Annotated in this window: 37 protein-coding genes and 1 pseudogene (1 of these 38 cut by a window edge); 22 read left to right on the top strand and 16 right to left on the bottom strand. The window is 55.6% G+C overall.

From position 1 onward, the window contains the following. Together RBB80_RS34440 and RBB80_RS34435 are read left to right on the top strand one after the other, a co-directional pair. A partial coding sequence (locus tag RBB80_RS34440) for an NADPH-dependent FMN reductase (RefSeq protein WP_433970418.1) occupies nucleotides 1-639 on the top strand: 639 nt, incomplete at its 5' end. A 272-nt stretch (nucleotides 640-911) separates the two neighbouring features. Further along, nucleotides 912-2,031 (top strand): IS3 family transposase gene (locus RBB80_RS34435; protein WP_433970417.1). Its coding sequence is split into 2 segments (ribosomal slippage): nucleotides 912-1,159 and nucleotides 1,158-2,031, totalling 1,122 coding nucleotides; the frame shifts between segments, so codons are not numbered across the junction. A 1,039-nt stretch (nucleotides 2,032-3,070) separates the two neighbouring features. Here the strand turns inward: RBB80_RS34435 and RBB80_RS34430 are convergent. Both RBB80_RS34430 and RBB80_RS34425 read right to left on the bottom strand, forming a co-directional pair. Then, complete coding sequence (locus RBB80_RS34430) at nucleotides 3,071-4,483, bottom strand: ATP-binding protein (RefSeq protein WP_433970415.1); 1,413 nt, start codon at nucleotides 4,481-4,483, stop codon at nucleotides 3,071-3,073. A gap of 642 nt (nucleotides 4,484-5,125) precedes the next feature. Continuing rightward, complete coding sequence (locus RBB80_RS34425) at nucleotides 5,126-6,193, bottom strand: aldo/keto reductase (RefSeq protein ID WP_433970413.1); 1,068 nt, start codon at nucleotides 6,191-6,193, stop codon at nucleotides 5,126-5,128. Nucleotides 6,194-6,578: 385 nt separating this feature from the next. Here RBB80_RS34425 and RBB80_RS34420 point away from each other — a divergent pair, with 385 nt between their 5' ends. The 4 genes from RBB80_RS34420 to RBB80_RS34405 all read left to right on the top strand — a co-directional run bounded on the left by RBB80_RS34420 (nucleotide 6,579) and on the right by RBB80_RS34405 (nucleotide 10,944). Further along, nucleotides 6,579-7,646: an AraC family transcriptional regulator N-terminal domain-containing protein gene (locus tag RBB80_RS34420; protein WP_433970412.1), complete on the top strand. Its 1,068-nt coding sequence runs from the start codon at nucleotides 6,579-6,581 to the stop codon at nucleotides 7,644-7,646. Next, a complete protein-coding gene (locus RBB80_RS34415) occupies nucleotides 7,633-7,806 on the top strand; it encodes a hypothetical protein (protein WP_433970411.1) in 174 nt (57 codons plus the stop codon). Before RBB80_RS34420 ends, RBB80_RS34415 begins: the two co-directional genes overlap by 14 nt. Nucleotides 7,807-7,879: 73 nt before the next feature. After that, complete coding sequence (locus RBB80_RS34410; RefSeq protein WP_433970410.1) at nucleotides 7,880-8,224, top strand: hypothetical protein; 345 nt, start codon at nucleotides 7,880-7,882, stop codon at nucleotides 8,222-8,224. Nucleotides 8,225-9,594: 1,370 nt separating this feature from the next. Then, nucleotides 9,595-10,944: a DUF2254 domain-containing protein gene (locus RBB80_RS34405; RefSeq protein WP_433970409.1), complete on the top strand. Its 1,350-nt coding sequence runs from the start codon at nucleotides 9,595-9,597 to the stop codon at nucleotides 10,942-10,944. Nucleotides 10,945-11,015: 71 nt separating this feature from the next. On the opposite strand, the gene RBB80_RS34400 is transcribed toward RBB80_RS34405, so the two are convergent. Both RBB80_RS34400 and RBB80_RS34395 read right to left on the bottom strand, forming a co-directional pair. Beyond that, entirely contained in the window at nucleotides 11,016-11,336 is a 321-nt protein-coding gene (locus RBB80_RS34400) for a hypothetical protein (RefSeq protein ID WP_433970407.1), read from the bottom strand. Between the two features lie 26 nt (nucleotides 11,337-11,362). Continuing rightward, nucleotides 11,363-12,655, bottom strand: a complete 1,293-nt coding sequence (locus RBB80_RS34395) for a Na+/H+ antiporter (RefSeq protein WP_433970406.1) — start codon at nucleotides 12,653-12,655, stop codon at nucleotides 11,363-11,365. A 216-nt stretch (nucleotides 12,656-12,871) separates the two neighbouring features. Between RBB80_RS34395 and RBB80_RS34390 the strand changes: the two genes are divergently transcribed. Then, nucleotides 12,872-14,734: an APC family permease gene (locus RBB80_RS34390; protein WP_433970404.1), complete on the top strand. Its 1,863-nt coding sequence runs from the start codon at nucleotides 12,872-12,874 to the stop codon at nucleotides 14,732-14,734. A 79-nt stretch (nucleotides 14,735-14,813) separates the two neighbouring features. Here the strand turns inward: RBB80_RS34390 and RBB80_RS34385 are convergent, their stop codons facing one another. After that, nucleotides 14,814-15,641, bottom strand: coding sequence for a transporter (locus tag RBB80_RS34385; protein WP_433970403.1), 828 nt, complete (start codon nucleotides 15,639-15,641; stop codon nucleotides 14,814-14,816). A 237-nt stretch (nucleotides 15,642-15,878) separates the two neighbouring features. Here RBB80_RS34385 and RBB80_RS34380 point away from each other — a divergent pair, with 237 nt between their 5' ends. Both RBB80_RS34380 and RBB80_RS34375 read left to right on the top strand, forming a co-directional pair. Beyond that, nucleotides 15,879-17,465, top strand: a complete 1,587-nt coding sequence (locus tag RBB80_RS34380; RefSeq protein WP_433970402.1) for an outer membrane beta-barrel protein — start codon at nucleotides 15,879-15,881, stop codon at nucleotides 17,463-17,465. Nucleotides 17,466-17,708: 243 nt separating this feature from the next. After that, nucleotides 17,709-18,845 carry an aspartyl protease family protein gene (locus tag RBB80_RS34375; protein WP_433970400.1) on the top strand — a complete coding sequence of 379 codons (1,137 nt, stop codon included), beginning with the start codon at nucleotides 17,709-17,711 and terminating at the stop codon, nucleotides 18,843-18,845. A gap of 307 nt (nucleotides 18,846-19,152) precedes the next feature. Here RBB80_RS34375 and RBB80_RS34370 read toward each other — a convergent pair. Together RBB80_RS34370 and RBB80_RS34365 are read right to left on the bottom strand one after the other, a co-directional pair. Beyond that, a pseudogene (locus RBB80_RS34370) lies at nucleotides 19,153-20,436 on the bottom strand (ISNCY family transposase); the annotation flags it as partial. A gap of 442 nt (nucleotides 20,437-20,878) precedes the next feature. Beyond that, complete coding sequence (locus tag RBB80_RS34365) at nucleotides 20,879-21,658, bottom strand: tetratricopeptide repeat-containing glycosyltransferase (RefSeq protein WP_433970399.1); 780 nt, start codon at nucleotides 21,656-21,658, stop codon at nucleotides 20,879-20,881. A gap of 404 nt (nucleotides 21,659-22,062) precedes the next feature. Here RBB80_RS34365 and RBB80_RS34360 point away from each other — a divergent pair, with 404 nt between their 5' ends. After that, nucleotides 22,063-22,389, top strand: coding sequence for a type II toxin-antitoxin system HigB family toxin (locus RBB80_RS34360; RefSeq protein WP_433970398.1), 327 nt, complete (start codon nucleotides 22,063-22,065; stop codon nucleotides 22,387-22,389). Further along, nucleotides 22,386-22,781: a helix-turn-helix domain-containing protein gene (locus RBB80_RS34355; protein ID WP_433970396.1), complete on the top strand. Its 396-nt coding sequence runs from the start codon at nucleotides 22,386-22,388 to the stop codon at nucleotides 22,779-22,781. Before RBB80_RS34360 ends, RBB80_RS34355 begins: the two co-directional genes overlap by 4 nt. Before the next feature lie 121 nt (nucleotides 22,782-22,902). On the opposite strand, the gene RBB80_RS34350 is transcribed toward RBB80_RS34355, so the two are convergent. After that, nucleotides 22,903-23,289: a hypothetical protein gene (locus tag RBB80_RS34350; RefSeq protein WP_433970394.1), complete on the bottom strand. Its 387-nt coding sequence runs from the start codon at nucleotides 23,287-23,289 to the stop codon at nucleotides 22,903-22,905. A gap of 587 nt (nucleotides 23,290-23,876) precedes the next feature. Next, nucleotides 23,877-24,881: a replication protein RepA gene (locus tag RBB80_RS34345; protein WP_433970393.1), complete on the bottom strand. Its 1,005-nt coding sequence runs from the start codon at nucleotides 24,879-24,881 to the stop codon at nucleotides 23,877-23,879. Nucleotides 24,882-25,917: 1,036 nt separating this feature from the next. Here RBB80_RS34345 and RBB80_RS34340 point away from each other — a divergent pair. The 3 genes from RBB80_RS34340 (at nucleotide 25,918) to RBB80_RS34330 (ending at nucleotide 27,743) form a co-directional block, all read left to right on the top strand. Beyond that, a complete protein-coding gene (locus tag RBB80_RS34340) occupies nucleotides 25,918-26,538 on the top strand; it encodes a hypothetical protein (RefSeq protein WP_433970391.1) in 621 nt (206 codons plus the stop codon). A 117-nt stretch (nucleotides 26,539-26,655) separates the two neighbouring features. Further along, nucleotides 26,656-27,327, top strand: coding sequence for an AAA family ATPase (locus tag RBB80_RS34335; protein WP_433970389.1), 672 nt, complete (start codon nucleotides 26,656-26,658; stop codon nucleotides 27,325-27,327). Then, complete coding sequence (locus RBB80_RS34330; RefSeq protein WP_433970388.1) at nucleotides 27,306-27,743, top strand: hypothetical protein; 438 nt, start codon at nucleotides 27,306-27,308, stop codon at nucleotides 27,741-27,743. Before RBB80_RS34335 ends, RBB80_RS34330 begins: the two co-directional genes overlap by 22 nt. Nucleotides 27,744-27,995: 252 nt before the next feature. Here RBB80_RS34330 and RBB80_RS34325 read toward each other — a convergent pair whose 3' ends face one another. From RBB80_RS34325 to RBB80_RS34300, 6 genes are all read right to left on the bottom strand, one after another. Next, nucleotides 27,996-28,394, bottom strand: coding sequence for a hypothetical protein (locus RBB80_RS34325; RefSeq protein WP_433970387.1), 399 nt, complete (start codon nucleotides 28,392-28,394; stop codon nucleotides 27,996-27,998). Next, entirely contained in the window at nucleotides 28,391-28,588 is a 198-nt protein-coding gene (locus RBB80_RS34320; RefSeq protein ID WP_433970385.1) for a hypothetical protein, read from the bottom strand. The genes RBB80_RS34325 and RBB80_RS34320 overlap by 4 nt, the downstream gene beginning before the upstream one ends. Further along, nucleotides 28,566-28,829 carry a hypothetical protein gene (locus RBB80_RS34315; protein ID WP_433970383.1) on the bottom strand — a complete coding sequence of 88 codons (264 nt, stop codon included), beginning with the start codon at nucleotides 28,827-28,829 and terminating at the stop codon, nucleotides 28,566-28,568. The genes RBB80_RS34320 and RBB80_RS34315 overlap by 23 nt, the downstream gene beginning before the upstream one ends. A 15-nt stretch (nucleotides 28,830-28,844) precedes the next feature. Beyond that, a complete protein-coding gene (locus RBB80_RS34310) occupies nucleotides 28,845-29,237 on the bottom strand; it encodes a hypothetical protein (RefSeq protein WP_433970381.1) in 393 nt (130 codons plus the stop codon). Further along, nucleotides 29,227-29,637, bottom strand: coding sequence for a hypothetical protein (locus RBB80_RS34305; protein WP_433970380.1), 411 nt, complete (start codon nucleotides 29,635-29,637; stop codon nucleotides 29,227-29,229). The genes RBB80_RS34310 and RBB80_RS34305 overlap by 11 nt, the downstream gene beginning before the upstream one ends. A 138-nt stretch (nucleotides 29,638-29,775) precedes the next feature. Further along, nucleotides 29,776-30,045, bottom strand: coding sequence for a hypothetical protein (locus RBB80_RS34300; protein ID WP_433970378.1), 270 nt, complete (start codon nucleotides 30,043-30,045; stop codon nucleotides 29,776-29,778). Nucleotides 30,046-31,758: 1,713 nt separating this feature from the next. On the opposite strand from RBB80_RS34300, the gene RBB80_RS34295 reads away from it, so the two are divergent. The 7 genes from RBB80_RS34295 to RBB80_RS34265 all read left to right on the top strand — a co-directional run bounded on the left by RBB80_RS34295 (nucleotide 31,759) and on the right by RBB80_RS34265 (nucleotide 38,887). Further along, on the top strand, nucleotides 31,759-33,420 hold the full coding sequence (locus tag RBB80_RS34295; protein WP_433970377.1) for a hypothetical protein: 1,662 nt from the start codon (nucleotides 31,759-31,761) through the stop codon (nucleotides 33,418-33,420). Next, a complete protein-coding gene (locus RBB80_RS34290) occupies nucleotides 33,417-34,061 on the top strand; it encodes a hypothetical protein (RefSeq protein WP_433970376.1) in 645 nt (214 codons plus the stop codon). Before RBB80_RS34295 ends, RBB80_RS34290 begins: the two co-directional genes overlap by 4 nt. A gap of 84 nt (nucleotides 34,062-34,145) precedes the next feature. Beyond that, on the top strand, nucleotides 34,146-34,748 hold the full coding sequence (locus RBB80_RS34285; RefSeq protein WP_433970374.1) for a hypothetical protein: 603 nt from the start codon (nucleotides 34,146-34,148) through the stop codon (nucleotides 34,746-34,748). A 79-nt stretch (nucleotides 34,749-34,827) separates the two neighbouring features. After that, nucleotides 34,828-35,811: a transposase gene (locus RBB80_RS34280; RefSeq protein WP_433964555.1), complete on the top strand. Its 984-nt coding sequence runs from the start codon at nucleotides 34,828-34,830 to the stop codon at nucleotides 35,809-35,811. A 531-nt stretch (nucleotides 35,812-36,342) separates the two neighbouring features. Continuing rightward, nucleotides 36,343-37,695 carry a hypothetical protein gene (locus RBB80_RS34275; RefSeq protein WP_433970373.1) on the top strand — a complete coding sequence of 451 codons (1,353 nt, stop codon included), beginning with the start codon at nucleotides 36,343-36,345 and terminating at the stop codon, nucleotides 37,693-37,695. Continuing rightward, nucleotides 37,692-37,937, top strand: coding sequence for a hypothetical protein (locus tag RBB80_RS34270; RefSeq protein WP_433970371.1), 246 nt, complete (start codon nucleotides 37,692-37,694; stop codon nucleotides 37,935-37,937). The genes RBB80_RS34275 and RBB80_RS34270 overlap by 4 nt, the downstream gene beginning before the upstream one ends. After that, nucleotides 37,934-38,887: a hypothetical protein gene (locus tag RBB80_RS34265; RefSeq protein ID WP_433970369.1), complete on the top strand. Its 954-nt coding sequence runs from the start codon at nucleotides 37,934-37,936 to the stop codon at nucleotides 38,885-38,887. Before RBB80_RS34270 ends, RBB80_RS34265 begins: the two co-directional genes overlap by 4 nt. Before the next feature lie 557 nt (nucleotides 38,888-39,444). Here RBB80_RS34265 and RBB80_RS34260 read toward each other — a convergent pair. Then, nucleotides 39,445-39,627 carry a hypothetical protein gene (locus RBB80_RS34260; protein WP_433970368.1) on the bottom strand — a complete coding sequence of 61 codons (183 nt, stop codon included), beginning with the start codon at nucleotides 39,625-39,627 and terminating at the stop codon, nucleotides 39,445-39,447. Between the two features lie 1,238 nt (nucleotides 39,628-40,865). Between RBB80_RS34260 and RBB80_RS34255 the strand changes: the two genes are divergently transcribed. Beyond that, nucleotides 40,866-40,892 carry the beginning of a hypothetical protein gene (locus RBB80_RS34255; RefSeq protein ID WP_433970366.1) on the top strand. The gene runs 258 nt beyond the window's last position, so 27 of the gene's 285 nt are visible here — the first part of the coding sequence; it begins with the start codon at nucleotides 40,866-40,868; the stop codon falls past the right edge of the window.

Genomic DNA, 40,892 nt, shown 5'->3' with positions numbered 1-40,892 from the left:
ATCTCCGGAAGCCTACGGAAAGCTTCTTTCAGCACAGCCATTCTTTGGGCTCTCGCGCGAAGGACATCGGCTTCGATGTCGATCGACGTAATGACTCTCGAAGAGATCCCGTTCTACAACGAGGATCTTGACTGCCCGCCGGATCCGCCGGCAGTCGAGAATATGAAGAAACTCATTGCGGAAAGCGACGGGGTCCTGATTGCAACACCAGAATACGACCATGGAATTCCAGGCGTTTTAAAGAACGCGTTGGACTGGGCATTTCGTCCTGCTTTCCAGTCCTGCTTCAAAAACAAACCCGTTTCGATCATCAGTTCTTCGCTCGCTTACCACCTGCTCGCCGAAAGCTCCGTGCGATGCGCAACGCAATCGCCGGCTCGCGGCCGATTTACGGGCGGAGTACGCGCGCAGTATAAGCTTCGCGAAGCATTGATCGCCATGCAAGCTCACCTTGTCATGTGTCCCGAGGTGGTGATCGCGGGCGTACACGGAAAAGTTGACCACAGCGAATATTACGACGAGGGCGGACTGCCGTTCATTTTGCAGTCTCTGGAAAGGCTGCGTGCGGAAATCCTCTCGAGGCGTGCATTTGGTGCTAACGCATTGATGATATCGAGCAGCAATGAAGAACCATCGTAATCTCGGCTTCATCATTTCTCTTCTGCATTATGCTGCTTTGGCAGTAGCTCAGGCGATGGCGACGATCTCGGCCAGTCGGTTCATCTGGAGATAGCATTTGCTTCCCCATCGGGTCGATGCCACATGTCTGAGCCCAGCATCAGGGCCGAGTTGCCATCGGGGAAGGCGCCGACTAGCCTTCCTTCATGTTTGATGGGCCCGGCTAGAACTGGACCATATGGAGGGTTAGTCTTTCGGCAAAACCGGCCCTGAAGAGGGTGGAGGATTTTGCCATGAAGAAGAAGTTCTCGGTAGAGCAGATTGTGTCGGTGTTGAAGCAGTCCGAGGTAGGCGTGCCGGTGGCGGAGCTGATTCGGAAGGTCGGGATCAGTGAACAGACGTTCTATCGATGGAAGGCGAAGTACATGGGCCTTGAAGTCGACCAGGTCCGGCAGCTGAAGCAACTGCGGGATGAGAACACGCGGCTGAAGCAGTTGGTGGCGGAACTGACGTTGGATAAGACGATGTTGCAGGATGTGCTCAGAAAAAGTTGTGAAGCCCTCGCGGCGCCGCCCGATGGTGAAGTACTTCGAGCAGAGCTATCGAGTGAGCGAACGGCACGCATGCTGTGTTCTGGAGTTGGCCCGGGCGACGTATCGCTACGAAGGCCACCAGGAGCAGTGGATCGAGTTGCGGATGCGCATCCGGGAAATCGCGCAGACCCGCGTGCGCTACGGGTATCGGATGATCCGCGTGCTGTTGAACCGTGAGGGCTGGAAGGTGGGCAAGGACCTTGTCTATCGGCTGTATAAGGAAGAGGGGCTGGGGCTGCGCAAGCGACCCGTTGGAAGAAGGCGGGCCGTGGTGCATCGACAAGAGCGCTTCCGTCCAACCGGACCGAACCAGGTCTGGGCCATGGATTTTGTTGCCGATCAGCTCTGCGATGGAAGGCGCTTCCGCTCGCTGACCATCGTGGATATTTACACCAGAGAAAGTCTTGCCATCGAAGTTGGGCAGAGCCTGAGAGGAGAAGATGTGGTGCGCGTGTTGAACCGACTAAAGGAGCAGCGTGGTGTGCCGAAGCTGCTGTTTTGTGACAATGGGTCTGAGTTCACCGGTCAGATGCTGGATCTGTGGGCGTATCGGAACAGCGTGAAGATCGACTTCTCGCGGCCCGGTAAGCCAACCGATAACGCGTTCGTGGAGAGCTTCAACGGAACCTTCCGATCAGAGTGTCTCGACACGAACTGGTTCCAGAATCTGACCGAAGCAAAGCAGATCATCGAAGCCTGGCGGCGGGAATACAATGAGAGTCGTCCTCACAGGGCTCTCGCCAACAGGACACCAGAGGAGTTCACCAGCCAGATCGCGGTTAACCGCGATCTGGCTGAAACAAAACAAGCCGATTCCTAACCCTCTAGTTGGTACAGCTTTTCCAGGCCCTTCATGTTCCAGTTTTATCTCTTCTCAACTGGTACAAAAAGCGCCGGGCACTCCAATTGGCATACAGCGTCGTTTCAGTACCAGTAAGCGAGAGAACGGGGCTTTGCCAGACCGCTTGAGGGGCCTTCGATATTGCGGCAGAACTCTCAACTGCCAAGAGATAGGGGCCGGGCCCGGCTGCGCCTGTGCGTAATCGCAAACTCCTTCTACTTGGACCAGCAGCCAGCGAACTTCGGCTACGGCTGGTGTCGGCGTCAGGCAGAGCTGATCTTTGAGATATCTATCGGGCGACATTCCAAATGCTCGACGAAAGCCTTCTTCATTGATAAGTGACTCGGGGCACTTGAGAACCACTCCTCGATCAAGGGCAGAAAGCCCCTGAGTATCAAAATCAACGTGAAGCATCGTATTCAATGATGCGGCCTCGTGAGAAGTGATATTGGCCTTCTGTCCTGGTTTTGAAATCGCGCTACTCCATAGCCTCTCATCAGCCCTGTCCATTTTAAGATAGCGTTCAACGCACCTTGCTCATCATCAACAGCCGCAACTCTGGGTCTCGGAAGCATCTATTTTCCCTCTGGAAATATCAAGGCAACAATGGTCCCGTCGTAGCCGTCTGGGAGTTCAATTTCGTTGGGTTCTAAAAACCGCACGATTCCACCGTTTAGCTGCATGACCATATTCACGTAATACAAAACGAGGCCCATGCCGCCCGGTTTCGGCGTATAACCCGTACCCAATAGAGGGCGTTGTCAATCAGGTTCCCTATGGCGCCGACGACCAAGCCAAAAGACATTTGCGCTTCGAAATCGCCAAGGGCGGCTTCGAGGATTGGCGCTTCAAACCTGACACGATGATGACTGAAACGGAGAGTGTTATTCTTCCTTGCGCGATCGATTACTTTTCGAGCGCTCTGAACGGAGCCATCGTCACGTCGCAAAATGGTGGCGAATCCGAGGAGTGCCATCAAAGCGGAAGATTGCTCTTCCACGTCCGACAGGTTGACTCCCTACTGTATCGCTCTGTGCAGCGTCTTGACTCCGCGTTCAACCTCGTGGAAGATCACAGCTAGATTCATGCCCGACATTCCGGCGTGAAGTAGAGTTCGCTGCATGTCATCGTAGTCAGACTCAATTTTGTCGATGTACTTAGTTAGCTTGTCTTCGAGTCCTTCTCGTTTCACAGCCTTCCGTAATTCCTCTAGAGGACGGCGGATTTTCTCTACTTCTGGATCGCTAGCTTTACCCGTCAAGCTACGAATGATCTCTTTATCCTTCAGGCGTTCGTTCTCCAAGGTGAACAACGCGCCTAAGACCACGTCCTTCAGCCGAGAGAGGGCATCACCTTCAACGAAACCTTCGCGATTGGTCTTTTCCACGAGCTGGGTGCTTGCTGCCAGATCAAGATGGACGGCACCAATAATGATGTTCCGACTAATGCTGCGTGTAGGAAGATTTACCCGGCGAAGGTCAAGGCCAAGCCAGTCATCGGTGGGTTCTCCGTAGTTGTAGACACGAATTCCATCTCGGTAAACCCGCACACCTCCGTTTTCGTCGAGGTAGTCGGTGAACAACTTGCTTTCGGTGAGTAAGCGTAGGAACTCGCGGTCGCGGTCGTAGACGTAGAACTCTCCCGTGACGGGCCCGATGCCGCTCTGTGATGCTGCATCCGCAATGACCCGATCTCGTCCACCGTGTTGCGGGATCAAAAGGCGGGTTTTGCTTTCAACGAGCTCGCGGCCTTCCAACTTGAGCAAGGGTATGCGGTTGAACTGGTAAAACCAACTGAACTGGCTATCAACTAATTCGAAGCTGAACTTCCATGTAGCGCGAGCAAGGATAGATTTTACGTCTGGAATATCAATCGTCCACATTTCGCGTCCAGGGACCAAGAGGCTTGCTGAAAAGCTCCCTTCTTCGGAGAATGGGGAGACAATGGTGGTGATCTGACGCTGAAGGCGACGAACATCGCCTCGTGTCCAATCTGCTTGGCGCAGGTTGGTGATGGTGATCTGAGTACCGGTTGCTGTGCCGGTGAAGACTTTCGGTTCTCGCTCCAAGATCTCAATCGGTGCATCCGAGAGAAATGGTTTGCTAATGACCTCAGACCAGTCGATAGTTACGACGTACTCCTTGTCATCAGCGTGTCGGGTTACAAGTTCGATGTGGTCCCCGAGCTTATGAACAGCAAAGCGACGGACCCCTTTTTCACCGAGCGGAAGGCGACGAAACTTAGGGCCGCGCTTAAGCGCCAGTCGCTGAAGTTCTCGGTTCTCGTGTCCTGGGACGAGCCAGATGTTGGTGAGGGTGCCTAAAGACATTCCTTCACCATCATCTTTAACGGTAATCCAAGGCGACGCTGATCCTAATCCGTTCAAAACAACAGTGACATCGCTCGCATCAGCGTCGTAAGCGTTTTTCACGAGCTCGAAAACGGCAAGGCGTGCGTTACCAATGAGCTGGTCCCCAAAAGCTGGAGTAGCCGCGCTCGCGGTCGAAACGTAGACTGATAGGTTTGGGAAGATATCTGCAAGACACACAGGATACGTGACTTCGTGGACCTATAAAAGGCCCGCTTCTAAGAAACCTTCAGAAATACCTCGAGCGGTCGAGAAGCCTTAGGCAGTCAGGTCTGAAGACAGACGCAAGCAGCTGTCGCGCAGGGTATATCCCAACCCTACGTCAGATACCTCGCGAAATAATGTCGGAATAGAGTTTCTTTCTGCGTTATCGCACAGGTAATGGCGAAGCTTAAAGAGTTTATTAGGACACATCGGCCCGCTCTAACGCGCCAGCTGAAGCCTTGTACATGATGTAGGGTTGTGCCGACGGCTTCTTCTCGTGCTTCGCTCACCCTAGTGACGTGCCGTTCCATCATTAGCTTTTATGGACGACCTCGAACGAATACCCGTCAGGGTCGAATACATCAGCGACATAGTATCCCAGATACCCGATGCACCCTCAATCGAAACGCCTCGACCGCGTCGTTTAGCTAGCAGTCCACCGGCCGGAGGATCGCCGAGGTGATAGCGGACCTGCAAATAATCGGGCGAAGACTTGAAGGATCAATGCGGCTTCCTGGACTCGCGCAAAGTCTCCCAGCGATCAACTAACCGCAGGCGGTCGGCTCCCTGGAAGGGCAACACCCATCCTGGATATTCTGGAGGAAGGACGCTGACCTCATCCAACTGCCTAAGCTCGTCCTCGGTGAATGTGAGTTCGACCGCCGCGAGATTGTCTTGAAGCTGGTCGAGGCGTTTCGCGCCAATGATCACAGAGGTCACCACGGGCCTTGCCATGAGCCATGCAAGCGAAACACGTGCAGGACTACATCCGTGTGCTTTCGCGATCGGAGCCATCACGTCGAGAATATTCCAGGTCCGCTCTTTGTCCACGATGGGAAAGTCATAGTCGGTGCGGCGCGAGTCGGTGGGCTTCTGCTGCGTCCGGCTGAACTTGCCCGAAAGTAAGCCGCCGGCAAGCGGACTCCACACGAGCAGACCGATCTTTTCGGCTTCCAGCAAGGGAACGATTTCCCGTTCGAGATCGCGGCCAGCGATCGAATAATAAGCCTGAAGTGTGTCGAATCGGGCAAGGTTCTTGTACTCGGAGATGCCGAGTGCTTTGGCGATCTTCCATGCCTGCCAGTTAGAGCAGCCGATGTAGCGGACCTTTCCTTGTTGCACCAGGGTGTCGAGAGCGCGAAGTGTCTCTCCGACAGGGGTCACGGAATCGTTGCCATGGATCTGGTACAAGTCAATATAGTCGGTCTGCAGACGGCGGAGACTCGCCTCCACTCCGTCCATAATGTGACCGCGAGAAGCCCCGATGTCATTCCGCCCAGGGCCGACGCGGCTATAGACCTTCGTCGCAATTACGACATCCTTCCGCGCGATGTTAAGGTCTTTCAGTGATCGCCCCAGAATCTTTTCGCTCTCACCCTCCGTGTAATTGTCCGCCGTATCGAAGAAGTTGATGCCGCCGTCAATCGAGGCCTTGACCAGTTCATCGGCCCCGGCTTGGTCAACGGTGCTGATAGCCTTGAAGAGGCCTCTGCCGTCCCCGAATGTCATAGTCCCGAAGCAGAGTCTCGAAACCAGGAGACCCGTATTGCCGAGCGTTGCGTATTCCATGATGCCCTCCAATTGTTGAGTACATTCGTGGATGCCACGAAAACAATGCCGAAAAGAGATTAGGACGCCCCTTCGCGCATCAATCTACGGACCTGAGCGAACGACGTGGGGATAGCCGCGAAGCGGTACAACGTACGTGCTCCAACAAAAGCTGGCTGATCGACATTCGCGTCGCTGAAGCTGTATCTATTCCGTGCGGTCTATGCACTTTCTCGTTGCCGTGAGGTCCTTCTCTTTGTTTCAGCACTTGCCTCTATGAGATTCGAGAATGGGCCTGACCGGGGTACCTGATCCTGCAAAGTTTTTGCCTGATCCTCCAGATATCGAGCCGCAATCCAGAGTTCACGCGCTCTATTCTGAGAATATGTACTGAGGGAGAAGTGCAATGTCATCCGAGCTCGCATCTTTGATCGAGGCAAATACGCGAATCGACGGTGCCTTTCCTACGCCAATTCCTGGTTTGCATCTCTCTCGCTATTCGTCACCTACGCAGACGGGGCAGGGTGTGCAGTGTCCAACTCTCGCCATCGTCGCTCAGGGAACCAAGGAGCTCATGTTGGGTAACGAGGCTTTCACCTACGCCTCCGGCCACTGCCTGGTGGTTTCACTCGATCTGCCGGTCTCTGGAAGAGTCACGACGGCCTCGAAAGCAAAGCCGTACCTCGGGATGAGCTTGGACCTCGACGTAAAACAGATACCGTCGCTTCGGACCTCCGGCAAGATCCAACGAGCGACGAAGCCTGATCGCGGTGTTTTCCTCAGCAGAATGACACCGGAATTACTCGATCCGGTACTTCGATTGCTCAAGCTCCTCGGAAAGCCGGAGGACAGTGCTGTGATCGCACCTCTGTTGCAGCGTGAGATTCTTTACCGCTTGTGGCGTAGCGAGCAAGGTGAGCAACTTGAGCGAATGGCACAATCGGATGGTCATGCCAGCGGAGTCGCGAAAGCCGTCCTCTGGCTGAAAGAGAACTTCGACAAGCCGTTTTCTATAAAGCTCATCGCCCAGGAAACGAACATGAGCCCTTCTGGACTACACCACCATTTCAAGACACTCACCAACATGACCCCCTTCAATATCAAAAGCACCTTCGCTTGCAGGAGGCTCGACGACTCATGTTGGTCGAGGCGATGGATGCGTCTGCTGCGGCGTATCACGTTGGCTATGTTAGTCGGTCACAGTTCAGTCGCGAATACAGCCGCCTCTTTGGAGCCCCGCCGCTTAGGGATGTGGAGTTGGCCCGCCAGTAGCCTCCCGCGATGCACCAAGTTGTTCGATAGTATGAGTTTTAGGCTCAATCATCAGGTTCTCTATGAAGAGACAGATCTGCTCCTACGATATGGTCGCTGTTCCTTCGGGCTCCTACACGGTTACGGATGCGGACGGAGACATGTACCTGTGCAACTCGCGATGTCTTTGCATCTGGGCGGTGATGCTCGTGACAAAACATAATTTGCCGGAAAGCGAGCGAGACCGCTCATTTGTGGTGACTAATCCCGTTGGCAAAAAGCGCAGCTTTGACAAACTGATGGATCTTGCTCAATGGGCCGCTGCCAACTCATTGGGCAAACCTGAAAGCGAGTGGTTAAAGAACGGGCGCGATGTCGAATGACCGGATTTGGTAGCAGTATAGAAGTCGCTACAAGGGTTTATCTTTATCTAACTAGAGCAAGTGGAGATTGTGCATGATTCATCCAGGACTCGCGGCTTTAGAAAAGTGGGACACCATCGAATACGCAGCCGGCTATCGGGCACGTTTAGCTGCGATACCGGATTCAGAGATCGCACATCACTGTTGGCGTTGTGGCTGGGAAGACGCCGATACGGAGGCTCTCGAATTGGATCGGCACAACCGTGTCCTGGCCCATGGCGGGGAAGATGATTACGCAGAGACAGGAGGCCTGCTGTTCGATGCCGGCGGCGATGCACGTGCGAATGGAGTTCCGTTCGATGAATGCCGTACGCAACCCTGGAAAGAAGGCTGGATCGCCGCGGACATCAACGTTGGGCTGGCAGGGATTGAAGACTAACCCTTCGAAGACCGGAGTACAGCGGGCGCTGCATTGCCGATGCGGACGCGAGAAAATCCTTGCGCTCGGTCTTTGTGCAACCTGCTACACCTTGAAACGGCAGGACGACGAATATTTTGGTGGGCTGCGAGAGCAGGTCCTAGAGAGAGATGGCTATTGCTGCCGGGTTTGCGGAGCTTCGGGGCGACGCAAACGCTCCATCGTTGTTCATCATCGCTTACCAGGAAAATCCGTACTCCATCTTATGATTTCGCTTTGCCCTGGGTGTCATGCGAAAGTTGGTCGCACAAGAGTCGTTCTTTCACAGATGCCACCGCTTCTGCTCGAATTGTGGCGCGAACAACACCCGCTCGGCCATGAGCAAACCGCGTTAGACTTCAAGGCCAATTTCGCAGTAGCTAAGAGCGCTCCTCTGTTCAGAGAAATCGCTCCACAGCAAGTCTGACCCGCGTGAAGAAAAGCCGAACTGCCATTTCCCGATCAAAAATAAGCCTCCGGCACGGTTGAGCGGTGCGCGCTATCTGGCGTGCTAACCAAGACCTTTGGGGTGGAGCTTTGATCGCTATTCTTCATGTTATTTGGCGTAACGCCACTAATATGCGTGCAATCACTCCACCCAGTCTGATGCAGACGCATTCTGAGAGGATTGACGGTACCAAAGACGGTCGTCAGGAGTAGAAGCGACTGCTAGAGCCGTTCTCGTCCTTGCGCGAAGTTATGTCGCTCATAAAGGCAGCCGCAGGCAATAGCTGTGGACTCTAGCGCTAATGTGAAAATCCAATTCGCCACTACTTTTATGCCTTCTTTATGAATTTTGGTAGACCATTCCCTGAGAACTGTGATTTTAGCTTCAGAGTGTAAAACCGCTTTTGTTAGAGTCCGCTTAATAACGTCCATAGCGCGCTCCTATAGTCGTCGAGCAGTAAAAGGTCGAACAGTGGGCAATAGGTCGGCGAACGATTCGAAGTCGAGTGGACTTACCAAGATCGGCAAGGGAAGAGACATGTTTCTACTCTTCGTGAAGGGTCGGCGGGCTTCGTTGTCTACAGAAGAGCCCGCCAAGACTGGTCGTTGGACTGAAGCCGTCTTTCTCATCATCATCTGCTTAGCGACGTGCGTCATTGTGGCTGCTATCTGGAGATTCTTTACAGCAACAATTTGAAGCCAACAGTTTGAGCCTTCGTAAACGCATTTGTTGTCAGATTGCTCCTTGGAGGTATGCCGTCAGGCCTACGGGTTCAACCTCACGCCTACTGGGGCGGCATCTTCGTCCACCGACCCGCATCAACATGAAACGCTAAGACATCAAGGTAGGGTCGCCTGGGTTTCGACCAGTTTTGCTTATCGAGTTTGAGTAAGGAGCAGTTGTAATGTCTGGTCTTCGCAAGTCTCAGTCACACCATAATGTCAACCTGTGGATAGTACCTCTCAAGATGTCCCTGGCGGCGTTGCTCCTCTTTGCGATCACGATGACGCCAGACATGCTCGCGGCGTATCACGTCATCCATCTGCCGAATTGGTTTACGATGGGCGGCATCGACGATGCCCGAGCCATCCTGGGCGCCATGCTTGGATGCGTGAGTACGGTTCTCGCTCTTATCTTCTCAGTGGCCCTGCTGGTGTTGTCCATGGTGGCGAATCTCTTCGGCCCCAGGCTGTTGTACCGTTTTGTGCAGGACTGGGTTACCCAGGCGACCATAGGTCTATTCATGGGGGCTTTCATCTACGTGTTTCTTGTGTTCCTGGTGACCCATCAGGATACGCACAGCTCATTTATTCCGCAGGTGTCATTAATAACGAGCTGGTTTGTGGTCCTGGCGGCGTTCGGCTTCCTCGTTTTCTATAGTCACAGGGTTGCGATGTTAATCCAAAACCCAGACGCGATCGGCCGTATTGTGGATGATATCCGTCGGGCAGTTGATCGAACGTACCCCAGCAACGGGGCTCAACATCCCAATGCCACTGCGAGTCACACTCTCCCGCCCAAAATGACTGACAGCATGATTGTGCAGAGCGTTACCAGCGGTTATATGCAGGAGATCAATCATCAACTGCTTTTGGACGGGGCCAACAAGAATCACGTTCAGATTGAAATCTACTTCAGACCCGGACAGTTTGTCCTGAAAGGCGAGCCGTTAGCATCTATCTCGCCACCGTCCCACCATGGCTCGCTTGTGAACCTAATAGAGCGGAGCGTCACTATTGGTCGTCACCGCGTCCTTGTTCAAGACCTTGAATTTGGTGTCGCGCAGATAGTTGAGATTGCTATACGAGCGTTAAGTCCGGCAATTAATGACACTTTCACAGGCATCGCGTGCGTCGACCTTTTAGGCGAGACACTCACAGTTTTAGCTGAAGCTCCGAAAAACGATGGACGTTGGTACGCGACCGACGGGGAATTGCGTCTGCAGGTACCCCCACTTCTTGTCCCGCGCCTAGTCAAGCAGGCCTTTGATCAAATTCGTCAGGCAGCCGCAGATAATCCTGCAGTTCTGATTCGGCTCTTGTCTACCATTGGGCGTTTAGCACCCAGGTTGCGACGTCAGGATGAGCGCGCCGCACTGATAGAGCAGGCCGCAGCTGTCTGGCAAACGGCAACCTCTAAAGAGTGTGTGGAAATGGATCGCAAAGACATTGGAGCTACCTGGCAACAGACGCGAGACCTGCTTGAGGGATCGCCGGAAAACGATTCTCGTAGTGCCTTGAAGGTGTTCGCGTGAATTAAATTGAGGCATCAGCGGCTGACGAGATTTTCGCGGATCCTGTGGGTCAAATGGATTCTGAGTCTTACCTAGTGCGCTACAACCGACCCCGTGTGCACCCGGCTCTCCTCTAAATCGAGCTCTCGCTGCAGCGTCCTCAACACTTCATCATCAATTTGTCCCTCATTCCGCAGCCGTATCAGCGCCTCTCGTTGCGCCTGAAGCACCGCCAAAATCGCATCACTCCGCCGCGCCTGATCGACCAGCCCCCGCACTCGCTCCTCCCGCTCCACTGGCATCGCATCCAACCTTTGCTGGTAGCTCGCGATCAACTCCCCAAACATCGCTGACTGACCCCGGTTCTTTGATCGCTTCCTGTCCAAATGCACCAGCGCCTCTCGGAGTAACACACGCCTCGCCTCCTGCTCCTCACCGTTCATCCCCCTGATTCCGAAAGCCCCAGCCTTCGAATCAGCCATGGTAGCGTCAGCCCTTGCACCACCAGAGTCGCAACGATTAAGCAAAACGCGAGGAAGATAATCATGCTCCTCTGCGGGAACATTCTTCCATCCGGCAATGCATACGGTAACGACACGGCGGCCGCTAACGATAGTACGCCGCGCATCCCTCCCCACCCGATCACAAATAGTCTTCGTGGCTCTGGCTTCTCTACCCCCGCCTTTCGTGCCCAACGCCGAACCCCGTATACGGCATAAGTTTCTCCGTACACCCACGCCATCCGCACCGCAATCATCACCGCGCTGAAGCCGACCCCGTACTCCAGCAGCACCACGCGGCTCATACCCCCGATTTGCCCCATCACATACGGCAGTTGCAGCCCGATTAGCACAAACACAATCCCGTTCAGCGCAAATGTCAGCGCATCCCACACGGCTGTTGCCTGCAGCCGCACCTGCGGTGACATGTACTCCGGACTCTTCCGGCTCATATACATGCTGCAGGCAATCACAGCGATCACACCCGACACATGCGCCCTGGCGCCCATAAGGTAAGCTGCATATGGCACCAGAATGCTGATCACAATCTCGATCGGGCCGTCATCCACCCACTTTTCAAACCATGCCACCACGGCTCCAATTGCAAGCCCGATGAGTACACCGCCGCCGGTCAAGAACACCAGCCGCCCAACCCCTTCCACCAACGACGGTGTGTGGCCTGTCACCAGCATCAGCAACCCAAACTGCAGCGCCAGTAATCCGGTGCCATCGTTCACCAGGCTCTCCGCTTCCAGAATGTCCACGATGCGCTGCGGCAACCCAACTCTTCGCGCAATTGATGTCGCCGCAATCGCATCCGTTGCCGCCACCACAGCGCCCAGCAGGACCGCAGCCTTCCAGTCGAAGCCAGGCAACAATGAACCTGCCGCCAGCGCCAGCCCCACCACCGTGAACAGCACCAGCCCTACCGCAAGCATTGCGATGCTTACGAAATTACGCTGGAACTCCCTCCACGATAGCGTCCAGGCCGCCGAATACAGGAGCGGGGGCAGGAAGACAAGAAAGACCAGATCGGGATCGAGCCCAACCCGTGGCATCCCCGGGAGAAAGCTCAACAGCAATCCTGCAATCACGAGCAGGATCGGATAGGGTACCTTTAGCCGCCGCGCAAGTCCTGCAAACATCGCCACAAACACGAGCAGCAGCAGGAATACTGCCTGCACGGCCTGTATGCCAGCACCACTGACCATTAGCCCACCAACCAGATACATCCATCACTGATGTCGGAGACGAGGAGCATGGCCTATTATCTCCCCGCATCAGAGCACAGGATGCTCAAATCGCCCCTTTGCCTGTCCGCTGCAGCAAGGCTCTTACCGCACGGCAAGCGAAAACGAATTTCCCAACTTTACGGATTTCTTACACGGCACGGAGTAGCCTCTTCTGCACGTCGGCCACGGATTTGATGCCGACCGGCGGAGCGCTCAATGTCGTTGTTTGATCTCTTAATTGGCAGACCCATCGCAACAACAGAGGAGCGCGCTGAGCACATCGGTCCCATAGCTGGCATTCCAGTATTTGGCCTTGACGCTCTCAGCTCGGCTGCCTATGGTCCTGAGGCTGCTCTAACGCTTCTCATCCCCCTTGGCCTCATGGGCATTCAGCACATCGTACCCATCAGCTTCGCCATCATCGGCCTGCTGGTCATCGTTTTCGTCTCCTACCTGCAGACCATCGACGCCTACCCTCACGGTGGCGGCAGTTACACGGTCGCGTCTGAGAACCTTGGCGCGAACGCTGGTCTGCTGGCAGCTGCCGCGCTGATGATCGACTACATCCTTAACGCCGCGGTAGGTATCTCCGCGGGAGTGGGCGCGCTGGTCTCGGCGTTCCCCCACCTCCAACCCCACACCCTCGCGCTCTGCCTCGCCATCCTGCTCATCCTCACCTTGATCAACGTGCGCGGGGTCAAGGACACGGGGACCGCCTTCCTCATCCCCACCTACCTCTTCGTCGGCACGCTGCTGCTCGTGATCCTCGTCGGAGCGGTACGCGCCTTCGCCGCAGGCGGCCATCCGGTCCCGATCGTCGAGCCCCCACACCTACCCGTCAGCGCGTCGATGCTCTCCCTCTGGCTTCTGGCCAAGGTCTTCGCCAGCGGATGCACCGCCATGACCGGCGTCGAGGCCGTCTCGAACGGAGTCAACGCCTTCCGCGAGCCCACGCAGAAGAACGCCAAGCGGACGCTCACCATCATCATCGTTCTGCTCATGGTCTTCCTCGCCGGCATTGCGTTGCTGTGCCGCGCCTACTCGATCGGCGCTACCGATCCCGGCGCCGCCGGCTATCAGAGCATCCTCTCCCAACTCACCGCCGCGGTCATGGGCCGCGGCTGGTTTTACTATGTCACCATCGGCTCAATCCTTGCGGTGCTCGCGCTCTCGGCGAACACGTCGTATGCCGACTTCCCGCGTTTGACGCGCGCCATCGCGATGCACGACTATCTACCGCACGTCTTCATGATCCGCGGGCGCCGCCTGCTTTACTCCCACGGCATCGTTGCGCTGGTAGGCTTCACTGCGCTCCTGCTGATCGTCTTCGGCGGCGTAACAGACCGACTGATCCCGCTCTTTGCCATCGGTGCCTTCCTCGCCTTCACGCTCTCCCAGGCCGGCATGGTGATGCACTGGAAACGACAGGGCGGCAAAGGAACACTTCACCGCATGATCATCAACGGCGTGGGAGCCGTCGCCACCGGCGTCACGCTTATCGTTGTGCTTGTCGCCAAGTTCACTGAAGGCGCATGGATCACTGCGATCCTCGTTCCCGCCCTGATCATTACGATGAGCGCCGTCAAGCGCCATTACGATCGTGTCGCACGCCAGATCGCCGTCGATTGCCGCATGCGCGTCGACAACCTCGCCGAGCCTCTGGTCATCGTCCCCCTCGATCGCTGGTCCCGCATTACCGAAAAGGGCCTGCGCTTCGCTTTGAAGATCAGCGACCAGGTTCAAGCCGTCCACGTTGACGCCGAGGACTGCTGCGATGAGGTGCAACAGATGTGGCAACAAAATGTCGCCGCGCCTTTGCGCGAGTCGGGCAAGACGGTTCCTGAGCTTATTCTTCTCTCCTCACCCTACCGCTTCGTCATAACGCCGCTCGTCGAGTACATCCTGAAGATCGAGCGCGACCATCCTGATCGTCAGATCGCCGTCCTGGTCCCCGAGCTCGTCGTCAAACACTGGTGGCAGGCTCCGCTCCACAACCAGCGGGCTCAACTGCTGAAGCTACTCCTTCTTGTTCGCGGTAATCAGCGCATCATCGTCATCAACATCCCCTGGTATCTGTAACCCAGACCGCCACAATAGCTTAGACAAGCCAGGCGAAGTTCTCGCGGCCGCGGCGCAGGCTCTGTGACTTTTTCCTCAGTCACCTGGATCGAATCACCTGGAAGCGAACAGAATAGCCAAAGCCGATCGAGTGATCGGGTGTTGCGGCCGAAAGACCGAAGCCACAATGAAAGTCGAGTTGCTGATGCGGCGAAGGCTTGTATGCCGTGCCGAAATCGATAACGTGCTGCGGACCGCCGCGTTGGGGAAAAGCGCCGGAATATTCGATGTAGGCGTCCCAGGACGGCGTTAGCTGCCGGTCAAAATACACACTGGATTGGCCCGTCAGATTTCGCCGCGCTCCCTCGGTTGGCCACATGAGAGAGAACATTCCCGCGGCCGTCCAGTTCTTTGTCACGGCGCGCGACCAGGGCAGTTGCACGGTTGGATCATAGCCATGACTCGATATCGAGTTCGCTCCCGTCGGAAGGCTGATGGACGGTATGAGCGAAACGTCAAATCTGCCCCGTGTTGGCCCCAACTGCTGTTTGAAGCCCACGCTCAAATCACCAAACCCGTTGGCGAATCTGGATTCGGTGTCGTCATTGAAAAAATAGTCCGGGGCCGCAAAACGGAGCTCGGTTTTGCTGACAATTCCAAATCGCACCGCCGTCTCGGGGAGATCAAAGCTACGTTGGCCTCCATTGCCGGTCTCCTGAAACCCATTCTCAAACTGCAAGCTGCCACAGGGGACGACGACACTCGAACTTGTGATCTGTGGTCGGTCTGTGGCAATCGGGCTTTGCCCATTGACGCCGCAAGTCTGACTCCTTGCTTGGAGTGCGAGAATTCCCGTTGTGACGGAAAGGAACAGCACAAAGGTAGACCGCAGCATGCAGAAGATAGTAACGGAAGACCCATATCGCAAGTGTCCAATGCAGTCCTTAGCCGAACCACTCCTTTCCGTCCTGGTCATAGACATCACACGAATAAAAGAGGCATGGACGCCTTAGGTTCCCCTCGTACAGTGAGCCCAACCAATACACACAACTTCTTTACGACTTCGTTACGGCTTCCTCACGAAATCATTGCTATCGTCTCGGTGGCCTGGCCTGCGATCAGATAAACGCCTTTCGCAAGAGCCATGAGAAAACGGAGAAGTAAAGTGAAAACAATAATTAAGTCACGCATTCAGTGGCCATCGCTGCTGGGGTTGGCGCTAATCGGCCTGCGTCTTGGAGTGGGAGATCTAAGAGCCCAGACCACTGTGCCCAACTTGCAAACATCGGTGGAAGGTACTCAGACTGGCCAGGACCTGAAGATCCAGCAGTTGCAGGACAAACTGGAGGAGATTCAGAAGGAGCTCATAGAGCTGAAGAAAGCCAATTCAGCCCAGCCGGAAACCCATCACACTACGACGGCAAAGGCCTCAGTTGCCGCGCCGAACCTGAGTGAAGCTGAGCCAGAGGTCACCGATCCCTCCAGTCCGCACTCGGAGCCGTTCGCCTTTGCTGACTTCACCTGGCTCAACGGCAACGCACGCACCAAGGACACTCCGTATGCGACCAAATTCTTTACACCCGAGATTCGCTCTGATGTGAGCTATACCTACGACTTCCGACACCCAAAGGACGACACCATCGTCGGATCGAGCGAAGTGTTTCGGTCGAGCGAGGTTACACTGACGGACCTTGGAATCGGCGGCGACTTCCACATCAACAATGTGCGTGCCCGCGTTTTGAGCCAGATCGGCCTTTACTCCACGGCCACGCCGCGCAATGATGCCAGCCCCGCGCGCGGGCAGTGGGACCTTGCCGACGCCTATCGTTATATAAGTGAGGCCAACGCCGGCTACCACTTCAACGTGCAGCACGGCCTCAACGTGGATGCCGGCATCTTCCTCTCCTACGTCGGCCTGTTCTCGTTTTACCAGTTCGACAACTGGGCCTATCAGCCGTCCTACGTCTCCTCGAACACACCGTGGTTCTTCAACGGCGTGCGCGTGCAGTGGTATCCCACGGCCAAGTTGAAGATCGAGCCATGGTTCATCAACGGATGGCAGTCCTACGGCCGGTTCAACGGCCGGCCTGGACTCGGCGGACAGATCCTGTATCGGCCCAACGGCAAGTGGGAGTTTATCGGCAACCAGTACGGTTTTGGCGAGGATGCCTTGGGCGTGCCCAGCCGCACCCGCTTGCACACCGACGACAGCATCGAATACAAGTACTACGACCGCCCCGATGCAGTCATCAGCAAAGCTGCGATGACCCTCACCGGAGACGCCGGATGCGAGAGCGGCGGCGGAGTCAGCTGCCATGGCAATACCAAGGAAGGCCCGAAACAGAGCTTCCTCGGCTTTATGCTTTACAACCGTCTCTGGTTCGATCGTGATCGTTTCGGTCTGACCCTTGGTGGTGGACGCATCAACAACCCCGGCCGCTACCTGGTACTGCTGCCGCCGATCAACGGTGCAACGGCTGCTTCTGGCACGCCATACTTCACCGAGAATCCGGGTGATCCGTTCAAGGCGTGGGACGCTTCGGTTACCGCCGACTACATGCCGAGCCAGTACTTCACCTACCGCCTTGAGTACAACCATCGTGCGGCGAACGTCCCATACTTCGCCGGCCCCGGTGGAGTCACGCCTCCAGGCGGCAACACCGGAGCCCTCGGCTCTGTTGTCCCAAACTGGAGTCCAGACCTTCGCAACAGCGAGAACCGGGTAACCGGTGCCTTCCTCGTGAAGTTCTAAATCGGATGGCTGGTAGCAGCGCACGCTGTTGCCAGCCACACTCCCTTCCGATAGACCCAATTTCGAACTGTTTTCTGGGCGTCCGAGAATGCCTAGGCCACGGGTATGTTCACTCACGACTGCAGTGTGTTTCTTATCCACAACCTCGGCCGCTTGAATAAGAGTCCCTCCACTCTCAGGTCAATTCTCATGACGCCAATACGCACATGCCCACTGGAATCTGCCTCACGAGTCCTCAAAGGGATGCTGTTGGTCATAGCTGTCGTTATTTTGAGCGGAACCTTGATCAAATCCTCGAACGCACAATCGCGCAATGTTGACGGGGCCTTGCTGGTAGAAGTCCGAATAGATAGAGCGCCGGCTGTTCTGCTGCTCGATACAGGTGCAGAACGCTCACTCCTTGATCGGGAGTTCGCACAGCGACTCGGACTTCGCCCAGTTGGACTTGCGAATATTCAGAAACCCTATTCGTCGGATCAAAGTGAGCTCGTGCTTGTTACCAACGTAGACATTCAATCTGTTCACATCAAAGACATAAAAATGTTGACGGATGATTTGGCGGCAAGCTCCGGAGCGTTGGGAGTGCATATCGACGGAATCTTAGGAAATGACATTCTTGGCAAATTTGCGGTAACCCTCGACTATTCCACGGGGTCTGTCACGTTCGGCCCAATATCCGCTGTACATCACGGCGTTCCCATCAAACTGCGGAGAATCGGTGACCGATATTTCGCTAACTTGAAATTTGGTGGGGTTCCGTTGACGTTTCTGCTTGACACCGGCACGAACTTCAGCAGCTTGTCGCAGGGAGGATGGTCAAAGCTGAATCAAGACAAGCGGCCGCTGCCGGCCATTGATGGTGTTCGTTCATCGGGAACGTCAGCGACTTCTAAATTAGTGTGCTTCCCTCGGATGCTGATTGGACGTGCTTTTTATGAAAACCTGCCAATGAGAGTACTACCACCGACGTCTGCTGGGATTCTTTCAAATCCCGACATCAGCGGCCTATTGGGCAGTGATTTCCTAATGCGATTTGTCGTTTTACTCGATTTTGCGAATGACTCTCTGTATCTGAGTCCTGATCCTAACTTCAAGGCTGATCAAGATCGCTTCTCTACAATTGGTATTCAGTTTGCGAAAGACTCTACCGGGTTCTTTACTATTATGGCGGTCTGGAGTCCGACTCCTGCGTCGGAGGAGAATTTCAATGTAGGCGATCAAATCCTTTCCGCTAATGGACTAAGCACGATCGAAATGACTCAGGAAGATCTGTCGAGCCAACTGCATGGAAAACCGGGTCGTGAGGTTCAGGTAGACATCAGTTCGCACGGAAGCCAACGTACTGTTCGTTTGGCAATAAGAAATCTTCTTTGCCAATAACGGCCTTAAGGCGACAGACGGAAAAGGATTGACGTTTCCTGTTCCACCCGTTTAGAAATGTCAGGGAAGACTGCTCTTTAGAAATGTCATTCTAAACATTTCCACCGCCCCGATTTCCCGCGCGATAACTTCGCCGTTCGTCATGTGTGTCCGAAAGCCCGTACGCATTCGTGACAGATGAAGCTTCACTCCTTATCTCTTGCCAGCGATACGCCGGTGCCGGAATCAGGATCGCCAATGAACCAGTTGCCTCAGCCAACGCAGCCGCTTTGGCCGGAACCTTCGGAACATAATCCGGCCCGTATATCTGCCGCCCGCGTTTTTGATACTGCCCCTTCTCGCTATTGGTCTTCACCTTGGCTTCGAAGTGCGTATCTTGTTGCGCCTTGATGAGCGCCAACGTATGCCCCAGGCGCTTATTCTCGACGATCGCAGTGTGGCTGACGCGCTGATCCTTGCTGAAAATGCGGTAGGGAAGGATGTACCCATTCCACCGGACTTCAAGAGGTCTGTCCGCGAAATCGAAGACGTCGACATACTCCCCGGCGAGCCCCTTTGCGACTTCGGTCTTCTCAAGGATGACCTGCTTCCTGTCGTAGTGGAACGTGAGCTGCGCCCCGACATGTCGTTTCTCCTGATGACAGAGAATGTCTTCCAGTCGCCTTGTTGTGTCAGGGATGGGGCGATGAAGGTCGCCGGCATTTGCCGGGAGAACAGCGAAGCGTTCGTTGAAGCGTTGCATGAAGTCCTGCAGGAAGTCGTTGCCTGCTTCTATGTCGCTGATGTTGGCTAGGCGTAATTCCTTCACCAAGCGGTCCTGCAGCGTTCGATTCACGCGCTCCACGCGCCCCTTGGCCTGGCTGGAGTTCGCACAGATGATCTCGATGTTTAGCTCGGCTAAGGCACGACCGAACTGCGTCATGCCTTGGCCTCCCTTGGCCTCACGATTTTGTCGGAAGACCGTGTGCTTGTCGGAGTAGAACGCCACAGGAGCACCATGCGCTTCAAGGTATCCACGGAGCGCATAGAAGTAGGAATCGGTGCTCTCGCTCAAAACGAACTTCAACTGCATCAAGCGGCTCGTCGCATCGTCGATGAAGACCAGAAGCGTGCACGGCTCCCCTCGATGCTCAAACCAGCGGTGATTGCTGCCGTCGATCTGGACCAGCTCTCCGACGCGCTCGCGGCGAAGACGAGGCTGATGAAATCGCTTGCGTTGCTTCCGAGAAAGCCATAAGCCTTCAGCCATCATCCAGCGCCGCAGGGTCTCCGTGCCCAGACGAATGCCATGCCGCTCCGCAAGAGCCTCCGCCGCAAGCGTGGGGCCGAAGTCGCTGTAGTGGGACCTGACAAGCTCAACGGCGTACGCCCGAATACCTGAGTTGATCTTCCTGTTCGAGTCCCGGCCTCTGGCCTTGTGGGCGAGGCCGGAGCCACCCAGCTCCTGGTATCGAGCCAGCAGCCGGAATGCCTGGCGAACGCTGATGTCTAAAACCGAGGCTGCCGCAACGACTGTCCGTTGGCCCGCAAGTACTTCACTCAAAACCGCAATACGCGTTAAATCACGCTGGCTCATCCTAATCAGATCCATCCTTTGAACATGACATTTCAAAAGAGGAGGACCGTGACATTTCTATTGGGTTGCTACACAGCCACTATACATAAGAGGCGTTATCAGACTTAGATTCAATGTCTTACAATGAATACTGAAAGTATAACAGGAAACATTCGTTGAGGTACCCTACTTTTCCTCAACGCGCACCAGCTTTGAAATCGGGTGCTTGAACCACTGCTGCTCTGTGTCCTTGAGATTGACGGTAGCTGTTCCCGCCTCGTGATCGATCGCGACGATGATGCAAACCGATCGGATCTCCCAATCGGTTCGGTAGACTTTCTCCCCAGCTTTGAGCGGTGGCGATGGCGGCGGCGATGACTTCTTCGTGGCATCTCTAAATGCTACCAGCTCCGATCCGGCCAGCCTGGCTCTTATATCGAATGACGTATAAAAGAGCGAATTGATATGTCATTCTATATCAACTTCCTGTGCTGCTTTCTTCCTGTGCAACGTTCACGGTTAGGCTATGCTCAAGCTGGGCTATCGTGGCTTCGAGGTCCGTGGCCTCGACTCGAGCTCCCATCGCGACGCCGATCTCGCCGAGCGCCTTCGCCCGCGTGATCCCATAGTCACAGACATCCGGCAGACAGTCGTAGGCCTTGATGGCTGGAACGTAGGAACGTTGTGCCTTGTGGATGAGCCCGATCGAGCGCCAGGCACCGTAGCACTTAGGATCGATCCTCACTGCCTGCTCAAAACATTCAAGTTCCGCTTTAACATTTTTGCGTGCGGTGATCTCCGCTATACCTATCTGCAACCACAGGTGCGTGTTGAAGGGAGCTTCCTGAACGGCCAAGCTCGTGATCCGATGGTAGTAATCCTGCTTGGCCTCCCAACGCTCCCCTTCCGCGAGGTAGCCGAAGTGGAGAACGTTGAAACCCGGATGCCTATACCGGAGACCGGCGACCAGAATCTGCTGCTCGACACCTTCGTGGATGCGGTCAGTAAAGAAAATCCTCGGGTCGCGCCGGAACAGACGGCAGTTGCTGTGCTCGGCGTAGGACGAGGCCCGCTCATGGCGATCCTTGTTCTCCCGCGACAGCGAACCCAGCATATCGTTGAAGCGTTTTTTGAAGTAGTTGCGGAAACTGACAAGATACCCAGCGACATCACCACTGCTCCGTAACAGACCCGGGATGCCGTGGCGCGTCTCGTCCGGGAGCTCCTCGTCTAGCACCAGCACCCAGTCGGTCGTCATCCGAGCCAGGGCAATGTTCCGGGCTTCGGCGTAGTGATCTGTCCAGGGGCAGGCCACACTCACGCGCCACGGCGATCATGTTGTCGGTCGAGCCGGTGTCCGCGATGATGATCTTGGTCGACGAGACCGCGTACACTCAACAGACACCCTCCGGGGTAGTGGGCACTACCTATTCAGTAGTACCCGGATCAGAATTGCCAAGGCCAACAAGAACCGCCAGTCCAGCGCGACCTTGATGACCACAGAAAGCCAGTCTCCTGGCTCCTTTTTGGGCATCCGCCCCCGCCCCCGCCCAGCCTATCGCCCATACACCCGCCCCGCCGCCCGCCCGGACCTCGGGCATCTCTCCCTAATCGTCAACTTCTCATCTTGACAAGTTTTCAAAATGAAAAGATACTCTATTCATGCACGTGGTCACTCTGAAGCACCTAAAAGAAGCGGCCACACAATATCCCGACGCTGCCAAGGAGATCGCCGCATGGCACAAGATCGTCACAGAGGCTCGCTGGACCAGCTTCGTAGATGTGCGCCAGACATTCCCGGACGCGGACGCGGTGGACAACTATGTCATATTCGACGTTCGGCGTAACCGCTACCGTCTGGTTGTGATCATCCATTACGCCCGTGTTCGGGATGGCAAGCCAACGATGGGACATGTTTACATCAGATCGTTTCTCACCCACAAGGAATACGACAACCCAGATAACTGGGACAAGGAGTTTGGAACATGAGCACAGTTCTAGCAAACCCCGCAGAGATGATTCATCGCGGAGCGCCCCATCTCATCCACAACGACGACGAGTTGACCGAGTACACCCGCGCTCTGTTCGCATTGACCGGGAAGAAGAAGACCACCCGGGATGAAGACGCGGCCATCGAACTACTCACGCTCCTGATCGAACGCTATGAGATGGAGCGTTATCCGATCCCCGAGGCCGATTCGGTGGCTGTGCTGCGGTTCATGATGGATAAGCATGGACTACAGCAGAAGGACCTGATAGCCGAGTTCGGGGTCGAGAGTACTGTCTCGCTCGTTCTATCCGGTAAACGGCAGATGAATCGAGCCCATATAGCTGCGCTGGCCGAGCGATTCAAAGTATCCCCGGCGGTCTTCTTCGAGTAGTTGTGGAAGAACCACGCCCGCCCCACCTCCTTACATCGGTCGGCCCGTAGGTCGCCATCAATGGCCTTCGGGACCTCACCGATCCCTTAGCAGTATGTAAGGAAGCAACTACCTCGCAATTCTAACGTGTCTGCGGGGCGGCGTCACCCTGTACCGGCGGGGCGGCGGACGGCGTGAGAATCAAGGGTAATGCCTCCCGCAGCATCGTCACGAAGTCGCCCAGCTCCATCTTTGGGGCCTGGGCAGGTAGTCCGACTGATCCGACGCTCAGCAGTTGCGCCAGAACCGGCTCCAGCGCCACCACGAGGATCGCCACCTGGGTGATGCCGTGTCGATCCGCCGCCTCCTCCAGATCGCCCGCAAGCTTACTGGGCACCCGGAACGTCTTGGGGATCGCGTCGCTGCGCTTGACGCGAGTTTCGTTACTTCGGGACCTGATCGCAGAGAGAAGATCCGACCCATAAATCTTGGCGATAGGAGACGCATTCGACTTTGTGGAGGCATCCATGCGGCTAACTCTATCACAGGAAAACGGGCAGTACGGCAGGAAAATACTGCAAATTAACAATCGCAGTTACAAAGAGATGCGTGGCAGTACAGCCGTGCAGTATTGCCATTCCGTACTGCCGCTGGCAGTACGGGCAATACGTTGGCAGTACTGGTTGTATTGCCCCTCTTGCCATACCTGCTGGGCAGTACTTCCCTGTCGAGCCTGGCTTTTGCTCTGGTCTTTGGTTTCGTTCTATGAGATAACCGTCTTGTAGCGGGCGGCTCCCTGTACCTGACGGTTATAAATAGACGAAAAGCTAAAGGGCCTTAACTACAGGGCGACGCGCATCTCACACATTTTCACTAAGATACAGACGATACGGTCAGCTCCAATGCGGAGCTCGGTCAGTTCTTATTTGTGGATCGGCCAGCTCTAATGCGTGGACGAGTCAGTTCTTATGCGTGGAGAATCTCAAAATCCCAGCAAAACGAGGGGTCGGAGTTGGTCAGTTCTCATGCGTGAATAACGCACCACGATGCGTGCAAAAATAAAACGCCGACCCATCGCCGGTCAGTTCTTATGCGTGACCAAGCCATGTATTTTCATTACTTTAGATTTTTAGGTTTGCGTGGGTGCTTGGGTGGGACATGCGTCGGGGAGGGTTGGAGCCGCCAGCCGCTCTCGTCCCGGTGAGTGGCGTCGATCTCGACCCGGACCTGGGTGTACTGCTTCATCACAGCCCACAGTGCCTTGTTTATATTGACTCGGAAATGCTTCTCGTTGCTGTACGACGATCCGAATTGCTGGGCCAGCTCGTTGTAGGAGAGGAATAGGGAGTAGTCCAGCGAGAGCATCCGGTAGGTCAGCCAGCAGTAGACATCCAACTCCATCGGGCTCCGCCGAAGCGCCTTGATAACCCGCATGTCGATTGGAACGCTGTGCATCAGCAGTTCCCTGAATAGCGGACCGGTGAGGACAATCGTGGACTGCCAGAACGCGGACTGCGTCACATCTGTCTTTCTTCCCCACCAGAGGTCATAGTCCTCAATGGAGTAGAGCTTGCCCTTGGCGTTCTCGGCGTCTTTATCCGAGCTGTCCTCATACCGGAACCGAATGTCCGCGTTGAACAGCCGGAGCATTTGATCCTTCAGCCGGGTGACGGTTCCCCACTGCCCGCCGGTGGGCACAATGTCCAACTGACGCATGAAGGGACTCAGCGTATCTCCTAGAGCGATAACGGGATTCTTCTTCGTCCGCACCTCGTTCGCGATCCACATGAGCAGGAGCCGGGGGATGGTCCCGTAGGGTATCCCGTACTTCGAATCCGGTTTGATCTGCAGGGTCATCTTCCCATTGGTCCGCGTGAAAGTGGAGTACGGATCGATATTGCGGGACGAGTGCGGTAGGTTAGCTTGAATGAAGCAGCGCCCGGCATATTTCACCATGTGAGCGCTCCACGGGTCCCGGGCCTCGATCTCGGCTGCGGACTCCATGAGCTGGCCGATCCTCTCGGTCGATACCGGACTGCCGGGGCGTGGGGTCCAGATATCGAGAGTCGTCTCCGCCGATGCCGGTGGCTTCTTGAGTGCGGCTTGGGAGACGGAGGGCATCTAGTATGTCCACTTTACCGCCGTTACTTTTGGACCGCTAGGGGGTAGTACCTTCTTTGGTACCGTCGTTAATTTTGGGTCCTCTCCGGATCGCGTTGCACGCAAAAGCGCATGCACAAAATTTTCCGGTGACTCCACAAATTGGTTCCAGCTACCGAGGTTGATGGTGAGAGGATAAACTTCATGCCCAGCTTCGAAGGCAACATCGAGATCGATCCCGCAACCAACCCCATCGTAGTTGCCCACCGCATTCTTGAGGAGCGGGTGAAGGAACTCTCGTAGGAACTGCCGGCGTCACCTTCGGCTACATCGGCAACCTGGAACGCTGGGGCGATGATCGCTCGTGGGCTGTCTTCCTTCCCCACCCCGCTCGTGTCGGCGGCTTCGACGACCAGATCAGCATCGGCACCACGAAGAAGCTTCCAGCCGCCGTCGACAAGTGGGCCGCGATCGCTGAGTCAGCCCGCAAGCGTTATCACAACGGCAGCCGGAGAGCGTGATGTACCTGCGTGCTTATCTCTACCGACCGAAGCAGCTCCGCGATTATCTCGCGAGGACGCTTGAACCTTTGAAGATCGTCTTCCGCTTGAAGTGCTGGCTGCTCGGCTTCCACAACTTCGGCGTGACGAAGTGCCGAGACACCGCTGCTGGACCTGCGGCAAGAAAGAGAATGGAGCCTGGTGAGCGCCGCGACTGTCAACGCTATCGACCCGAAGACATTCGATTATGCCTCTCTGGAGGATTAGGGTGAGGAGGCGCTCATGCCCGAGCTTCTTCTCTTCGTCTATGGGCTTCGCGGGTCTCGGTCGCGCCCTGTCAGCTACGATCACATCTGCCGGTATTTCGAAGGGACTGCCCCCTGAATTTGTGTGTGATGTCGTTCATGCAGCATGGTCTGTGCGCGGGTATCTACAAGGGGTAGCTGCTGATCCCGCCGCCACTTATCGAGTAAAGGTCCTCGCTATTTCCGTCTCACACAGGCTGGACGTTACGTGCTCGAACAGTGGCTAAGAACATAGCGAGGTAGACTCTCTGTATGGCCATGCCCCGGACCTGGCTTCCGCGAGCTGAAGAAATCCTCGACGTGCTGCGCCGCATGAAGTCCAAGCAGTTGGACCGCGCCGCGATCGAGGAGCTCTTCCTGCTTCAGCGTCGGGCGGCCAATGAGTTGATGACTCAGGCCGGTGCTACCAAGGCAAAACGCGGAGAGGCCGTCCTCATCGACCGCACTTCCCTGCTCGCCTGGACCGAACGCACCTTCAAAGATGAGTCCTGGCAGCTTGAACGCCGGAAAGAGACGAGCACCGAGCTGTCCCGCAGCGTGGCCGAGGTGCAGGCCTTGCGGGAGGCGATGGCGAAGGAGGGCAAACAGCCGGTCTCCTTTCCGCTCGACGAGAAGTATCTCCGCGCCACCTGCACTTCCCTTCCCCACGCCATCCGGATCGACCATGGACGCATTACAATCGAAGTGGCCGAGGGTCCATCCGACGAGATGCAGCAGCTTGCCTGCCAACTTCTCTACGAGCTGGCAATGGCCTTGAACAATGACCCCGATAGCTTCCGTGATCTCATCGGCGCGAACCATGACTCCCCATCCCCCCATTCGTTCCCTGCTGCAATCTCTCGGCGAGTCGTGATTTCTGGAAAGTTTTCATGAAAACTTTCTGTACAGACATAATGAAATAAGTCATGAAAACCTAACGGCCCGCATCCCGCACAAACGAACCTAGTTTGCAATATCCGCTGCCCCTTCCCATCTGCTATAAGTCTCCTTATGGCGACAGTATTATCAGTGGCGACACAGAAGGGTGGAACGGGTAAATCATCGACAGCTATCAATGTGGCGTGTGCTCTGGAGAGCGCTGGCTACAGAATGCGTGTCATCGATACCGATCCACAGGCGACATTCACAAAGTGGCACAAGAAGCGTAAACAGCAAGGATTAAATGGCTTTAGTGTGACGAACGTACCGAAAGGCATGCTGGAGGAGGAAATTGAGGAGCTCCGACGCGACAAGAGCCTAGACATCATCATGATCGACTGTCCCGGCAACATTGAGGACATCACTGCCACTGCAGTTCGGTTGAGCGATGCCGTGCTCTCGCCGGTCAAACCCACGTCGGTCGATCTCGCGCATGCTGTTGATACAGCAAAGTTTATCCGGGAGATGCGGAAGGTATATCCGAAAATCCTGTTCATGCTGTTCCTTAATGAGGCGATGCCGCGCCGGAACATTTCAAAAGACATGCCGGAGAGCATTCGCGCGATCATGGGAAACCTCGATCGGACGTATATGCTCAACGCGCAGATCGCCAATTCCGCGCCGGTCGCGGAGTTCTTCGGTACGGGGCGCTCGGTCTTTGAGTATGCGCCGCGATCGGCTGCCGCCACCGCCTACAAGAAACTCACAAAGGAGATCGTCGAATGCCTAAGAAATTCAGCCTGATGGACCAGGCCATAGAACTGGCCTCTGAGATCGAGATCCCAATCACCCGGTTGCCATCTCGCGCCGATGAGGAGGTCGAGCAGAGCAGGGAAGTGGGCGACCAGCCTGCGCCCGAAGCGGCTGCGGAGCCGGAGAGCAAACCAGCGCCGGTTGATGAGACGAAGTCCGCGATGATGGCCAGGCCGACGATCGTAAATCGACGACCCGCCACAACTAAGCCGGAGCCGGTCGTCGATTCCCTCGATATGCTCGCCACGGAAGGTCCTGACCTAGTCCCGCTGAGCTGCCGGGTGCCCAGGAGGGTTCGACAGGTGCTCGATGAGCGGGTCCATCAGCTCAAAGCTAAGGGCAAGAAGATCAAAATGGAGGATGTTGTCACCGCTGCGCTGGTCTCGTTTCTCAGAATAGATGACTAGGGGGTGAGCGGCCAGTGAGCGGTATCCAGGCCGGGGGAAGAAACCTGAAAAGTTCGGCTAAATGACGAAGGGCGAGCCGGTTAGCTCGCCCTTCATGCTTGGGATTTATCTGGCTGTAGGCGGTTAGTCCCGTCCATTTAACCGCCTCTTGTTTGCAGTGGCGGCACCAGATCGACTTAGTTGACCCAGGTCTCGGGAGCGCCGGGGTCGGTGCCCTCGGTGCCTGCGGTGACTTGGAACTCAGGCGACGGATCAAAGTGCTCGACCTTGGTCAAAAATCTCCGCAGCCACATCGTCAGTCCACTCGAAGTCGGCCTGTTCGAAGACCGGCTTGAGGATGGCCTGCGCCTTCACCAGCGGGTCGATCGCCTTGAGCTGTTCAACGTCGATATCGGTGACCTCGGGTCCAAAGACCATCGCATCATCGGGATGGACTGTTGACCACAGCCAGTCCTCCAGAAGGGCAGCACGCTTCGGGTCCTCCGGAATGCGGTTGCCGTTGTCGTCGCGCACATACTCACCGTCCCGCTTCTTGAACGGAGAGAAACTGCTCGGAGGCAGCCTCCAGACGGCGTTCGTCAGACGGGTGAAGATGTAGCCCGCGATCGGGTTGGCCAGGACACGCTGATCATCGCCTCTTCCGGCGTTCACTCGAAGGCAACAGTCTCCTCCGTGTACCGGTTGATGGGCTGAATCGAGCCATCCTTGAGCCCGGCGGCGTGCTTGCGTGCGGCCTCGGATACGCTGGTGAGCTGTTCGAACTCGCGGACCTCCAGCGGTTTGCCTACGACCTTGATGCCGGACAGGTAGCCAGAATCTTGGTCACGGCCCCGGCTTATCGTCAATGAAGTTCGAGGTGTAGACGATCTTGAGCAGGGTGTCACGCTCGAAGTCGGTCAATTCCTCGGCCTGGCTGGCGATGCCGAGCTGGTTGAGAATCTGGTAGGCAGTGACCCACAACTCTGCCCGGTAGGTGAGCGCCCGCTCCAGATTTTCGACTTCCATCGAAACGCGATCCGTATATTCACCTTGAATCGCAGGATCGTAGAGCTCTGCGGTGTCTTCGAGCAGGACGGTTTCCTGCACATTGGCGATCTCCGCCTAGTCCACGATTAGCCCGAGCAGGTCGGCCTTGAAGATGTTGAAGAGCGTGACGCGAGAGGGATGGGCGTGCCGTTCCGGCGGAAGGTAGTTGGTGTATTCCGCGAAGAGCAGCTTCCAGAGCTCGTTGTGCGGCTTGCACATCCGGTAGGTGTCGGCCCAGTCGTTGACCGTGATCTTTTCATCAGGAGTCAGAACGCCGAGGTACTCGAAGAGGCCGGTGCCAACGGTGTCGATGGCCACGGCAGCGAGCTGAGCATCGTCCAGTTCCGGCTTGTCGGTCGTCAGCGTGATCTCTTTCGTCGCATCATTAATGATGGCTTCGATCAGAGCTTCGCGAATCTTCGAGGTATAGGGAGCCACCCTCCTGCCGGCGAGCGGACTAAGAACCATTGAGGATGATTCCTGCTGCCTGAGCGATTCTCGCCTGAATGGCTGCCGCGTTCCGCCTTTCTGTGGCCTCGGCTGGGGTTTCCAGGATCGTCGGGGGAGACGAGGCATACAGGAGCAGATCCCTTGCCTCCTGAAAGAAGGCTCTTGCGGAAGGCCGGCCTCCAGCAGACTCGACGTCAAATTTGATGAAATTCTGCACTGCCTTCCGGAGTTCGGGATGGAAGCAGTTAGGTGCAACCGCCCTGCGCATGTCCCTGGCGATCTGGGCAAGCTGTGACCGATTCTCCCGGCGAGCCATGATCCTCTCCAGGGCGAAATCGCGAAGCGATTTGTTCGTGTCGTGCTCGGTGCCGGCATAGGGGTTCGAGTTGAGGTCGATGTTTGCGAGTGATGGGTCCATTATTCTTGTCTCCTTTGAGGGGTCGTGCGATCCAATGAATCGCGCGAGGTGGGTTACCTCTCTGCGGGGAGAGGAAGGTCGGAAGGGATACAGCCTGCTTAGGGAGCCGCGACTCCAAATGACGAAACACCCCGAACGCTACCGTGATTGGCGCTCAAGCAAGATCAGCAACCGGCGCGGCAAGGGTTCGGCGGCTCCGGTCAGTCCAAGCAGGCCAACGATCCGCCAGGCGATGGCGGCGGCTTCGCGACGTCGGGCAGTTCCTGCTCTCACACAGATGCGGCTGTACTGCAGTTCCAGTGCAACCGCATATTGGATCAGACTCTCTTGGGGTAATGGCAACCTGGGCTGTTTCCCAAGTACACGGATGTTCGCGAACATCCAGAGAACTTGCTGGAACACGGTCATACGTGTCCTCCTGTTTCGAATGGAATCGCTGGGAGGTCGGAATGAGAATTGGAGGTTTCGTCCGGGGTGACAGCAGAGGTAACCGGCGGGCGAATATGACCGAGATGCCAGAAGCCCGGCAGAACTGGGCACTCGTAGACACGCAAACTGTCACGATCGTGCTGTCTCTCCCAAACCTCGTCGGCCCATTCCCAGGTGGGCCAGGAACGTTTGGGAAAGCCGTTCCCCATCCGACAAGAGGGACAAGGAGGTGTGAGCGCGGACCAGCGCCTGGAGATGTATTTGAACGCCTCTTCTCGCGCTTGGGCTCGGGTTAGAGCGACGACAAGCGGAGCCCTTCGCGTCTCTTGAACGACTGGGTTCGTGAGAGTGGCCACTGTCTTCGCAATGGAGCCCGCCTCTTTAATGAGCCGCCGCCCAGTCTTGCGCGCGAGCTTTCGTTGCTCTGGCTCAAGGGCGTTGTATTGTGCTTGGAGATCTGCTGCCCATTGCTTATAGCTGCTGGTTGAAGGGACAAGTGGAATGCCAATGCTGCTCAGGTAGAGCGCCAGTCTGCGCGCCCTTCGTCTGCCTTTTGTCATGATTGCTTCCTATTGAAAGTTCTCCCAAGAGGTGTGACCTGGCTGCAGGGTCGGAATGCAGGGACAGTCCCGCCCTCGTTTGTGGAATGTGAATTGTTTTTTGGAAGTGCTTCAGCAACGTAGGTTCAGGTGCAGTTCGTAGATCGTCTGCGAATATGAGCAGGGTGTCACAATCTTCACTCCTATGGAGATTGCTTAAACCTCAATATGAGCACCAGACGAGGTGGTTTCCGATGATAGGAGATCGCAAGGCTCGCCATCGAAGACGCCAGCTTGGCAGCGCAGGTGCTATCCAGCGTTCGGAGAGAGACATTTCCAAAAAAACGTGTAGTGCGAAAATCCGAATGTCTAGAACAGTTACTTGCAAAAGTTTGCACACTCTGATATTTCTTTTTGCATGCTTCATGTTTTGAGTCGCATCGCGCGTCCAGAAACACGAAGATTATTGCCACCCCGCGGCCTCCAGTGGGAATTGTGCAGCACCAGCGGGCCCCGCTCAGTATCAATTTAGCTGGCGGTATCCCCAAGCTACGTAGCTGTGATTGTTGACAGCGAAGTGGCTACACAAAAGTAGCCTCCTCCTAAGTCGTATCGAGTTGGGGGTTACTCGCCTCTCATCTGAGGCAACAACGTTCCCAGAGCTTCTTTGCTTTTGGTACCGAAAAGCAAGGCCAACTCACCGTCACTGGTCGGTTGGCTGATCAGCCGTTCGAATAGAGTCGCGATACGTGTTTTTCGCGTTCCCGCTACGCCTAGATCGTTCGCGCTTAGACACCGCCGCTGCATGGGTATGATTGTGCAGCCATAGTAGCGAGCGGTAATTAGACCGGCGACTGCCCAGCCGTTATGCGGTTGTCCGCCCCAAGAATCCCAAAAACAATGTACGGCCCACGCTTTTTGTGCGCGAGATCGGTGCGTATGCACGCGCAAAGGATTGCGCCATCCTGCTCGATCCCAGGAGGCCCACTTCACACAGAGGAGTTTTCGCCCTATGGCCGACGTAATCGCTCCAAATAACAGTTCTGTTTATCAGGAAGTCCGCAATGCAGCAGCGAGGGAGTGTATGGACTCAGCCTTCCGGGACATGTGCATGATCTTGAAAGCGCCTCCCTTTCTGGACTCTTTCTCACTTGTGGCACGAAATATCCACTACATGCTGACCGTCCTGCCTGCCACGTGGCCCATAGAAGACATCTTCCCGGGATGGACAGAGATGGCTGCTTGGGCGTTAAAGAACCAGAATGCCCTCATTGAACTAGCCGGCGAGACGCTCAAAGAGAATCGTCGTGAGGAGATCGCGTTGGGTGCGCTTGTAACTCTCCACCCAATGAAGGATTTTGGACTGAGTCGGTTTCCGATCTACTCCACTCTCTGCGATATCCACGAGTTGCCGGAGCAGAGAAAACACTTCGCCATGTTACAGGCGCAACTGTTGGTGGCTCGTCGCAAAGAACTCGAGAAAAATAAGGCTCACAACAGTGATTCGTATGTCGACCTGTACGAGCGACACACAGAGGAGGGAGACTTCGCGCGGCATGTACGCCAGCCCGACGCAGCAGCGCGCGCAATCCGTAAAATCAGCTTTGAACGATACGGACAGATGTTGGCATTTATTCATCCGGAGCGAAGCCCAGGAGTATTTGCCTCGTCTCTACCCGAACCCGGTGATGAACTCCCGCAAATCCCCTTCTTGCATAAGGGACTACAGCACATTCGACATTACTGCGGTTTGAAGACATCTCCTCGATCTAATGTGACCCGCATCCCCGGAGATAGTTATGGCGGCGGTGGTGGCATATACGGCTATGTCGAGTACAGCGAGACACGATTTGGTATCGAGTACACGAATGGCGATCCGGATGACTCAGCACTCGATCAAAGCCAGCAGGAGCTGATCTGTGAGAACTCAGTCGACCGCGAATCGGCCCTTGCTCAGGACTTCGATCCTGCGGAAACCGCCTTGCCGGGGGGATACGCACGCCAAGGGGATGAACAACAGAGCGGCAGCACGCCCGGCAAGCTCGCATCTGCTCGCACGCGCGTGGCGATGATCGAAATCGACAAGGATCGAATGCCTTGGTCGGCAATACATCTTCGGCCCAGCGAGATCACAGGAACGTTGCTTGCAAAGTTGGCCTCAACTGCAGAGGCAGCACGCTTCGGACGAGTTGACGCAGTCGAGCTCGAAAATTGCGCGTTGATGGCAGTTTGTTTGGAGACGGCACGGCCGTTGAAAGCGGTCCTAGGCATGCGCCTTGATCGAGTTCCGGAAGGAGACTTTCTTTTCGTCCCCTCTGATCATGACGATGAGGTCTCCCAGTGGTGCTGGAAAACGATCGAGCCTCTTTACAAGGCAGAGCGTCCCTCCGTGTCCGGGAGGGAACTCGTCCGTAGCCTGCATCTTTCCTATCCGGTGCATCCGGTGGCAAATCATCTGTTGCGTGAGTGGCAAAAACACCTTCAGGGTCCACGGCCAGAACTATTTCATGAATCGCTCGAAGTGTATGAGAAACGCCTCAAGCCCTGGCTGCGCAGATTGGACAGCACAGGGCGGCTGACCCTCAGCAAGATTGCGCACCTGAAATGGTCGCTGCTATCGCAGGTGAGTGCAGGAGATATCGCAGAAGCCAGCCTGGTCCTGGGACAACCCCACCCGATGGCCCGCGTCCCTCTCTTCTATTCGTTGCTCTCTGTGGATGGTGCCGCCGACCTTTTTCAGAGAGCGACATCGGTACTTTGGAGAGGTGTGTGGGGCGACGGGCAAAACAGCTACAGGGATCGAGTGCCGGCATGAGAACTGACCTCGTCCTGTACACCGGAAGCCGCGCCTTCCCGGACCTGAACACGGTCCGGGCTGCAATTCAAACGACAAAGGAATCCGCCATGCAGCTTGCGCGGGTGGACTTGAGAGCAGACCTGCCCGACGCTTTCGTCGAGATGTTCAATCGAGCGGTCCTGTATCTGGCGTGGCACCAGTTTTATGCCATCGCTACGCGAGGCATTCGCTTGCCCTACATTCCACTCTCTGATGTATGCGAAGGTTCTGGAGTTGCAACACTCACGGACAAGGACACCGGCACCGGATACAAAACGCGCCTTGTCTGGCTGTCTCCCACTCTCCTCGATCATATGCGCCAAACCGAACCCCTCATCGAGCAAGTACGAGAACAGCTTCAACTCGATTGGGATCGGGAGCTTTCACCGATTTTCTTCCTTGGTGACGATAAGCAGGCAATCGAGATCAGGCCGAAATCGATTGAGGATCTATCCCGCGATTTTTTCCTTTCCCCAGCAACACTCCCCGCCGCGTTATGCGCTTTCTATTGCGGGACGCGGGGCTGTCGAGCGAGATGGTGGAGGTGTATATGGGGCACTGGCTGGAGCGGCGCGAACCTTGGGGTAAATGGTCGAGCTTGGACTATGGCGAGTATCTAGACGACCTTCGCGTGCGCATCCCAAAGATCCTTGCTGGGTTGGGCTTTGAATGTCCCCCAAAAGAGAGAAAGAGTAGGTCAGCAAATGCCAAGTGATTTTGATGCCACGCTGTGGAACCCGGAGACGCTGCAATTGACACAAGCGCAGGCGAACAGTCTTAATCTTCTGCAGCAAGTTCTCACCAGAAGCAAATCGGAGGTCGCGAAGGCACTTCGTCTCTGCGAGCGACTCGATTGGACACACGCAGATATCCGGAAACTAGAAACCGATCTGCTCAAGCATGTGAACGGCGGCCAGAATCTACGCAACGTCTACGACACATTGGCAAAGGTCATCGCTCGGTATCACGAACGTACGAACTCCAACTGCTGCTTCCCACAGTCAATTACCCGGGTACGCCTCGAAAACAATTCATTCTATGCGGACGTGGCTGCATCGGAGCGCCTCATCCAGCAACTCTCCGACTTCGTCACGAATGCCGCGAAAAGTCTTCCTACTGGCCTGGAGGCTCGCGAAGTAGACCCTGCTTGTGTCAAGAAGGCCGCCATCCTCGGGGTGCTTTCGAGCATCCTCCACTTTCATCTGCTCCATAAGTCCATGCTCATTGCACGCAATATAAAAGGCGCCCACTTTGCTGTAGGTTGTGGTTATTCGTATCACCACCTACCGAAAGGAGCGGCGTTATGAGCCAAGAGAAATATATCGGCATGGACGTCCACCAAGCAACGATCTCGGCTGCAGTCACAGATTCCCGGGGAAGTTGATCATGGAAAGTATTCTGGAGACGAAAGCGGCCACGATCCTTGAGTTCCTCCAAGGGCTACACGGAAGTTTATCGGTGACCTTCGAAGAAGGAGTCTCTGCGGCCTGGTTACATGACCTGCTGAAACCTCACGTCACCCATCTCGTGGTCTGCGATCCGCGCAAGAACGCCCTGTTGAAAGACGGCAGCAAGAGTGACCGAATCGATGCGCGAAAGCTGGCGGAGCTGCTGCGTGGCAACCAGCTCACGTCGGTTTACCATGGCGAGCACGGGATGCGCACCATAAAAGAATTAGGTCGCAGCTACCTAACCATTACGAAGGATCTCACACGAGTCATGAATCGGATCAAAGCCCTCTACCGAAGCTGGGCCATTCCCTGTAGCGGTACCAGCGTCTATGCACCGCGGCATCGCACAGAATGGTTAGACAAGATCCCGGAACCCGGAGTTCGTCTCCGGGCCGAACGGCTCTATCAGCAACTGGATCTGCTGCAACCAGTGCGTCAGCAAGCGCGACGCGACTTGCTGACCGAGAGCCGCAAGCATCATGCCGTGAAATTGCTTCGCCAGATTCCTTCGATCGGTCCGATTCGTGCAGCCTTGCTGGTTGCGCAGCTGCAGACGCCCCACCGTTTCCGTAGCAAGCGCCAGCTGTGGGCTTACAGTGGTTTCGCGCTGGAGACCCACGACAGCGGCGAGTATCGCTACGTCCGAGGGAAACTGCAACGAAACCGGGAGCGCATGACCGTGCGTGGCCTGAGTAACAACCATAATCCCGATGTGAAGAATCTCTTCAAAGGGGCTGCGATCTCCGCTAGCACTCACCCTGGCCCCCTGTACGATTTCTATGTTGCTCTTCTTGAAAAAGGAATGCGACCGACGATGGCGCGTCTCACCCTGGCACGCAAGATTGCCAGCATCACTCTAACGATTTGGAAGAAAGGAGTGGATTTCGACGCCACACAATTGCATCGGCAAGAAGCTTGAGCGTCTCTGATAAGGAGGCCTTTCCATCTCCGGCCATTCTCTTAGGTGGTGGTCGGTCGGGTTCTCGAGACGCTCGGTTCGAGGTGAGTATCAGTCAATGAGTTCGGCCTTGTGTGCTTCGGCACCGAGTCACTAATGCACGCTATGCCTCCTCGGATAACCAGAAATAGCGATAGGCCACGAGCCTCAAATAGAACCATGGTTGACATTCAAATACCAGGTCCGCTTGCCCAAGTCTAAGACTCGATTGGCGTCGTCACCACCGGAAGATGCAAGCCACGGAATGGCAAACAAGCCAAGACAAACCTCTCGAGCGAATCGAGGGGCACGTTCACAGGCAGTGGGCTGGATCTCGAGACAAAAATCTTCTCGGCGTCCGGTCGAGGGAGAAACTTTTTCTTGACATCCCTTTTTATAGAACTTATTGAAGCCTTGGCCAATCGGGAGAAGTCGCTACTGTGGGCGAATAAGCGCTGTTATGCCTGGAGCCTGTCGCTTGCGTGGCAGGGAGAGCCAGATGCCGAGCACAGAATGTTTGTTCCTGACCAGCTGACCGGAGCATTGCTTGCCAGCGTGCCGGAGGCCGAGATTCGTCGCATCTTTGCGGCTGGCCTCGACAAAAGCCAGCTGCTAAAGAAGCGCCACAAGGCCATCTACGCAGTACTCGAACAGGCATCTCGCGAGCTCTTTGAGAGCGCCGAATTCGGTCAGAAAGTCGACCTGAAATCCATCCTGGAGGCCGCTTGCACCGTGGCCTACCTCCACATGCCAGCCGCCATTGCCGCGGCCCGATGCCGTAAGACGGTACACCACTCACCGAGAAAGCAGGTCATGCTTCGGATCTTTCGTGGAATCCCGGTCGGAGACGATTACGCGGCTCCCGTTGAGACAGAGCTATCCGCATCCGAACTCAGAGATGCAGAAATGGAGGTTGCTGATACCACCCTGGTTGTACCTGCGTGGCTGGAAGCAATGCGAACGACATTTAAACTCGGGACTCAGAGCAAAGTAAGTGATGCGCTCCTGGAGATCCAGGCTAAGGATAGTCAGCCCGGATCTCGACTCGCCCATTTCGCGTTCTCGCTCTTGTCCGAGTGCCATCTCTCGATCGAAAGTGCGAAGCGTTACAGCATGCTTGTTGCGAGGCGCTGCGGGTGCAGGATCGGTGGCATCGACCCATCGACTTTGTCTATCGATGCGCTCGAAGATCTGTACCGGGATGCACTCGATGACGACTGGGAGGACGATCCCGTAGGAGTGACAGAGCAAACGGTCCGGCGTAATAAGCGCGCCACAATAGGCGCCATCGTGAAGTTCCATCAATACCTGAGGAAACATGCGGGCGTGCCGCCCCTGGACGAACTCGCCTCCCGGCTGAAGCTCCGCGGATTGCTGCCCGTGGATGCCAACTTCCTGACCATCGATGAGTATCTCTGCGTCCTTGACTACATCTCCGGCTGTCAGGGGCCGGCTGATCCATACCTGCGTTCGGTCCTACGGCTCATCGTCATCCTTGCCTATCGCTGCGGGCTCAGGCGATGTGAGGTGCTCTATCTGCTCTTGGATGATCTCGATGCTGCCGATCATCTCCATGTGCGAAACAATGACCTCCGAGACGTCAAGACAACGAATTCTAGCCGGTCCATCCCCGCGGGAATACTTCTTTCACCGCAAGAGCTCTCCGAACTGAAGGCGTTCCTTGACCAGAGAAAGCAAGCGCCTAGAAACGGCAAGTATGCTCTACTCTTCTCTTCGAAGGGGATGCCTCCGCTGCTCTTGATCCGGATAGTCTGGTGCGTCAGATCCACATTGCCATGCGGACTGCTCTCAAGGATCCGTCTCTCAAAGTCCATCATCTCCGGCACAGCTTCGCGACCCTGTTGACCGCCAAGCTTCTGCCGAATATGACCTCGTTCGTGCGCGAATTTATGAAACGCCATCCCAAGACACTCGAATGGCTCGAGGACCGGCATGCCTTGCGAGAGCAATTGTTCGGGACCTTGGACGTGAAAGGCCTGGACTTGAAAGCTGTCGCCCACCTGCTTGGCCACGGTAGCCCAGCCACCAGCGTCGAGCATTACATCCACAGCCTCGACTGGTTCGAACCGGCGGCGGCGCGGCGATGACTCTTCCTGACCCAAAGCGCACGGCTACGGTGAATATAGGTGCTCAGCCGAAATCCTCGGCATACGAAAGAGCCAAACGTGGGCCGCTGGCAGTCTCTGCACAGCAATTGAAAGAGGGATCATCGAACTTGCCTTCATGGAAGGACCGTAGCGGCGTGCAGCAATCTTTTCTCGACGTCCGCGCTCCCCAATGGTATTTGAATACAAGAGCTCTGCTGGAAAGGAACTTTCAGTACGAAGAGCCAATCGCCACCTGTGCAGCAGGTCTGACCATCTCGATTGATGAAGCTCAATCCATAATCACGCAGGCCATAAACGTCGCGGAACATAAAATAGGTCTGAAATTCCAACTCGCAAACAACTCGAATGCAAAGTATCCGCGATCTCCCAAGGACCCTTGCGTTAAACTGCTGGCCGAGAAAATTGCTCTACGGCTTGATGCGTTGGCGCAACATAGTCCTGCACTCGTCGAAGAAGGAGTTTTCACCTACATCAGCAACGTGCAAAAAACGAACCGGCTCGTGCTAACGGATGCTTCGCAGGCACCGAATCTTCGGAAGTGGATGGTCCTGATTCGCAAACTGCAATGCGAAGATCTTTCGATCCGGATCGTTGGATTCCTGGTCAAAGGTGTAAGGATAAATCTGGATCAGCAACTGAAATTACTGAATCTGTCGCGAGCGACTCCGATCCACTGGGTGAATGCACACAATCAAAACAGCCGCTCTGCTCTGAATCATCTTGCAATCGACATAGTTTGCAGGTTGGACCGGAAGAAAGCACCTATCGTTCTTAGCTCCGAGGCCTTTCGCTATGCGATGGCCGTTGCAGCCATCGCACAGATTTGGCGGGAGCCAAAATATCAGGAGCCGAAAACCCTTAGCCCTACGAAGCATAATAGGCAGACATTTGACGTTCCGGCGGTTGTTCAAGAGTCCTTGTTTTCCTGAATGCAGTTCGTACTTTTGAGTCGGGCTGAATCCTGCGTTTGGGAACTTGGTTCGGGCTCAACCGCATATATCCCATCATCGGACGTCCGCGTCTGCTCCAAGAAGGCCTTGGCAGCTTGTGTTAGCAGAGCGCGTTTGGGGTGTAACAGTTACTGGAGGGTTTCGCTCAAGTTCCTCAGCAGGTGCCAGCTGTCGGCCACCTGCACGGCGCTACAGCGCGCCTTCGCCGTACGCTGGCACGGCAGCGAGTGTTCCCTTCGACCTGGGGTGAGACAGAGACCGAAGCCACACTGTTCTGTTGCACGCCCTCCGAATCACGGTCCGGTATAGGTGGATGACCGTTCCCCGTTCCGAGTCGAATAGGATCATGTCCAACGTTGGCCCCTGGTGCCGCGCCCAATCATAGATACCGCAGAATGTGCTGAAGAGAGTCAACTGCCACTAGCCTCCAAATGGATTTCTACACGGTTGAATTTTCAGAAAGTCTAGAAATGCGAGAGTGTCGACTGGCCTCCAAACCAGGGGAATTTACAGTTAAACCCATATAACCTGCTCATTTATAAACACTTCTTGGTCTGATCCTGCGAATCGGCTTGGAGCGGAGTGGCACCTTGAGAATCGATTTCGGTACCAGCTACACGCTTGACTGAACGAAGTCCGGTTTCCTGAAACGCTGCGGGTAGCTTGTATTCCGATTTGGCGATGGCAAATTTTACGGGCGCGGTCTTCTTTGTCGTCATCGTGCTCAGCTCAGGTAGATTCGGATCTGTGGATACCGAATAACTATATCTCGCGACGGTTATACATGGCTGATTCGCGTCCTTTTGCGGTCAAACTCGATCACGTCATCGACGCTTTCAATGAGGACGATACTTCCCCACCACTCTCGCCAAAACTCCTCCTCATCGGGAGTCAGCCTCCGCTTACTTGGGATTTTCCGGCCGTCTTTGATCTCGACCAGGTGTGTATAGCAAGTCAAGGTTTTACGAAGGGAGGTAGGTACTGACAATTCGGCTTCTCGCCAGTGAGAGGACAAGCCGGGTGAGGGTTGATGCATCGGCGAGTTTCGTAACACCCTCGGAACGGCCCCGCCGCGTCCGCAAGGCCGCGTGTCCATTCGTGACTGGATAACTTCCAACATTCCGCGCGCCCGCAAAAAGCAAAGAGGGGCTGAACGCGCAGCCCCTCTTTCTCAGTTCTAAGGGTGCAAGGGAGGGCTTGTAGCGCAGATACCAACGCACGCACAGGAGGATCACCTCGCGATCAAAGTGCCGTCCTGCAAACAACTCTTCGATGTTTCTCACCTGCCCATCGTCAGTCCTCGATCACAAAAGACCACTCTATCCGACGGCATCTCGCTATTTGCACCAGAGCCGTTCATCGATCTTGTCTATCTCTGCCATGTCACACCTCGTTGTATTGGTCGCATAAAGCGCCTTGATCGACCAGCGCCATGTAAAGCTCCATTCATCTGTTTGATGCGGTCGGCAGTTCTTCTGTGCCAGTGTCGCTCGGCACCTAAATAGCGGACTATTGTGGGTTCCGAGCAGGAGACGCGAGCGCCCCTTAACGACACATAGGGTATGACTAAGGGCCCTCCCCTGTCGCGCATCGCTCTCAGCGCTAGTGTGTTGGCCCCACTTGGTCGGCATCGACAAGCACACGGTCAGGACCACTTTGGCTTCGCAGTCTACCCCTCCCAAATTCCGGCATCCAACCTTTCAGGAGAACCAGGAGAGTGCATCATGAATGCGATACAGGAAACAACACGAAAGAACGACACAGCTTCCGAATCCGATCCCACAAAGACCGATCGCAACGCATCTGCCGGAAGCGAAACTTCCCTTGGAGCGGAAAGTGTTCGCGATGGCCGTCCAACTACCGACGATAGCGTGGTTGAGGCAATGGACGAAGAAACCCCGGCTTAGCCGGTAATTAGTGGCAGTCTTAGCTTTCTGGTACGGAGAGGATGGGCATAATGGTGATACTGACTTGTGGAGGACTT

It is taken from the genome of Tunturiibacter gelidiferens (assembly GCF_051013345.1).
Taxonomy (GTDB): domain Bacteria; phylum Acidobacteriota; class Terriglobia; order Terriglobales; family Acidobacteriaceae; genus Edaphobacter; species Edaphobacter gelidiferens_A.
Note: the sequence above shows the minus strand (reverse complement) of the source record. Positions and strands in the feature narration are given on the sequence as shown.

Coding starts and splice junctions, on each gene's coding strand:
- RBB80_RS34425 (WP_433970413.1), bottom strand. CDS start 6,193: ATGGAATACGCAACGCTCGGCAATACGGGTCTCCTGGTTTCGAGACTC.
- RBB80_RS34420 (WP_433970412.1), top strand. CDS start 6,579: ATGTCATCCGAGCTCGCATCTTTGATCGAGGCAAATACGCGAATCGAC.
- RBB80_RS34410 (WP_433970410.1), top strand. CDS start 7,880: ATGATTCATCCAGGACTCGCGGCTTTAGAAAAGTGGGACACCATCGAA.
- RBB80_RS34405 (WP_433970409.1), top strand. CDS start 9,595: ATGTCTGGTCTTCGCAAGTCTCAGTCACACCATAATGTCAACCTGTGG.
- RBB80_RS34395 (WP_433970406.1), bottom strand. CDS start 12,655: ATGTATCTGGTTGGTGGGCTAATGGTCAGTGGTGCTGGCATACAGGCC.
- RBB80_RS34390 (WP_433970404.1), top strand. CDS start 12,872: ATGTCGTTGTTTGATCTCTTAATTGGCAGACCCATCGCAACAACAGAG.
- RBB80_RS34375 (WP_433970400.1), top strand. CDS start 17,709: ATGCTGTTGGTCATAGCTGTCGTTATTTTGAGCGGAACCTTGATCAAA.
- RBB80_RS34365 (WP_433970399.1), bottom strand. CDS start 21,658: ATGACGACCGACTGGGTGCTGGTGCTAGACGAGGAGCTCCCGGACGAG.
- RBB80_RS34360 (WP_433970398.1), top strand. CDS start 22,063: ATGCACGTGGTCACTCTGAAGCACCTAAAAGAAGCGGCCACACAATAT.
- RBB80_RS34355 (WP_433970396.1), top strand. CDS start 22,386: ATGAGCACAGTTCTAGCAAACCCCGCAGAGATGATTCATCGCGGAGCG.
- RBB80_RS34350 (WP_433970394.1), bottom strand. CDS start 23,289: ATGGATGCCTCCACAAAGTCGAATGCGTCTCCTATCGCCAAGATTTAT.
- RBB80_RS34345 (WP_433970393.1), bottom strand. CDS start 24,881: ATGCCCTCCGTCTCCCAAGCCGCACTCAAGAAGCCACCGGCATCGGCG.
- RBB80_RS34340 (WP_433970391.1), top strand. CDS start 25,918: ATGGCCATGCCCCGGACCTGGCTTCCGCGAGCTGAAGAAATCCTCGAC.
- RBB80_RS34335 (WP_433970389.1), top strand. CDS start 26,656: ATGGCGACAGTATTATCAGTGGCGACACAGAAGGGTGGAACGGGTAAA.
- RBB80_RS34330 (WP_433970388.1), top strand. CDS start 27,306: ATGCCTAAGAAATTCAGCCTGATGGACCAGGCCATAGAACTGGCCTCT.
- RBB80_RS34310 (WP_433970381.1), bottom strand. CDS start 29,237: ATGGTTCTTAGTCCGCTCGCCGGCAGGAGGGTGGCTCCCTATACCTCG.
- RBB80_RS34305 (WP_433970380.1), bottom strand. CDS start 29,637: ATGGACCCATCACTCGCAAACATCGACCTCAACTCGAACCCCTATGCC.
- RBB80_RS34300 (WP_433970378.1), bottom strand. CDS start 30,045: ATGACCGTGTTCCAGCAAGTTCTCTGGATGTTCGCGAACATCCGTGTA.
- RBB80_RS34290 (WP_433970376.1), top strand. CDS start 33,417: ATGAGAACTGACCTCGTCCTGTACACCGGAAGCCGCGCCTTCCCGGAC.
- RBB80_RS34285 (WP_433970374.1), top strand. CDS start 34,146: ATGCCAAGTGATTTTGATGCCACGCTGTGGAACCCGGAGACGCTGCAA.
- RBB80_RS34280 (WP_433964555.1), top strand. CDS start 34,828: ATGGAAAGTATTCTGGAGACGAAAGCGGCCACGATCCTTGAGTTCCTC.
- RBB80_RS34275 (WP_433970373.1), top strand. CDS start 36,343: ATGTTTGTTCCTGACCAGCTGACCGGAGCATTGCTTGCCAGCGTGCCG.
- RBB80_RS34265 (WP_433970369.1), top strand. CDS start 37,934: ATGACTCTTCCTGACCCAAAGCGCACGGCTACGGTGAATATAGGTGCT.
- RBB80_RS34260 (WP_433970368.1), bottom strand. CDS start 39,627: ATGACGACAAAGAAGACCGCGCCCGTAAAATTTGCCATCGCCAAATCG.